The organism is Lysobacter sp. KACC 24251, assembly GCF_057747755.1.
Genome location: NZ_CM173222.1, coordinates 2,487,383 through 2,543,003, shown reverse-complemented (window position 1 = coordinate 2,543,003; position 55,621 = coordinate 2,487,383). Strand labels below are relative to the sequence as shown.

General features: G+C 67.1%; 52 protein-coding genes and 1 riboswitch (2 of these 53 cut by a window edge). Of the genes, 26 read left to right on the top strand and 26 right to left on the bottom strand.

Annotation, left to right across the window (positions count from 1 at the left end):
- The 3 genes from AC3ARF_RS11855 to AC3ARF_RS11845 form a co-directional block, all read right to left on the bottom strand.
- A protein-coding gene (locus AC3ARF_RS11855; RefSeq protein ID WP_498928167.1) for a NupC/NupG family nucleoside CNT transporter crosses the window boundary here: on the bottom strand, window positions 1–1,023 show its 5' portion. It extends 273 nt beyond the left edge of the window; the window shows 1,023 of its 1,296 coding nt (coding positions 1–1,023); the start codon lies at window positions 1,021–1,023; the stop codon falls past the left edge of the window.
- 92 nt (window positions 1,024–1,115) lie between these two features.
- Window positions 1,116–2,252, bottom strand: a complete 1,137-nt coding sequence (locus AC3ARF_RS11850) for a GGDEF domain-containing protein (protein ID WP_498928165.1) — start codon at window positions 2,250–2,252, stop codon at window positions 1,116–1,118.
- A 58-nt stretch (window positions 2,253–2,310) separates the two neighbouring features.
- The gene (locus AC3ARF_RS11845) at window positions 2,311–2,877 is read right to left on the bottom strand and encodes a TMEM165/GDT1 family protein (protein WP_498928163.1); all 567 of its coding nucleotides are present in this window, start codon (window positions 2,875–2,877) and stop codon (window positions 2,311–2,313) included.
- Between the two features lie 282 nt (window positions 2,878–3,159).
- On the opposite strand from AC3ARF_RS11845, the gene AC3ARF_RS11840 reads away from it, so the two are divergent.
- The 7 genes from AC3ARF_RS11840 to AC3ARF_RS11810 all read left to right on the top strand — a co-directional run bounded on the left by AC3ARF_RS11840 (window position 3,160) and on the right by AC3ARF_RS11810 (window position 8,949).
- Window positions 3,160–4,128, top strand: coding sequence for a potassium channel beta subunit family protein (locus tag AC3ARF_RS11840; protein ID WP_498928161.1), 969 nt, complete (start codon window positions 3,160–3,162; stop codon window positions 4,126–4,128).
- Between the two features lie 95 nt (window positions 4,129–4,223).
- Window positions 4,224–4,433: a hemin uptake protein HemP gene (gene hemP, locus AC3ARF_RS11835; RefSeq protein WP_498928159.1), complete on the top strand. Its 210-nt coding sequence runs from the start codon at window positions 4,224–4,226 to the stop codon at window positions 4,431–4,433.
- Window positions 4,434–4,507: 74 nt separating this feature from the next.
- Window positions 4,508–5,440 (top strand): SPFH domain-containing protein, encoded by a 933-nt coding sequence (locus AC3ARF_RS11830; RefSeq protein ID WP_498928157.1) that lies wholly within the window; start codon window positions 4,508–4,510, stop codon window positions 5,438–5,440.
- 3 nt (window positions 5,441–5,443) lie between these two features.
- Window positions 5,444–5,884, top strand: a complete 441-nt coding sequence (locus AC3ARF_RS11825; RefSeq protein ID WP_498928156.1) for an NfeD family protein — start codon at window positions 5,444–5,446, stop codon at window positions 5,882–5,884.
- Between the two features lie 144 nt (window positions 5,885–6,028).
- Window positions 6,029–7,135: a glycine cleavage system aminomethyltransferase GcvT gene (gcvT, locus tag AC3ARF_RS11820; RefSeq protein WP_498928154.1), complete on the top strand. Its 1,107-nt coding sequence runs from the start codon at window positions 6,029–6,031 to the stop codon at window positions 7,133–7,135.
- 139 nt (window positions 7,136–7,274) lie between these two features.
- Window positions 7,275–7,670 carry a glycine cleavage system protein GcvH gene (gcvH, locus tag AC3ARF_RS11815; RefSeq protein WP_498928152.1) on the top strand — a complete coding sequence of 132 codons (396 nt, stop codon included), beginning with the start codon at window positions 7,275–7,277 and terminating at the stop codon, window positions 7,668–7,670.
- An 823-nt stretch (window positions 7,671–8,493) separates the two neighbouring features.
- Window positions 8,494–8,949 carry a hypothetical protein gene (locus AC3ARF_RS11810; protein WP_498928150.1) on the top strand — a complete coding sequence of 152 codons (456 nt, stop codon included), beginning with the start codon at window positions 8,494–8,496 and terminating at the stop codon, window positions 8,947–8,949.
- A 99-nt stretch (window positions 8,950–9,048) separates the two neighbouring features.
- Here the strand turns inward: AC3ARF_RS11810 and AC3ARF_RS11805 are convergent, their stop codons facing one another.
- Window positions 9,049–10,446, bottom strand: a complete 1,398-nt coding sequence (locus AC3ARF_RS11805) for a serine hydrolase domain-containing protein (protein ID WP_498928148.1) — start codon at window positions 10,444–10,446, stop codon at window positions 9,049–9,051.
- Window positions 10,447–10,532: 86 nt separating this feature from the next.
- On the opposite strand from AC3ARF_RS11805, the gene AC3ARF_RS11800 reads away from it, so the two are divergent.
- Both AC3ARF_RS11800 and AC3ARF_RS11795 read left to right on the top strand, forming a co-directional pair.
- On the top strand, window positions 10,533–11,114 hold the full coding sequence (locus AC3ARF_RS11800) for a LemA family protein (protein ID WP_498928146.1): 582 nt from the start codon (window positions 10,533–10,535) through the stop codon (window positions 11,112–11,114).
- Window positions 11,115–11,120: 6 nt separating this feature from the next.
- Window positions 11,121–13,031 (top strand): M48 family metallopeptidase, encoded by a 1,911-nt coding sequence (locus tag AC3ARF_RS11795; protein WP_498928144.1) that lies wholly within the window; start codon window positions 11,121–11,123, stop codon window positions 13,029–13,031.
- Between the two features lie 36 nt (window positions 13,032–13,067).
- On the opposite strand, the gene AC3ARF_RS11790 is transcribed toward AC3ARF_RS11795, so the two are convergent.
- The gene (locus AC3ARF_RS11790) at window positions 13,068–14,660 is read right to left on the bottom strand and encodes a GMC family oxidoreductase (RefSeq protein WP_498931863.1); all 1,593 of its coding nucleotides are present in this window, start codon (window positions 14,658–14,660) and stop codon (window positions 13,068–13,070) included.
- 130 nt (window positions 14,661–14,790) lie between these two features.
- On the opposite strand from AC3ARF_RS11790, the gene AC3ARF_RS11785 reads away from it, so the two are divergent.
- Window positions 14,791–16,128: an NTP/NDP exchange transporter gene (locus tag AC3ARF_RS11785; RefSeq protein WP_498928142.1), complete on the top strand. Its 1,338-nt coding sequence runs from the start codon at window positions 14,791–14,793 to the stop codon at window positions 16,126–16,128.
- A 5-nt stretch (window positions 16,129–16,133) separates the two neighbouring features.
- On the opposite strand, the gene AC3ARF_RS11780 is transcribed toward AC3ARF_RS11785, so the two are convergent.
- Window positions 16,134–16,628: a hotdog fold domain-containing protein gene (locus AC3ARF_RS11780; RefSeq protein ID WP_498928141.1), complete on the bottom strand. Its 495-nt coding sequence runs from the start codon at window positions 16,626–16,628 to the stop codon at window positions 16,134–16,136.
- Between the two features lie 233 nt (window positions 16,629–16,861).
- Between AC3ARF_RS11780 and AC3ARF_RS11775 the strand changes: the two genes are divergently transcribed.
- Entirely contained in the window at window positions 16,862–17,329 is a 468-nt protein-coding gene (locus AC3ARF_RS11775) for a DUF922 domain-containing protein (RefSeq protein ID WP_498928139.1), read from the top strand.
- 47 nt (window positions 17,330–17,376) lie between these two features.
- Here AC3ARF_RS11775 and AC3ARF_RS11770 read toward each other — a convergent pair whose 3' ends face one another.
- Window positions 17,377–19,845, bottom strand: a complete 2,469-nt coding sequence (locus AC3ARF_RS11770; RefSeq protein WP_498928138.1) for an acyl-CoA dehydrogenase — start codon at window positions 19,843–19,845, stop codon at window positions 17,377–17,379.
- Window positions 19,846–20,092: 247 nt separating this feature from the next.
- Between AC3ARF_RS11770 and AC3ARF_RS11765 the strand changes: the two genes are divergently transcribed.
- From AC3ARF_RS11765 to AC3ARF_RS11750, 4 genes are all read left to right on the top strand, one after another.
- Window positions 20,093–20,683 (top strand): TetR/AcrR family transcriptional regulator, encoded by a 591-nt coding sequence (locus AC3ARF_RS11765; RefSeq protein WP_498928136.1) that lies wholly within the window; start codon window positions 20,093–20,095, stop codon window positions 20,681–20,683.
- Between the two features lie 45 nt (window positions 20,684–20,728).
- Entirely contained in the window at window positions 20,729–22,534 is a 1,806-nt protein-coding gene (locus AC3ARF_RS11760; RefSeq protein WP_498928134.1) for a phosphoenolpyruvate carboxykinase (GTP), read from the top strand.
- A gap of 236 nt (window positions 22,535–22,770) precedes the next feature.
- On the top strand, window positions 22,771–23,739 hold the full coding sequence (locus tag AC3ARF_RS11755) for a hypothetical protein (RefSeq protein ID WP_498928132.1): 969 nt from the start codon (window positions 22,771–22,773) through the stop codon (window positions 23,737–23,739).
- Window positions 23,736–25,295 carry a sulfotransferase family protein gene (locus AC3ARF_RS11750; RefSeq protein ID WP_498928130.1) on the top strand — a complete coding sequence of 520 codons (1,560 nt, stop codon included), beginning with the start codon at window positions 23,736–23,738 and terminating at the stop codon, window positions 25,293–25,295. The genes AC3ARF_RS11755 and AC3ARF_RS11750 overlap by 4 nt, the downstream gene beginning before the upstream one ends.
- Here the strand turns inward: AC3ARF_RS11750 and AC3ARF_RS11745 are convergent.
- From AC3ARF_RS11745 to hslO, 4 genes are all read right to left on the bottom strand, one after another.
- Entirely contained in the window at window positions 25,282–25,941 is a 660-nt protein-coding gene (locus AC3ARF_RS11745; RefSeq protein WP_498928128.1) for a putative 2OG-Fe(II) oxygenase, read from the bottom strand. The two genes, AC3ARF_RS11750 and AC3ARF_RS11745, sit on opposite strands and share 14 nt — an antisense overlap.
- 81 nt (window positions 25,942–26,022) lie before the next feature.
- Entirely contained in the window at window positions 26,023–28,899 is a 2,877-nt protein-coding gene (locus tag AC3ARF_RS11740) for a TonB-dependent receptor plug domain-containing protein (protein WP_498928126.1), read from the bottom strand.
- 264 nt (window positions 28,900–29,163) lie between these two features.
- Window positions 29,164–30,003 carry an XOO1806 family protein gene (locus AC3ARF_RS11735; protein WP_498931861.1) on the bottom strand — a complete coding sequence of 280 codons (840 nt, stop codon included), beginning with the start codon at window positions 30,001–30,003 and terminating at the stop codon, window positions 29,164–29,166.
- Window positions 30,004–30,163: 160 nt separating this feature from the next.
- The gene (gene hslO / locus AC3ARF_RS11730; RefSeq protein ID WP_498928124.1) at window positions 30,164–31,111 is read right to left on the bottom strand and encodes an Hsp33 family molecular chaperone HslO; all 948 of its coding nucleotides are present in this window, start codon (window positions 31,109–31,111) and stop codon (window positions 30,164–30,166) included.
- Window positions 31,112–31,201: 90 nt separating this feature from the next.
- On the opposite strand from hslO, the gene mtgA reads away from it, so the two are divergent.
- The 3 genes from mtgA (at window position 31,202) to AC3ARF_RS11715 (ending at window position 33,441) form a co-directional block, all read left to right on the top strand.
- Window positions 31,202–31,942 (top strand): monofunctional biosynthetic peptidoglycan transglycosylase, encoded by a 741-nt coding sequence (gene mtgA, locus AC3ARF_RS11725; protein ID WP_498931859.1) that lies wholly within the window; start codon window positions 31,202–31,204, stop codon window positions 31,940–31,942.
- An 85-nt stretch (window positions 31,943–32,027) separates the two neighbouring features.
- Complete coding sequence (locus tag AC3ARF_RS11720; RefSeq protein WP_498928122.1) at window positions 32,028–33,053, top strand: glycosyltransferase family 2 protein; 1,026 nt, start codon at window positions 32,028–32,030, stop codon at window positions 33,051–33,053.
- Window positions 33,013–33,441, top strand: coding sequence for a CBS domain-containing protein (locus AC3ARF_RS11715; protein WP_498928120.1), 429 nt, complete (start codon window positions 33,013–33,015; stop codon window positions 33,439–33,441). The genes AC3ARF_RS11720 and AC3ARF_RS11715 overlap by 41 nt, the downstream gene beginning before the upstream one ends.
- 21 nt (window positions 33,442–33,462) lie before the next feature.
- Here the strand turns inward: AC3ARF_RS11715 and AC3ARF_RS11710 are convergent, their stop codons facing one another.
- The 5 genes from AC3ARF_RS11710 to AC3ARF_RS11690 form a co-directional block, all read right to left on the bottom strand.
- Window positions 33,463–33,831 (bottom strand): hypothetical protein, encoded by a 369-nt coding sequence (locus AC3ARF_RS11710; RefSeq protein WP_498928118.1) that lies wholly within the window; start codon window positions 33,829–33,831, stop codon window positions 33,463–33,465.
- 76 nt (window positions 33,832–33,907) lie between these two features.
- Window positions 33,908–34,606, bottom strand: coding sequence for a PAQR family membrane homeostasis protein TrhA (trhA, locus tag AC3ARF_RS11705; RefSeq protein WP_498928115.1), 699 nt, complete (start codon window positions 34,604–34,606; stop codon window positions 33,908–33,910).
- Between the two features lie 131 nt (window positions 34,607–34,737).
- Window positions 34,738–36,342, bottom strand: coding sequence for a peptide chain release factor 3 (locus tag AC3ARF_RS11700; protein ID WP_498928113.1), 1,605 nt, complete (start codon window positions 36,340–36,342; stop codon window positions 34,738–34,740).
- A gap of 174 nt (window positions 36,343–36,516) precedes the next feature.
- Window positions 36,517–37,455, bottom strand: a complete 939-nt coding sequence (locus AC3ARF_RS11695; RefSeq protein WP_498928112.1) for a peptidoglycan DD-metalloendopeptidase family protein — start codon at window positions 37,453–37,455, stop codon at window positions 36,517–36,519.
- 2 nt (window positions 37,456–37,457) lie between these two features.
- Window positions 37,458–38,567, bottom strand: coding sequence for an NHL repeat-containing protein (locus AC3ARF_RS11690; protein WP_498928110.1), 1,110 nt, complete (start codon window positions 38,565–38,567; stop codon window positions 37,458–37,460).
- Window positions 38,568–38,684: 117 nt separating this feature from the next.
- A riboswitch (SAM riboswitch) is annotated at window positions 38,685–38,800 on the top strand.
- Window positions 38,801–38,876: 76 nt separating this feature from the next.
- Between AC3ARF_RS11690 and metX the strand changes: the two genes are divergently transcribed.
- From metX to AC3ARF_RS11675, 3 genes are read left to right on the top strand one after another with little or no spacing between them, the layout of a single operon-like run.
- Window positions 38,877–39,911, top strand: coding sequence for a homoserine O-succinyltransferase MetX (gene metX, locus AC3ARF_RS11685; protein WP_498928108.1), 1,035 nt, complete (start codon window positions 38,877–38,879; stop codon window positions 39,909–39,911).
- On the top strand, window positions 39,908–41,098 hold the full coding sequence (locus AC3ARF_RS11680) for an O-succinylhomoserine (thiol)-lyase (protein WP_498928106.1): 1,191 nt from the start codon (window positions 39,908–39,910) through the stop codon (window positions 41,096–41,098). Before metX ends, AC3ARF_RS11680 begins: the two co-directional genes overlap by 4 nt.
- A complete protein-coding gene (locus AC3ARF_RS11675; protein ID WP_498928104.1) occupies window positions 41,095–42,189 on the top strand; it encodes a homoserine dehydrogenase family protein in 1,095 nt (364 codons plus the stop codon). The genes AC3ARF_RS11680 and AC3ARF_RS11675 overlap by 4 nt, the downstream gene beginning before the upstream one ends.
- A 104-nt stretch (window positions 42,190–42,293) precedes the next feature.
- Here AC3ARF_RS11675 and AC3ARF_RS11670 read toward each other — a convergent pair whose 3' ends face one another.
- The gene (locus AC3ARF_RS11670) at window positions 42,294–43,676 is read right to left on the bottom strand and encodes an L-serine ammonia-lyase (RefSeq protein ID WP_498931857.1); all 1,383 of its coding nucleotides are present in this window, start codon (window positions 43,674–43,676) and stop codon (window positions 42,294–42,296) included.
- A 131-nt stretch (window positions 43,677–43,807) separates the two neighbouring features.
- Between AC3ARF_RS11670 and AC3ARF_RS11665 the strand changes: the two genes are divergently transcribed.
- On the top strand, window positions 43,808–44,050 hold the full coding sequence (locus AC3ARF_RS11665; RefSeq protein WP_498928102.1) for a glutaredoxin family protein: 243 nt from the start codon (window positions 43,808–43,810) through the stop codon (window positions 44,048–44,050).
- On the opposite strand, the gene AC3ARF_RS11660 is transcribed toward AC3ARF_RS11665, so the two are convergent.
- From AC3ARF_RS11660 to AC3ARF_RS11650, 3 genes are read right to left on the bottom strand one after another with little or no spacing between them, the layout of a single operon-like run.
- The gene (locus AC3ARF_RS11660; RefSeq protein ID WP_498928100.1) at window positions 44,034–44,585 is read right to left on the bottom strand and encodes a YceI family protein; all 552 of its coding nucleotides are present in this window, start codon (window positions 44,583–44,585) and stop codon (window positions 44,034–44,036) included. The genes AC3ARF_RS11665 and AC3ARF_RS11660 overlap by 17 nt on opposite strands.
- Window positions 44,582–45,157 (bottom strand): cytochrome b, encoded by a 576-nt coding sequence (locus AC3ARF_RS11655; RefSeq protein ID WP_498928098.1) that lies wholly within the window; start codon window positions 45,155–45,157, stop codon window positions 44,582–44,584. Before AC3ARF_RS11655 ends, AC3ARF_RS11660 begins: the two co-directional genes overlap by 4 nt.
- Window positions 45,154–45,810, bottom strand: a complete 657-nt coding sequence (locus AC3ARF_RS11650) for a YceI family protein (RefSeq protein WP_498928096.1) — start codon at window positions 45,808–45,810, stop codon at window positions 45,154–45,156. Before AC3ARF_RS11650 ends, AC3ARF_RS11655 begins: the two co-directional genes overlap by 4 nt.
- Before the next feature lie 171 nt (window positions 45,811–45,981).
- Here AC3ARF_RS11650 and AC3ARF_RS11645 point away from each other — a divergent pair, with 171 nt between their 5' ends.
- The gene (locus tag AC3ARF_RS11645; protein WP_498928094.1) at window positions 45,982–49,566 is read left to right on the top strand and encodes a two-component regulator propeller domain-containing protein; all 3,585 of its coding nucleotides are present in this window, start codon (window positions 45,982–45,984) and stop codon (window positions 49,564–49,566) included.
- Window positions 49,567–49,636: 70 nt separating this feature from the next.
- Here AC3ARF_RS11645 and hemE read toward each other — a convergent pair whose 3' ends face one another.
- From hemE to AC3ARF_RS11625, 4 genes are all read right to left on the bottom strand, one after another.
- Window positions 49,637–50,716: a uroporphyrinogen decarboxylase gene (gene hemE, locus AC3ARF_RS11640; RefSeq protein WP_498928092.1), complete on the bottom strand. Its 1,080-nt coding sequence runs from the start codon at window positions 50,714–50,716 to the stop codon at window positions 49,637–49,639.
- Between the two features lie 153 nt (window positions 50,717–50,869).
- Window positions 50,870–51,124, bottom strand: coding sequence for a WGR domain-containing protein (locus AC3ARF_RS11635; RefSeq protein WP_036137008.1), 255 nt, complete (start codon window positions 51,122–51,124; stop codon window positions 50,870–50,872).
- 27 nt (window positions 51,125–51,151) lie between these two features.
- Entirely contained in the window at window positions 51,152–52,258 is a 1,107-nt protein-coding gene (aroB, locus tag AC3ARF_RS11630; protein ID WP_498928090.1) for a 3-dehydroquinate synthase, read from the bottom strand.
- On the bottom strand, window positions 52,255–52,797 hold the full coding sequence (locus AC3ARF_RS11625; RefSeq protein WP_498928088.1) for a shikimate kinase: 543 nt from the start codon (window positions 52,795–52,797) through the stop codon (window positions 52,255–52,257). The genes aroB and AC3ARF_RS11625 overlap by 4 nt, the downstream gene beginning before the upstream one ends.
- Before the next feature lie 135 nt (window positions 52,798–52,932).
- On the opposite strand from AC3ARF_RS11625, the gene AC3ARF_RS11620 reads away from it, so the two are divergent.
- The 3 genes from AC3ARF_RS11620 to AC3ARF_RS11610 all read left to right on the top strand — a co-directional run bounded on the left by AC3ARF_RS11620 (window position 52,933) and on the right by AC3ARF_RS11610 (window position 54,697).
- A complete protein-coding gene (locus tag AC3ARF_RS11620) occupies window positions 52,933–53,136 on the top strand; it encodes a dodecin family protein (protein WP_498928087.1) in 204 nt (67 codons plus the stop codon).
- A 91-nt stretch (window positions 53,137–53,227) separates the two neighbouring features.
- Complete coding sequence (gene pdxH, locus AC3ARF_RS11615) at window positions 53,228–53,830, top strand: pyridoxamine 5'-phosphate oxidase (RefSeq protein ID WP_498928085.1); 603 nt, start codon at window positions 53,228–53,230, stop codon at window positions 53,828–53,830.
- A gap of 39 nt (window positions 53,831–53,869) precedes the next feature.
- Entirely contained in the window at window positions 53,870–54,697 is an 828-nt protein-coding gene (locus tag AC3ARF_RS11610; RefSeq protein ID WP_498928083.1) for an ABC transporter substrate-binding protein, read from the top strand.
- On the opposite strand, the gene AC3ARF_RS11605 is transcribed toward AC3ARF_RS11610, so the two are convergent.
- Entirely contained in the window at window positions 54,672–55,247 is a 576-nt protein-coding gene (locus tag AC3ARF_RS11605; protein WP_498928081.1) for a DUF4426 domain-containing protein, read from the bottom strand. The two genes, AC3ARF_RS11610 and AC3ARF_RS11605, sit on opposite strands and share 26 nt — an antisense overlap.
- 18 nt (window positions 55,248–55,265) lie before the next feature.
- Window positions 55,266–55,621: the final stretch of a pyrroline-5-carboxylate reductase gene (gene proC / locus AC3ARF_RS11600; protein WP_498928079.1), read on the bottom strand. It continues 475 nt past the right edge of the window; the window shows 356 of its 831 coding nt (coding positions 476–831); its start codon lies off the right edge, out of view — the gene reads right to left on this strand; it ends in the stop codon at window positions 55,266–55,268.

Below are 55,621 nucleotides of genomic sequence, written 5' to 3'. Positions count from 1 at the left end.
GATCACGATCTTCTGCCCGATCAGTCCACCGACCAGGATCGCGTCCTGCCACGGCACGCCAATCAGCCACGCCACCGGTGCCAGCACGTAGCCCAGCAGCGTCGCCATGTCCGTCGGCTTGCCCAGCATCGCCTGCAGGCCGGTGATCTCGCCGATCCAGGTCAGCGGCCAGTTGAGAAGCGCGATCAGGGCGATGAAGGCCAGCAGCATCGCGCCGATGTTCAGCGCCAGGCGCAGGCCATCGCCGGCACCGGCCGCCGCCGCGTCGATGACGTTGCTGGTGGTCTTTTCCACTTCCATCTTCACCGTGCCACGGGTCAGCGGCGTGCCGGTTTCCGGAATGAGGAGCTTGGCCACCACCATCGTGGCGGGCGCAGCCATGATCGACGCGGCCAACAAGTGTTTCGCGTAGTAGGCCTGCTGCTCCGGGTCGCCGCCCCCGAGCATGCCCACATACGCGGCCAGCACGCCACCGGCGATGTGTGCCATGCCGCCGATCATCATCGTGATCAGTTCCGATTCGGTCATCCGGCTGATGTACGGCCGTACCGTCAGCGGAGCTTCGGTCTGGCCGATGAACACGCTGGCGCACACGCTGGTGGTTTCGGCCCCCGACACGCGCATCACCTTGGTGATCGCCCACGCCATCGCCCGCACGATCGCCTGCATCACTCCCAGGTGGTACAGCACGCTCATCAGCGCGGCGAAGAAGATGATGGTGGGCAACACCTGGAAGGCGAAGATGAACCCGTACTTGGTCGTGTCCATCAAGCCGCCGAAGATGAAGTTCGAACCGGCGTTGACAAAGCTGAGGACCTTGACGAAGCCATGGCCCAACGCGTCGAACACGTCCCGGCCGCCCGGAACCAGCAGCACCACCGCCGCAAAGGCCACCTGCAGGCTGACGCCGGTGGCGACCAGGCGCCAGTCCACCGACTTGCGGTTATTCGAGAACAGCCAGGCCAGTCCGATCAGGACGACGAGACCGAACAGGCCAAAGGCCACTCGGGTGATTGCTTCCACGTGTTGATATCCCCACGGCCGGACGCGGCCGTATGTCGGCGCAGCCTAGTGCAGGCTGCGCGTGAACGGCAAGCCGCGCCCTGGTGCGTGGGTCAGGCGTCGCGCGCCACGACCCGGTTGCGGCCCTCCAGTTTGGCCGTTTGCAGGCGCTGGTCGGCGCGGCGCAGCAGCCGCGAGAGATCCTGCCCGTCCTGCGGGAACCCCGCGATTCCCGCGCTGAAGGTGATGCGCCGCGGCGCACCGCCGCGCTCGGCCTCGAATGGGCGCTCGCCGAGCATCCGGCGGATCGCGTCCACCCGCTCCCAGGCCGTGCCCACCGGCTTGCGCAGCACCATCACGAATTCCGCGCCGCTGACCCGCACCAGCTGTTCACCGCCCTCCATCTGGCCGCGCAGCGAGGACACCACGTGGCGCAGCGCACGATCCCCTGCGTGCTGCCCCAGCTCGTCGTTGATCCGCTTGAAGTGGTCGAGGTCCAGCATGGCCACGCTGAGGCTGCCACCGTCGCGCTTCACCGCGTCCAGCAGTTGCGGCACCCGGTGCATAAGCCAGGTGCGGTTGGGCAGGCGGGTCAGGCCGTCGGTACCGGACATTTCCACCAGCCGCTGCATCCGGTAGACCACCATCAACGTGACGCCGGTGACGATGGCCAGGAGGATCAGCCGCTGCACCTGGTTGCTGGCGGTCACGGCACCGTACTCGGCCGACATCAACTGCTCCGGCGAGCCGGCAATCGCGAACACCGCCGCCACCATCAGGCCGTACTGCAATACCGCCAGGGCACCGGCCAGCAGCGTAGTACGGCCATCGTTGCGCAGCGCCGTGACCAGGATCGCCAGCACGTAGCCGCACCAGACCACCATGCTGTTCAGCCCGGAGGGCAGGTGGTTGTCGGCCAGCGCGACCAAGACCAGCGTGGTGGTGGTCACGTCGAACGTGGTCGTGGCGAACGGCAGCCAGCGGTAGCGCCGCCGCCGCCGCGCCAGCGCCAGCCAGATCTGGGCGACGACGTTGACGAACACCGCGCCGGCCAGGCCGATCAGGGTCTCGGCCACGGTGCCGCCGGTGAGGTTGTTGACCAGCGGCAGCAACAGCAACAGGCCCGCGACGACCACGCGGATCCGCGCCACCAGCAATTCGCCGGTGGCGCCCACTTCCAGCATCATTTCATCCGGTCGCGCCAGTAGCGCGGCGCCAAAATCGCGGATGGTTCTTGTCGCGTCCGGCATGCATGGCTTCCCGTGGCCCCGCGTGGAGCATAGCGCTCCCCCCGGTGACGATGTCGTCTCAGGTGCCCATGCCGCGGATCGCGACCCAGGCCGCCAGGCCCAGGAACAGCGCCGCGGCGGTGTAGCGGGCGGCCTTGAGCGGCAGCCGATCTGAGAAGCGGCTACCCAACGCCACTACCGGCACGTTGGCGAGGAGCATGCCCACCGTGGTGCCGGCCACCACGGCCCATAGGGGTTGGTAGTTGGCCGCCAGCAGCACCGTTGCCACCTGCGTCTTGTCGCCGATCTCGGCCACGAAGAACGCCAGTGTGGTGGCGATGAACGCGCCACGCGCGGGCAGCGTGCCGTCGTCGTCGTCCAAGGTGTCGGGTTTCAGTGTCCACAGCGCCACGGCGAGGAAACTGCCGGCCACCACCCAGCGCAGCACGTCCGGCCGCAGCCAGTCCGCCGCGAGCGAGCCCACCCACGCGGCCAGTGCATGGTTGAGCAGGGTCGCGACGAGTATGCCGGCCACGATGGGCAATGGCTTGCGGAAGCGGGCGGCGAGCAGCAAGGCCAGCAACTGGGTCTTGTCGCCGATCTCGGCCACCGCCACGGTGCCGGTGGAAAGGAAAAGTGCGTCCATCAGGTCTCCGGGGCCGGGCGATCGCGATTGACGCGAAGGCGGACGCCGCGCGGCCCGGCCGGGTACGCGCAACGCCTGCCTTCGGTCTTGCCCGAAGCCGCGCGTCGCCGCGCCGGCCCCTCGCGCGCCATGGCCTGCCGGCCAAGTGTGTTGACGCGCACCCCCGCAGGGCGGGTGGGCTACTCCCCGGAGGAGGAAGAGTGCGCGCATTGTACCCGGTCGCACACGGCCTCGCAGCTACACTGGTGGACCTTCCTGTTCCGGATTCATCGGGAGTTGTCCATGCAATACCGTCGCCTCGGCTCGTCCGGCCTGCAACTGTCCGCCCTGTCCTTTGGCGCGTGGGTGACCTTCGGCTCGCAGATCGGTCGCGGCACCGCCCGGGAGCTGATCGCGACCGCCTGGGACCATGGGATCAACTTCTTCGACAACGCCGAGAGCTACGCCAAGGGCGAGGCCGAACAGGTGATGGGAGACGTCATCGCCGACCTCCGCCTGCCGCGCGACGGCTATTGCGTGTCGAGCAAGGTGTTCTTCGGTGCGGCGAAGGAGCCGCGACCCACCCAGAAGGGCCTCTCGCGCAAGCACGTGACCGACGCATGCCACGCTGCGTTGCGCCGGCTCCGGGTGGATTACCTGGACCTTTATTACTGTCACCGCCCCGACCCTGAGACGCCGATCGCCGAGACCGTGTGGGCGATGGACGCATTGGTGCGACAGGGCAAGGTGCTGTACTGGGGCACGTCGGAGTGGTCGGCCGTGCAGATCCGCGAGGCGCATCAGGTCGCCCGCGCAAACCACCTCCACGCACCCACCATGGAACAACCCCAGTACAACCTGCTGCACCGCGAGCGGGTCGAGGCGGAGTACGCCTCGCTTTACACCGAGTACGGCATGGGCACCACCACCTTCTCGCCGTTGGCCTCCGGGATACTCACCGGCAAGTACAACGCGGGCTTTCCGGACGACGCACGCCTGGGCCTGGAGGGCATGGAATGGCTGCAATCCATCGTGCTGGGTTCGGGCGACGATCGCATCGAACGGGCGCGGCGGTTCACTGCGCTGGCCGCCGAGATGGGCGTCGCGCCCGCGACACTGGCCATCGCCTGGTGCCTGCGCAACCCGCATGTGTCGTCGGTGATCCTGGGGGCCAGCCGTCCCGAACAATTGCTGCAGAACCTCGACGCGCTGGAGCTGGGTCGTGAACTGGGCGAGGACGCGTGGGCGCGGGTAGAGGCGACAACCGCCTGACGCCATCGATCCGAGCCGACGCTGGACCATCGATCGCCTTGACATGCAAATGAGAAGCGTTATCGTTAAGGCTGTCCCCGCGATGAGCCCCAACGATGCCGCTCCATCCGACGAATCCCGTGGTCATCCGCCGCCCGCGCCTACACCTGGTCGCCAGCCGTTCCTCGGCCCCGACCGTAGTCGATGTCGGCCAGGTTGAAAGCCAAGCCCTGCTCAACGGCGCACGCGAGTTGCTGATCCGCCATGGAGGCGAGCTCTACCGCCTGCGCCACACCCGCAACGACAAGTTGATCCTCACCAAATAAATCCCGCGGCCGCGGGAGGGCGCGACCGCCGTCACGTCCTATACTCGGACCCTTCATTGGACGAGGGGGCATTGATGGAAATCCTGGCTGTCGTATTGCTGGTCGCGGGCGTGGTGGTGCTGTTCAAGACCGTGCGGATGGTGCCGCAGGGCTACGAGTGGACGGTGGAGCGCTTCGGCAAGTACACCCACACCATGACCCCGGGCCTGCACTTCCTGATCCCGGTGGTTTACGGGGTGGGGCGCAAGATCAACATGATGGAACAGGTGATGGACGTGCCGAGCCAGGACGTGATCACCAAGGACAACGCCGTGGTCAAGGTCGACGGCGTGGTCTACTTCCAGGTGCTCGACGCGGCCAAGGCGGCCTATGAAGTCGCGACGCTGGAGATCGCCATCCTCAACCTGGTGATGACCAACATCCGCACCGCCATCGGTTCGATGGACCTGGACGAATCGCTGTCCAAGCGCGACGAGATCAACGCCAAGGTGCTGGTCGCGGTGGACCAGGCGACCCATCCCTGGGGCCTCAAGGTCAACCGCATCGAGCTCAAGGACATCCAGCCGCCGCGCGACCTGGTCGACTCGATGGCGCGGCAGATGAAGGCCGAGCGCGAGAAGCGCGCCAACATCCTCGAGGCGGAAGGCTTCCGCCAGGCGGCCATCCTCAAGGCCGAGGGCGACAAGCAGGCGGTGATCCTCGAGGCCGAGGGCGAAAAGGAAGCCGCATTCCGCGAGGCCGAGGCCCGCGAGCGCCTGGCCGAGGCCGAGGCCAAGGCGACGCAGATGGTGTCCAACGCCATCGCCGCGGGTAACGTGCAGGCCATCAACTACTTCGTCGCGCAGAAATACATCGAGGCGTTCAAGGCGCTGGCCGAGGCGCCCAACCAGAAGTTCGTGATGATGCCCATGGAATCGGCGGGGGTGATCGGTTCGCTGGGTGGCATCGCCGAGCTGGCCAAGCAGGCGCTGGAGCAACCCGGCCGCGCGACAACCAAGGGGGGCTGACCCATGCAATGGAGCGGGCCGATGGTGTTGTGGGGGGCGGTCGCACTCGCGTTGTTCGCGGCCGAAGCGCTGGCGCCGGGCGCCTTCATGTTGTGGCTGGGGTTTGCCGCGGTCGCGGTGTTCCTGATGGTCGTGGCCATGCCGGGACTGTCGGTACTGGCGCAGGTGGCTGCGTTCGTTGGCCTCGCGTTCGTGTCGATCCTGGTCTATCGCACATGGTTCCGCACCCGGGGGCGCGAAAGCGACCAGCCGATGCTCAACCGTCGCGCCGAACAACTGGTCGGGCGCGTGGTGCCCTTGGACCAGGCCATCGTCAATGGCGCAGGACGCGTGCAGATCGCCGATGCGTTCTGGGATGTCGTCGGGCCCGACGCTCCGGCGGGCACGGCGGTGCGCGTGATCGCCGTCGACGGCATGACGCTGCGGGTCCGTCCGGCGGATTGATCGCGTCGCGGGACGCCAGCATCCGCTGGCGTATGCAGGCAGCATGCAGGTGACAAGGGCGGCTTCCGGGCCGCCTTTCGTCTTGCGGTGTCCCGATCTGGGATAATCCGGGTCCCCACGTCACCTTTTTCAGGCCCGCCCTCGATGACCCAGAAGACCATCCTCAACGAAACCCACCGCGCCCTCGGCGCCAAGATGGTCGACTTCGGCGGCTGGGACATGCCCATCCACTATGGCTCGCAGATCGACGAACACCACCTGGTGCGCAAGGACGCCGGCATGTTCGACGTCTCGCACATGACGGTGGTCGACCTGCGCGGCGAGCAGGTGCGTGCCTTCCTTCGCAAGCTGGTCGCCAACTCGGTCGACAAGCTCACCAAGCCGGGCAAGGCGCTGTACACCGCGATGCTCAACCCGCAGGGCGGCGTGATCGACGACCTGATCATCTACTTCCGCGACGAGCAGTTCTTCCGCCTGGTGGTCAATGCCGCCACCCGCGAGAAGGACCTGGCGTGGATCACCGAACAGGCCAAGCCGTTCGGCGTGACCGTCACCGAGCGTCCGGAGTTCGGCATGATCGCGGTGCAGGGACCGACCGCACGCGAACGCGTGCTTGGCCTGCTGCGCGAAGACGACCGCGCCGCCATCGGCAAGATGGGCAAGTTCGCCGCGACCGAGGCAAAGACCGTGGACGGCATCGATGTCTTCGTCGCGCGCACCGGCTACACCGGGGAGGACGGCTTCGAGATCGTCGTGCCGGAGCAGCACACGGTCGCCTTCTGGAACGGGTTGCTGGCCGCGGGCGTCAAGCCGGCGGGCCTGGGCGCGCGCGACACGCTGCGCCTGGAAGCCGGCATGAACCTCTACGGCCAGGACATGGACGACACGGTGTCGCCATACGAAGCGGCGTTGGCATGGACCGTGGCACTCGACGAAGGTCGTGACTTCATCGGCCGCGCCGTGCTCGAGCAGCAGAAGGCCAACGGCGCCCCCCGCCAGATGATCGGGCTGGTGATGGACGAGAAGGGCGTGCTGCGCCACGGGCAGAAGGTTCTCACTGCCAATGGCGAAGGCGAGATCCTGTCGGGCACCTTCTCGCCGACGCTGGGCAAGGCCATTGCTTTCGCCCGCGTGCCGGCGGGGGAGCCGGGCGCGGTACGCGTCGACATCCGTGGCAAGGAGATCCCCGTGCGCGTGGTCAAGTTTCCCTTCGTGCGCGATGGTCAGCCGCAGGATGGCGTGCTCGGCTGACCCAATATCCCGGCGGCGTGGGCGCCGCCGGATTGCTTCACTGCAGCACAAGTCATCGGGCGCAAGGCGGTTGCGCGGCCCGGCCCTTGGTTAAACTACGTTTCCCTTCACCCACACACGTACCACCGGAGCACCCCCCATGAGTGAGATTCCCGGCGACCTCAAGTTCCTCAAGTCCCACGAGTGGGCCCGCGTCGAAGGCGACGGCAAGGTTACGGTCGGCATTTCCGACCACGCCCAAGGCCTGCTGGGCGACCTGGTCTACGTGGAGCTGCCGAATGTCGGCGACCGCGTCGAAGCCGGCAACGCATGCGCCGTGGTCGAGTCGGTCAAGGCGGCCTCCGACGTGTACGCGCCGGTCAGCGGCACCGTCACCGCGGTCAACAGCTCGCTGGTCGACAAGCCGGAGACGATCAACGAGGACGCGTACGGCGAAGGCTGGTTGTTCACCGTCGCCATCGATGAAGCCGAGCAGCTCAACGAACTGTTGGCTCCGGATGACTACGCCGAACTGTTGGAAGACGAAGACCACTGAGTCCACCCAGTCGCTGTTTCTCCACCGGCCGCCTCGGGCGGCCGGTGTCGTTTTGGGCGTCAGCATTCCATGGTGAGAGCGGCTTGCCGCCCTCGAAACGTCTGCGCAATTTCGCGCAATTGGGCGTGCTGCGTCGCGAAATCGGATGCCCCGCGGAAAAATAATTTCGGCCAGTGTCGAGTGGGCGCGCGGGCGCTGCGGGGTGCGCAGCGTGCATGCGCTCGACCGGTGTCTGCCGTCGCCAGCCCTGCGTCGCAGTTACAAAAACACCTAGAAAAAAGCACTTTTGAAAAATGGGCTTGGTGGTTTCGCCGTGGCCATGCCGGTCATGGAGGGAGCCGCGATTCGATTCGTCGGCAGATCCGCCGACGGCCGCGCAGCGGGGTTGCCAGAAAAAATTGCACGAGGGTTGTTGACACTATGAAAAAGCGTGATTAGGTTTCGCCCAGCAGACGCTTCCTGCAAAAAAAGCGAGTGACCAGAACCAACGCGACAATGCGAAGTGCAAAACGAACCTCCGCCCGTGCTTCCAAGACGGTGGACGCAGGATTCGTTTCCCTCGCGCAAACGCGATCGGTTCAAGAAGCGCAGCCCGGTTCGTCGCCGACGGATCGGGTTTTTGTTTGGCGCGATTCCGGCCGTGGGGCGGCCGGGGGCAAGGGTAGTTTCGATTTCATGGCCACGCGCGGCGGCATGCGCGCGGGCCAACCGGACCCGTTTCCGTGCATACATGGCATGGACGGTGGGCCGCGGATTCCAATTCCGCGGCATTGTTTAGTGCTGGGCGTTACACCCCGATAGACCACTGACGAGGAGCCATACCATGGCCGTTAAGAAAGCTGCCAAGAAGTCCGCCGCCAAGAAAGCGGTGAAGAAGGTCGCCAAGAAGGCTGCCGCCAAGAAGACCGTGAAGAAGGCCGCCGCCAAGAAGGCGGTGAAGAAGGTCGCCAAGAAGGCCGCCAAGAAGACCGTGAAGAAGGCTGCTGCCAAGAAGACGGTGAAGAAGGCCGCCAAGAAGGCTGCCAAGAAGACCGTGAAGAAGGCTGCTGCCAAGAAGACGGTGAAGAAGGCCGCGAAGAAGGCCGCCAAGAAGCCGGCCGCCAAGAAGGCTGCGAAGAAGGTTGCCAAGAAGGCCGTGAAGAAGGCTGCCAAGAAGGCCGCCAAGAAGCCGGCCGCCAAGAAGGCTGCGAAGAAAGCCGCCAAGAAGCCTGCCGCCAAGAAGCGCGCCAAGAAGGCCGCTCCGGCTGCCATGCCGGTGACCCCGGCGCCGATGATCTAAGAAAGTCCCGATACCAGAAGTACGCGGTACCCAACACTCCCTTCCCGCAGCCCAGGCGGGAAGGGAGTTTTTTATGGGCCGTCCGCCAGGCGGCGGGGCTCAGCGCGGCGCGGCGCTCGCCTTGGTGGCGGTGCTGCCCGCGGGCGTCGTTGCCGGCAGTTGGCGGCTGTCGACGTAGAGCGGCGTTTCTTCGGTGTCGACGTCGAGCCAACGCTGCGGCGCCAGGCCCAGCGCGCGGTCGAGGATCGTCGGCAACATCCCCGACGGCACCGAGCTCTCGCTGTTCCACATCAGGGCGACGCCGAAATCCCGGTCGGGCAGCATGGCGATCAGGCCCCGGTAACCTTGTACCGCACCGCCATGGAACACCACGCGTTCGCCGGCGTAGTTGTAGACGCGCCAGCCCAGCGCATAGCTCGCGGACTGCAGGCGCGTGCGGCGCCAGGACGAGCCACGGATCTCGGTGGGCGTGGAAACCAGCGGCTCGTGCAGGGTCGCCAGCAGTGGCGCGGGCAACACGTCGGGGCGGTAGCCGGTGTGGGCCAGCAGATACTGCGCCATGTCACTCGCGCTGGCGTTGACGCCGGCAGCCGGTGCCACCTGGTAGTAGGTCGACTTGGGCTTCACCGAAACCCAGCCACCCCGTCCGCGTACGTGCGGCCGAGCCCAGCGCGCGCTCGACTCGATGCCCTCCAGTCCCAGGCTTGCATCGTTCATGCCCAACGGCTTGAGGATGCGGCTCTGCACTTCCTGGCTGTAGAAATCGCCGGTGGCCGCGAACACGATGTCACCCACCAGGCTGAAGGCGATGTTCTGGTAGCTGTAGCACGTGCCGGGCTGGCACTTCAGCGGCGCGTTGGCCAGCTTCTGGGTCAGCGTGCGGTAGTCGGCGTAGGCTTCCAGCTCGCGATCGTAGGCATTTTGCGGCAGACCCACCCGGTGGCTGAGCAGGTCGGCCACGGTCAGGTTGCGGGCAGCGTTGGGATCGCTGAGGCGGAAGTCGGGGAGGTAGCTGACGAGCTTGCTGTCCCAGCGCAGTGCACCGTCGTTGACCAGCATGCCGGTCAAGGTGCCGGCAAAGCTCTTCGAAAGCGACGCCAGGCGGAACACGGTGTGTGCATCCACCGGCTCGGCAGCTCTGACATCGGTGATGCCGTAGCCGCGCGCGCTGAGCACGCGGCCGTTGTGGACCACCGCCATGGCCAGGCCCGGCACACGCTGGTTGGCAACGAGTTGCTGCGCCATCGCCTCGAACTGGTACACGTCAAAACCGCTGGCGATCGGCTTCAGCGCCTGCCGCGCAAACGCACTGCGATGCTGCTGGCGAGCCAGATCGTGATTGGAACCATCGGCGCGCGCCGCCGAGGCGGCATTGGGCTGCGACGGACGCCAATGCATTGGCGTCTGAGCGGTCGAGCCCAGCGTCATGGTGAGGAGGAGGGCCGAGGCGCCGATGCGCCAGGTCGTCCGTGACCGCCGGGGTGCGTGTTCTTTCATCGGTCGCATCGCCTGCGTATGCTCAAGCTTCGGCCGATAATAGCGCCGATCTCAAGGACTTGGGGGAAGGAACGATGGTCGGCTTCATGATTCTGTTGGTTTTGGTGATCGTTATCGCGCTCTGGGCGGTCGGCCAGTACAACGGGTTGGTGGCGGCCCGGAACGCGTTCAGGAATGCCTTCGCCCAGATCGACGTGCAGTTGCAGCGCCGTTTCGAGCTGATTCCCAACCTGGTGGAGACCGCCAGGGGCTACCTGACCCACGAGCGTGAAACCCTGGAGGCGGTGATTGCGGCCCGCGGTGCGGCCGTGGCGGGGTTGTCCGCCGCCCACGCCAGTCCCGGGGATCCGGCGGCCATGGCCCAGCTGTCCGCGGCGCAGGGACAGCTGAATGGGGCCCTCGGGCGACTGTTGGCCGTTGCCGAGGCCTACCCGGACCTGAAGGCCAACCAGAACATGATGCAGCTCACCGAGGAGCTGACCAGCACCGAGAACAAGGTCGCCTTCGCCCGGCAGGCCTATAACGACTCGGTCATGGCCTATAACAACCGCCGAGAGGTGTTCCCGGCCAGCCTGATCGCCAATAACTTCCGCTTCCTGCCGGCTGCGCTGCTCGACATCCCGGCGGAAAAGGCGCAGATGCGTGAGACGCCCCAGGTCAGGTTCTGACGGGCCATGAACTTCTTCGAGCGCCAGGACCAGGCCCGGCGCATGTCCTCGCGGTTGTTGCTGCTGTTCGCTGCCGCGGTCGTGGGCATCGTGGCGGCGGTCGTGGTCGTGATGGCTGTCTTCGTCGGTCCCCGGCCCGGGCCACTGCTGGCAGCGGCGGTGGGCACGCTGGCGGTGATCGGCCTCGGCTCGCTGTATCGGATCAGCAGCCTGGGCAACGGCGGCGACGTCATCGCCCAGGAGATGGGCGGGGTGCTGGTGCCGGAGGACACCCAGGATCCGAGCCTGCGGCGGTTACGCAACGTCGTGGAAGAGATCGCCATCGCGTCGGGCGTGACCGTCCCCAAGGTCTTCGTGATGGAACACGAGGGCGGCATCAACGCCTTTGCCGCGGGGTATGCACCCTCCGACGCGGCCGTCGCGGTGACCCGCGGCGCCCTCGAACGACTCAATCGCGATGAATTGCAGGGCGTGGTCGCGCACGAGTTCAGCCATATCCTCAACGGTGACATGCGGCTCAACCTCCGCCTGATCGGCGTGCTGTTTGGCATCCTGATGGTCGGGCTGGTGGGGCGGAAAGTGCTGGAACACGGCCGGTTCAGCGGTGGGCGCCGCAACAGCGGAGCCGGTGCAATCCTCGTCGCCGCGTTGGCCGCCATGGTGATTGGGTACGTGGGCCTGTTCTTCGCGCGCATGATCAAGGCCGGCGTCAGCCGCAGCCGCGAGCGCCTGGCCGATGCCTCCGCGGTGCAATTCACCCGCCAGACGGCAGGGCTGACCGGCGCGCTGAAAAAGATCGCGGGCCTGCACGAAGGCTCGCGGATGGCCGAGCGCGGCGACGCGGAAGAGGTGAGCCACATGCTGTTCGGTGACGGCGTGGGCTTCCGCGGCTGGTTTGCCACCCATCCGCCATTGCTGGAGCGGATCCAAGCGCTGGACCCTTCCTTCGACGCATTGCAGCTGGAAAGCCTGTCGCACCAGTGGGCGCTGCATCCGCCACATGGGCTGGAAGAGGATGTTCGCCTCGGTCTGTTGGCGGCCGACGGTTACGCCATGCCAGCGGTGGATGGAGAGCACCTGCTCGCGCCGGCGCGGGTGGTGGCGGAGGTGGCCACGCCTCGCGCCGAGGACTTCGCGCTGGCAGGCGCCATTGTCGAAAGCCTGCCGCCGGAGGTGCACGCCCTCGCCACGCGCCGGGAAACCGTGATGCCGCTGCTTGTTGCGCTGCTGCTGGAGGACGAAGCGCAGCTGCGCGAGCGACAGTTGTTCGAAGTGGCTGCACGGATGGGCGCGATCCTGGCCCAGGAGGCGCGGCTCCTGCGCGACCAGCAACTCGCGGGGCTGCACCCGATGCACCGGTTGCCGTTGGCGGCGATCGCCTTCCCGGTGTTGCGCCTGCGGCCCCGGCCGGAGCTGGATGTGTTCCTTGACGCAATCAACGCGCTGGTCCACGCAGACGGCAAGGTGTCGCTGTTCGAGTACTGCCTGGCGCGGTTGGTGACGGTGCAGGTGCGCGAGTCGCTCGATCCTTCGCGCTACGCCCGTTTTGGTCGCAACAGCCTGGAGCGGGTCCGGCGCGAGATCGCCACCCTCTTGGCGGTGGTGGTCCAGCACGGGCATGCCGATGCGGACACGGCACGCCACGCCTACCTGCGCGGGATCCAGCGCGTGTTGCCGACCGATGCGCTGCCCTACCTGCCGCGTCCGCAGGGTCCGGTGGCGCTCGACGAAGTGTGGGTGCCGCTCGATGCACTGGACCCGTTGGCGAAGCAGCTGCTCGTGGAGGCGCTGACCGTGGCCATCAGCCACGACGGGCGGACCACCGTGGCCGAAGCCGAGCTGCTGCGCACGATCTGCGCGATGCTGCATTGCCCGCTGCCGCCGATGCTGCAGCCCGCGCCACCTGTGGGCACATAAGGCGCGAGTCGTGCGGCAGCCGCCCGCCCGGGCCGATCACGATGCCCGGATCAGGTCTGCCGCGCGCTCGGCAATCATGATGGTCGGCGCGTTGGTGTTGCCGCCGATCAGGGTGAGCATCACCGATGCGTCGATGACCCGCAGACCGTCGACGCCCCGTACCTTCAACGCGGGATCCACCACCGATGACCCGTCGCTGCCCATCCGGCAGGTACCTATGGGGTGATAGACGCTCTCGGCCTTGGCGCGCACGAACGCCTCCAATCCCGCATCGTCCAGGTCATCGCGTGCCGGGTAGATCGGGTCCCCGCGGTATGGATCGAATGCGGGCTGGGCGAGGATTTCGCGTGACAGCCGGGCGCATTCGATCATCATCTTCAGGTCGAAGCCTTCCGCATCCCCCAGGTAGTTTGGCTCGATGCGCGGCTTGTCGCCTGCCCGCCCGCTGGCCAGCGACAGACGACCGCGACTGCGGGGCCGCAGGAAGCAGGCATGGACGGTGAAGCCATCGCCGGCCAGTCGATGGCGGCCATGGTCATCCAGCATGGCGGGCACGAAGTGCATCTGGATGTCCGGGCGCGCGTCGGGCGCGTGGCGGGAACGGATGAAGGCGCCGGCCTCGGCGATGTTGCTGCTGCCGGCCCCGCTGTGGCCACGCAGGTAGTAGTCGAAGGCAACCTTGAGGTCGCTGAGGCGGTCATAGGTGACGCGCTGCGTGGAGTGGTACAGCGTGCAGACGTCGAGATGGTCCTGCAGGTTGCCGCCGACCTGGGGTGCATCGACCAGCACGTCTATGCCGTGGCGACGGAGCTCGGTTGCCGGACCCACCCCCGACAGCATCAACAACTGCGGCGAATTGATCGCGCCGCCGGACAGCAGGACCTCGCGGTTGGCAGCCTGGTGAAAGGCCTTTCCGCCCGCGGTGTAGGTAACGCCGTTGGCCCGCGGCACGCTGCCGCTGCGATCGAACGTGATGCGGTTGACCATCGCCCCCGTGACCACATGCAGGTTGGCCCGCGACCGCACCGGATGCAGATAGGCGACCGCACTCGAACAGCGTTCCCCATTCTTCTGCGTGACCTGGTACAGGCCAAAGCCTTCCTGGTCCGGGCCGTTGAAATCGCGATTTGCGGGGTAGCCGGCCTGCCGGCCAGCTTCGATGAAGGCGTGGGAAAGCACATTGGTATAGCGCAAGTCGGAGACGTATAACGGTCCGTTGGCCCCGTGCAATGCATCGGCACCACGCTCGTTGTGTTCCGATCGGCGGAAGTAGGGCAGCACCGACGCCCAGTTCCAGCCGGTGGCACCCGCGTCCGCCCATTCGTCGTAATCCTGGGCGACGCCGCGTACGTAACACATCGCGTTGATGGAGCTGGAGCCCCCCAGCACCTTGCCGCGTGGCCACCACAGCACACGGTTGTCCAGGGCGGGGACCGGCGCGGTGTCGTAATCCCAGTTGACGCCTTTCTTGCCCACGAGCTTGGCCAAACCGGCGGGCATGTGGATGAAGGGGTGCCAGTCGCGCGGGCCTGCCTCAAGCAGCAGGACTTTGACGTCCGGGTCCTCGCTCAATCGGCTGGCGAGCACACAGCCGGCCGAGCCGGCGCCAATGATGATGTAGTCGTACACTCGGATGTCCGGAGGCGTCACGCAGCGAGGCTAGGCGCGGGGGGTAGAGCAAATGCTCTGTGCGCGATAGGGGTTTTTCATGGTGCCCTGATCGGCTACCGTGGCGCCAGCCACCCCAAGGTCCAACCTCGTGCGCCCTGCCCATCCCGCGGCACCCGGTCGATTCCGTGCGGCGCTCGCTGAATCGCCGCCGCTGTGGTGGTCGCTTGTGTACTTCTTCAGCCTTCTATGCGGCTACTACGTGCTGAGGCCGGTCCGCGATGCGATGGGCGCGTCCGGCAACGTGTCCGATGTCTTTCCGCTGTGGCTGGTCGAATGGGCCGAAGGTGCGGGTTGGGACCTGGCGGGCCTCACCCTGCAGGTGCTGTTCACCATCACGTTCGTGGCGATGGTGGTGCTGCAGCCGCTGTATGGCGCACTGGTCTCGCGCTTCCCGCGTCGCGTGTTCCTGCCAGCGGTGTACCTGTTCTTCATCGCCTGCCTGTTGGGCTTCCACTGGATGTTCAACCAGGAATGGACCGGGCGCGGCGCAGCCTTCTTCGCCTGGACGGCTGTATTCAACCTGTTCGCGGTCAGCGTGTTCTGGAGCTTCATGGCCGATGTGTTCGACAACAAGCAGGCCAAGCTCTTCTACGGTTACATCGGCGCAGGCGGCACCATCGGTGCCCTGGTCGGGCCGGTCCTGACCCGCGTGTTGGTGCAACGGATCGGCGTGGACAGCCTGCTGCTCATTTCCGCCGGCTTCCTTGCGGTCTGCCTGCTGTGCATCATGAAACTGCGCCCTTGGGCCCTGCGCAGCGAGCAGGCGCGCGGTGAGGCGAGCGGCGATGCGGCGATGGGCGGCTCGGTGTTGGCGGGTATCCGGCTGGTCATGTCGGACCCACTGCTGCGCGCCCTGGCGATGCTGATGTTCTTCGGCGTTGGCGTGGGCACGCTGCTCTACAACGAGCAGGCGGCCATAGCGCGGGCCAGCTTCATCGCCGACGAGGCGCGCACTGCGTACTACGCCAACATCGACCTCGCGATCAATGCCCTGACCATCACCACCCAGCTGCTGGTCACCCGCTGGTTGCTGCTCCGCCATGGCATTGCGCCGGCGTTGCTACTGCCCGCCGCGGCGATCATGTTCGGTTTCGCCATGCTGGCTGCGTCGCCGTTGCCCTTGCTGGTGGCTGCCGTGCAGGTCCTGACGCGGTCCAGTGAGTTCTCACTCGGCAAGCCTGCCCGGGAAACCATCTATACCCGGGTGGACCGTGAGTCGCGCTACAAGGCCAAGGCGGTCATCGACACCGTCGTCTACCGGGCCGGGGACCTCAGCTTCGTGTGGTTGCACAAGTTGCTGGCGGTGTTTGGCTCGACGACCGTGTTCGTGACCGGCGTCGGCGTGGCCGCCATGTTCCTGTTCAGCGCGTGGCGGGTGGTGCGGGAGCAACCGCCCTTGCCGGCGGGAGTGCCAGCCTCCACTTGACCGCTTCAGCCTGCTGGGCGCATGCCGGCGCGCGTGGGCCGCGGAGACACCCACATGGCGATCCTGGCGCGGAAGACCACTGCGCCCTTGTCGTCGCGAACCTCGACCAGCACGGGTGCGTCATACCCAGCCTCGGATATTTCCAGGGAGCCTTCCGGGGTGGCGACCGCGTGCATCGTCCCGACGGCCTTCCTCAGGTACTCCACGCCCATGCCTTTGGGAATCCAGCGCATCGTCGGTGGCAAGGTGGCATCGGTCATCACCCCAGCCGCCAGTTCCGCGAGGTTGCACAGGGCGATGGCATGCACGGTGCCCAGGTGGTTGTGCACGCGCCTGCGGTCGGGAATGCGGACCTCGCAGCGTCCCGGTTCCAAGGCGACGAAGCGGGGTTTGATCGTGCCGAAGTATGGGGCCTTGAGGCATACCGCGCGGGAGAACAGCCAGTGGCCAGCCGGCCAGCGCGTGATGCGGCGATAAAACGAGAGAACGTCGATCGGCATCCTGAAAATCCGATTGGCGGCGACAAGGCCGCGTACGCCTTGTGCTCTGTGGTGATAGTGGGCAGAGTCGGTCCACTTTTGGCGAGCCAGGACGGTGCCGCGTGCTATTGCAGTTGATCAGCTGGCTTACGATTGGACTTGGAGCCACGTCGGACGGGCCCGATCCTGCCGTCGGTGCGACGGCAAGGACTCCCGCGGTCATCGTTACACGCTCCACGTTAACCTATCCGATTGTGGGCAACGATATCGACGAGCTGAGGGACCGGCTACGCGCCCAGTTGAACCTCGACGCTGCCGCCGGAGGCCACGCGTTGACGCGGAGCGAGATTCAGGTCGGCTACGACTTCGAGCGCAGTGGGGGGAAATGCACGCTGATCCAGGCGCAGATCGTCCTGGACGTCACGACAGTCCTTCCTTCATGGCACCCCAACCAGCCTGTGCCTGCGGCTTTGCGCCATCAGTGGCAGCAGGTCAGCATGGCGCTTGACACCCATGAACGCGGTCACGCCGACCACGCGCTCGCGGCCTCCGAAGCGCTACGGCACCAACTTGCCCAACTGCCCGCTACCGCGCCTTCTTGCCGGGAAATCGAATCCGCGGCCCAGCGCATCCTGTTCCGCGTGATGACGCACCTGAAGTTCCGCGACCAGCGTTACGACATGCGAACCCAGTTCGGTTCAGCTCAAGGTGCCGTGCTGTAGCTGCCCGATCGCGACGAGTCCCGAAGGACTCGTCGCATGCAGGTCGATCAAGCTGCCTCGCGGCCCAACTCACCCGAAGGTCGATACGCCGCGGATCGCAACTCCTCCGCTTCGAAGTCATCGACGCTGATCGTGTCGATGGTCAACTCCCGCAGTTCTTCCAGCAGCTTGCGCTCCTCGGCGGTGATCCAGCCTTCACGCACGCCTTCGTCCAGCTGCGTGGCGAAATCATGGGCCTCGATGTCGCTGTTCTTCAGCGCCTTGATGAACTTGCGCTCTACCGGCTCGGCCAGGATGGCCTTCTGCAGGTAGCTGTTGATGCGGCCGGCCGGGTTGTTGGCACACGGCGTGGTGAAGACACCCACCGCCAGGCGGTCGCGTGCCTCGTTGGGCGACATCAGCAAGGACGCGACCTTATGGCACAGGCGGTCGCTCGGGTACTGCGCGCGGCGTCCCAGCGGGAAGACCAGTGCCCACAGCAGCCAGCCGATCGGGCGGATCGGGAAGTTGCGAAGCGCGCCGGAGAATGCGTTCTCGATCTTGAACACCGCGTTGTGGATGGACCACGCAAGCAACGGCTGGTCGGAGGCCGGACGGCCCTCATCCTCGTAACGCTTGAGCAGCGCGCTGGCGATGTACAGGTTGCTGAGCACGTCGCCCAGGCGTCCGGACAGGGACTCCTTGAACTTGAGCTTTCCACCCAGCAGCAGCATCGACGTGTCGGCCATCAGCGCCAGCGCTGCCGAGTAGCGGTTGAGCTTGCGGTAGTAGCGCCGGGTGTAGGTATCGCCAGGCGCCGCGCCGACCTTCGCGCTGGTCAGGCCGAACCACAGCGAACGCACGGCGTTGGAGATGGCGAAGCCGATATGACCGAACAGTGCCGCATCGAAGTCGCGCAGGCGCGCCGATGCGTCCGGGTTCGTCGCCGCCTTCATTTCCTTCAGTACCCACGGGTGGCACAGGATCGCACCTTGGCCGAAGATCATCAGCGAGCGCGTCATGATGTTCGCGCCTTCCACCGTGATCATGATCGGGGCGGCCTGCCAGTTGCGACCGGCGAAGTTGCGGGGCCCCAGGATGATGCCCTTGCCGCCGATGATGTCCATGACATCCTTGGCGACTTCGCGACCCATTTCGGTGCAGTGGTACTTGGAGATGGTCGACGGCACGGCCGGCAGCTCGCCGCGCGCGACGGCTGCGGCCGAGGCCTCTGCCAGGGCGCTGACGGTGTAGGCGTGACCGCCGATGCGCGCCAGCGCCTCCTCCACGCCTTCGAAGCGGCCGATCGACAGGCCGAACTGCTTGCGGATGCGCGCGTACGCGCCCGTCGCGATCGCCCCCATCTTGGAGCCGCCGCTGGCGGTCGAGGGCAGGGTGATCGAGCGGCCGATCGACAGGCACTCCACCAGCATCTGCCAGCCCTTGCCAGCCATGGCCTCGCCGCCAATGAGCTGGCTGAGCGGGATGAACACGTCCTTGCCGCGCACCGGGCCATTCTGGAACGGGCTGTTGAGCGGCATCGCACGGCGACCGACCTCGACGCCCGCGGCGTCTCGCGGCAGCAGGGCCAGCGTGATGCCGATGTCCTCCTTGTCACCGATCAGTCCGTCCGGATCATACATGCGGAAGGCCAGGCCGATCAGCGAAGCGACGGGAGCGAGCGTGATATAGCGCTTGTCAAAGGTCAGCTTCACGCCGACCACGCGAGCGCCGTTCCATTCGCCCATGCAGACAATGCCGTAGTCCGGAATCGACGTGGCGTCCGAGCCTGCCCACGGCCCGGTCAGCGCAAAGCAGGGCACTTCGCGGCCGTCGGCCAGTCGGGGCAGGTAATAGTCCTTCTGTTCCTTGGTGCCATAGTGCATCAGCAGTTCGGCCGGGCCCAGCGAGTTGGGCACACCCACGGTGGAGCTGACCACCGAGGAGATCGAGGCCAGCTTCTGGATCACCTTGTGGTTGCCCAGCGCGGTGAAGCCCAGGCCGCCGTATTCCTTCGGCACGATCATGCCGAAGAACTTGTTCTTCTTGATGTAGTCCCAAAGCGCGGGCGACAGGTCGGCATCAACGTGGGTGATCTGCCAGTCGTTGGTCATCCGGCACAGCTCTTCCACCGGGCCGTCGAGGAATGCCTGCTCGTCCGGGCGCAGCGTGGGCTTGGGCTGGTTGGCCAGCACGTCCCAGTCGGGCGCGCCGGAAAACAGCTGTCCTTCCCAGCCCACGGTGCCGGCTTCGAGCGCAACGCGTTCGGTTTCCGACAGCGGCGGCAGGATCTTGGTGTAGAAGCCCAGCAGCGGCTTGGTGATGAAGGGCAGGCGGATCGCAGGCAGCAGCAGCGGCACCGCAATCAGCGCCACCAGCACGCCGGCAATGACAGTGGCGGTCCCATTGGCGCCCAGCAACCAGCAGGCCACCAGCACCGCGGCGGTCGACGCGGCCCACACGGCCAGCCGGAGGCGGTGGTAGGCCGCGATCGCGCCCACCAGCAGGAAGGCAAGGAAGGGAATGGCGATGCTCATGGTGGTGCTCCGGCGGGCGCTTGGCCCGCAGCTTCAGACAGGGTCGATGTGAAGGTCCGGCGGCCCATGCCCAATGTCCGCCGCTTGACTGACCGCTGCAAGCCTCTGGCCGCCGCAGTCATTCAAACGCTGGCATTAAACATGTACCATACGACCGAGTATGGAATCGCCGGTTCGGCCCTGTCAACTCGACTTATGCTGCACTGCAATACTGCTTTGGGCCAAGGCGACCGTTTAGAATTGGCAGATGAACGAAGCTGAATTGAGCAAGCCCGAGCGCAGCGGCCGCCTGAGCGCCGACGATTGGGCGCAGGCCGCGCTGGACTTGATCGCGGAGCAGGGCGTGGCGGCAGTTGCCGTGGAGCCGCTGGCCCGTCGCCTTGGTGTCACCAAGGGCAGCTTCTACTGGCACTTCCCCTCGCGCGACGCGCTACTGGTGGCCGCTCTGGAGCGCTGGGAGAAGCTCGAGCTCGAAACCGTATGGGGCCAGCTCGAAGTCGTCCCGGATCCCCGTCAGCGTTTGCGCGCACTGTTCGAGATGGTCGCGCACGAATTCAAGTCGCACGTCATCTACTCCGAGTTGCTCAAGGCGCTGGACCACCCCGCCGTGCAGCCGGTGATCGGGCGCGTTTCCGAGCGCCGCATGGATTACCTGACGGCCTCTTTCCGGCAGGCGGGCCTGGGGCGCACCGACGCGCAACACCGCGCCCGACTCGCGTATTCGGCCTATGTCGGTTTCCTGCAGCTCAACCTGCAATTGCACCAGACCCGCATGCAGCACGATGAGTTCGAGGCCTATGTCGAACACATGATGGCCACGCTCATCCCGTCCGTCTGATTTTTTCCCCGTTTGTTCCGCCCGCCAGGGCCGGAGGAGTTTTTCGTGAAAGCAGCAACCCAGGCATCTTCCCCCTCCACCGCCATCGAAGGAGGGGCCGGCAGCCGTCTGCCGGCATTGAACGACTGGGTTGCCCAGGTCGCGGCGCTCACCCGTCCCGCCGCGATCCACTGGTGCGATGGCAGCGATGCGGAGAACGAGGCGCTCATCGCCCGCATGCTGGCCGATGGCACGCTGGAGAAGCTCAACGAGCAGACCCACCCCGGAAGCTACCTGCACCGCTCACACCCCGATGACGTTGCGCGCGTGGAGCACCTGACCTTCGTCTGCACTACGCACCATGACGACGCAGGTCCCAACAACAATTGGATGGCCCCGGAAGAAGGCCATGCCGAGATGGACGCGCTGTTCGACGGCTGCATGCAGGGCCGCACGATGTACGTGATCCCGTATTGCATGGGCCCCATCGACTCGCCGCTGTCGCGTTGCGGCGTCGAGATCACCGACAGCCCGTACGTGGTCGCCAACATGCGCATCATGACCCGCATGGGCGCGGCGGCGCTGGCGCGCATCGAGCGCGAGGGTTCGTTCGTCAAGGGCCTGCATTCCATTGGCGAGCTTGATCCCAACCGCCGCTTCATCATGCACTTCCCCGAAGAGCTGATCATCAAGTCGTACGGCTCGGGTTACGGCGGTAACGCGCTGCTGGGCAAGAAGTGCCACGCGCTGCGCATCGCCTCGCACCAGGCGCGCAGCGAGGGCTGGCTCGCCGAGCACATGCTCATCCTCGGCATCGAGAATCCGCAGGGCGAGACCCACTACATCGCCGCCGCGTTCCCTTCGGCCTGCGGCAAGACCAACCTGGCCATGCTGATCCCGCCGGAGGGTTATCGCAGCGCCGGTTGGAAGGTCTGGACCATCGGCGACGACATCTGCTGGATGCGGCCGGGCGCGGATGGCCGACTGTATGCCATCAACCCGGAGGCCGGCTTCTTCGGCGTCGCCCCCGGCACCTCGGCCAAGTCAAACGCCAACGCACTGGCCAGCATCCAGAAGAACACCATCTTCACCAACGTCGGCATCACGGCTGACAACCAGCCGTGGTGGGAAGGCCTGGACAATGGCCAAGCCCCGGTCACTGACTGGCGCGGCAATCCCTATGACGCCACCAAGGGTCCGGCCGCGCACCCCAACTCACGTTTCACGGTGAGCGCCAAGCAGTGCCCGTCGTACTCGCCGAAGGCGGAAGACGCGCAGGGCGTGCCGATCAGCGCGATCGTGTTCGGCGGCCGCCGCGCCTCGCTGGTGCCGCTGGTATTCGAAGCGCGCGACTGGACGCATGGCGTGCTGGTCGGCGCTGCGATGGGCTCAGAGACGACGGCCGCCGCCACCGGCGCCGTGGGCGTGATGCGCCGCGATCCGATGGCGATGAAGCCGTTCTGCGGCTACAACTTCGCCGACTACTTCAGCCACTGGCTGTCGTTCGACACCGACGGCGCCAAGCTGCCGAAGGTCTTCCACGTCAACTGGTTCCGCAAGGGCGACGATGGCAAGTTCATGTGGCCGGGCTTCGGCGACAACCTGCGCGTGCTCGAGTGGATGATCAACCGGGTCAAGGGCGAGGCCGCGGCGGTCGACACCCCGATCGGCGCACTGCCGGCGGAAGGCGCACTCAACCTTGATGGCATCACCTTGGGCGAGGAAGCGAAGGCGAAGTTGTTCGGCTTTGACCATGCCGGTTGGCAGGCCGAGTTCGCCAGCATCGGGGAATACCTGGATGAGTACGGACCGCGCATGCCGGAGGCGTTGAAGCAAGAACAGCGACGCATTGCCGGGTTGTTGGCGGGCTGAATCATGAATGGGGCGGACGCGTTCCCTCCCACGAATGCGTGCCTGGGGGGGCTGCCGCTTGCAGCCCTCGGCTCGAAGGCAGCAGACAGTCACACCCTGCACGTAGGCCGGTCCTCGGACCTGGCCTGCTGCGGGCCGGGCAATCGCTTGGCGACCGAGTTCACCTCACCATGACGGAGGGGGATGGATCGGCCCCGACCATTGCGTGGTCAGACCCTGCGTGGTTTGCCGCCGACGTGGACGTGCTGGGTAGACGGGTCGCCTTGCTCCGGGTCGATCCCGAAACCCTGGAGCGCTCGACCTTCCTCGACACGCGCATTGCCGCGGACTTGAGGCAATCCCTTCCCATTCCTGAAAGCAGCCTGCCTTCCAGCTTCGGGAATGTGGCGCCTGTTGCATGGCTCTTCCATACGTCGTTCTGCTGCTCGACGCTCCTCGCACGCGCGCTACATGATCACCCAGGGCACGTGGTCTATAGGGAGCCACTGGTGTTACGGCGCCTTGCTGATGCCAAGGATCAGGGCGAGTCACTGGACCATTGGGTTCAAACATGTATCGACCTGCTCGGGCGTCCGTGGAGCCCCGTCGGCCGGATCGTGATCAAGCCCACGCACGGGGCCCTGAACATCGCGGCCGAGCTGTTGGCAGCCAGTCCCGGCGCCCGTGCGGTGGCCGTCACGTCCTCCCTCGATGATTTCGTCACGTCGCATCTCAAGAAATCCCGGGCGACCTTGGAGGCGATCCCCTTGCTGTGCAGGCGTGTGCTGGCCGCGTCGCCAACGGCGCGGGCGTTTCCCCGTGCCGCATTGTCACCGCCCACACTTCTGGCCGCCGCCGGCCTGCAATGGGCGCTTCAGCGCGAATTGCTGCTCGATGTGGCCTTGGGGCATCCCAATCGCCTCCGCATCGTGGACATGCAACGGGTACTGTCATCATTGCCCGACGTGGCAACGGCTGTGCTTGGCTGGACAAACGTCCGCCACGACGCGGCGGCAATACGATCGCGAGCGGTGGCCGTGGCTGGCAGCCATGCGAAGTCTCCCGCGCGGCCGTACAGTGCAAGGGAGCGGGAGATGGAGGCGGAAATGCTGAAAGGTGCCTACGGCGCGGAGCTGGCGGCCGCGCTTGCGTGGATGGATGCCGCGGTGCTCCCCTACATGCGACCTGACGCCGTCACTCTGGACACCGGGAAGTTGGCACTGTGAGCACGCATGCCGACCGTCACTGGCACGATGGAGACCGGGCGGCTGCGGCAGGCAACTGGGCCGCCGCACACGTCGCCTACGGCGCAGCCGTTGCGGCTGCCCCCGGCCATGTCCCCGCCCTATTGGGCCTGTCGCTGGCGGCCAGCCGACTCGGCCATCACCGGCAGGCGCACTCCGCGGCGATGACAGCGTTCCATGCGGCCCCCAAGGGGGCGTCCCACATCTTCGCGCTCGCTCGGCGCCTGCGGCACTTCAACGAATACGACGCGCTCTGCACCTGTCTGGAGCAACCACGTTTCTCGGCCGATGCGCCTCCCCAGGCGATAGCCGAAGCCACCGTCATGCTCAGCTCGGTGGGTGCCAACGCACAGGCTCGGGCCCTCATCGACAAGGCCATCCAGAAGGCGCCTGGGCACGCGGCATCACGCTACGTTCGGGGAAACCTGCACGCATTCGCCGGCGAGTTCGACCAAGCCGATGCGGATTATGCGCGTGCTCTGGCGCTGGACCCGCGCCTTTTCCAATGTTCCTGGATGCGGGCGAGCCTGCGAGTGCAGACGCAGGAGGCCAACCACGTTGACCTCATCCGCCGCCAGCTCGCATCCGCAACGCCAGGGGGGATGGGTGAGGTCTACCTTCAGTATGCGCTGCATAAGGAGTTGCATGACCTGGGGGACTACCCGCAGGCATGGGCGGCCTTGGAAAAGGGCAATGCGATCAAGCGGCGGATGGTGAGATTCGACCCGGCGGAAAACGAGCGGCTGTTCACCGGTTTGGCGAAGCTCTGCGATGCACGGTTCTGCACCGCGGATGGAAGGAGTGCGGACCTTCCGACCCCAATCTTCATCGTCGGGATGTACAGATCGGGCACGACCTTGCTGGAGCGCATGCTAGCGGGGCACGAAGCGGTGGCCGACGCGGGTGAGACATACGCGTTCGCTGAGCAGATGCGGCGGGCAACAGACCACGCTGCACAGGGTGCGTTGGATGCCGAACTGCTGCGACGGGCACCGATGTGTGATTACCAGTCGGTCGGTCAGGGGTATGCCGAGGCCGCCCGATGGTTGTCCCGGGGCAAGAAGTGGTTCACGGAGAAGCTACCGGCCAACTTCCTCTTGATGGGGTTCATCGCCAAGGCGCTACCGTCGGCACGTTTCGTGCACATCCGGCGCGACCCGATGGATACCTGCTTCTCCAACCTGCGTACCCTGTTCTCCGATGCGGCGGCGTATTCCTACCGACAGGACGAACTGGTGCGCTATTACGCCGGTTACCTGGGGCTGATGGACCATTGGCGGGACGTGATGCCTGAGCGGATGTTGGACGTCGACTACCGGCAACTGGTGCATGAGCCCGAGACGCAGGCACGTCGCGTCGCTGGCTTCTGCGGCCTGGACTACCGCGCGGCGATGGTAGAGGTTGAGCGTGAGGGCGGCGACGTCGCCACCGCCAGTGTCGCCCAGGTACGCGGCGGCATCAGTACCCAGCGTCGCGAGGCCTGGAGGCCCTACGAGGCCTGGTTGGGCCCCATGTTGGACGGGCTCAGGAATCTTTAGCGCCGAACCAGCAATTGAATGCGACGGTGATGCGCTCATCCTCCCCAAAGAAGGGCAGCACCTCATGCTGGACCCATGAGGGGAAGAGCAGGAGTTGTCCCGGCTGGAATCGGATGCTCCACGTGCCGTGGTGGTAAGGGGCTCTCAGCCGCGCGTTGCCCGCATCCATGAAGTAATTGCTGTAGTGATGGGGATTGTGGAAGCGCAACACACCTGACTCGGGATACTCCGACGGAGTCGTGCCAGGGTCCACGCAGTACACCCCCGACCACGATGCCATGGGGTGGGTGTGCGGGATGGTGAATCCGCCCTTGCGGGTGACGTGGTACCAGGTGTGCGAAAAGATCTGCAGACCGGTCATCTCCCGTGGGCTATATCCATTGAGTTCCGCGATGATCTGGCCGAGGGACTCCCAGCAGAAGCGCTTTAGTTCCTGGACGCAGGGTTCCGGCCAGGAGAACAGTTCGAATTCGCTCTCGAACACGCCCCGCTGCAACTTCAGGGAAGGATTCGGATTGGCATACCGCGTCCCCTCGGCTTCGCGGGCCAGCAGCAGTTGTCTGAGCTGGCGGTTGAAGGGCAACGCGTCCGGATACTGCCTCTGGCCAAAGGGCACTGAAAAGGCCGGATAGATCTCGACGGTCATGGTGGCGGTTCACGGAAGTTGATTGCGGAAAAAAACTACGGCCCCTTGCGGGGCCGTAGTCAATCACCTCGTGCAGCCAGATTAGAACTTCTGGTTGTACTGCAGGTACATGTAGCGACCCGGGATTTCATACTGCGGGTCGAAACTGTTGGCGAACGTCGAGAACGACACCGGCGGCTGCTTGTCGAACGCGTTGTTCACGCCCAGCGTGATGCGGGCGTTCCACGGCGCCTTCCAGTAAGCGGTGATGTCGTGGTACGTGACGCTGCCGATGCGGTTCTCGGCGGCATTCACCGGGTTGCCATCTTCGTCTTCGACGAAGCGGTCCGGATCCGAGCACAGGTCACCGAAGCCGTAGTCAACCATGAACTGGCAGTCTTCGGTCTGGTGCGAGTAGAAACGCGAGGCCCAGGTGGCACCGAAGTCGCCCATTTCCCAACGGGCCATCAGGTTGCTGCGGATGCGCCAGTAGTTGTCACGGTCAAAGTACTCGCCAACCAGGTTGTCGCCGTCGCTGTTGTTCTCGAAGTGGGACATGTAGGTGCTGTCCCAGGTGAAGCTGAACTTGCCGAACGCGGTTTCCGGCAGACGGTAGTTGACCGTCATGTCGTAGCCTTCCACATCGGTGGTGGCGAAGTTCACGCCCGAGGACAGCAGGAAGTCGATGTTGCCGCCGGCGCCACGGGTGTAGTTGCCGCAGAACGCTTCCTGGCCTTCACGGATGCAGCGGTTCAGGATGGTCTGGCCGCCGAAGCCCGAGATGGCGTCGGTCAGCTCGATCTTCCACCAGTCCAGCGACATGTCGAACCCTTCGATGAAGCCCGGGCTCCACACCAGACCCAGGGTGCGGGTCTCGGACTTCTCGGGCAGCAGGTTCGGGTTGCCGCCAGTGCTGATGCGGATCTGCGAGTTGCCCTGGTCATAGCCACCCACCGGCACACCCTGGGCGTGGCAGCGGGCCCGCTGCTCGGCCGTCAAGCTGTTGTAGCCGCCACCAAAGGTGGTCGAGCACGGGTCGGCGATCTGCGGGAACGAGTCGGACACGCCCTGGTACAGCTCGGCGATGGACGGAGCGCGGAAGCCTTCCGACCAGTTGCCGCGGAACAGCAGGTCCTCGACCGGACGCCACTTGAAGCCGAACTTGGCGTTGGTGGTGTCACCGAAGTTGCTGTAATCCGAGTAACGGCCGGCGATGCTGAACTCCAGCTCCTTGGCCAGCATGACGTCACGCAGCAGCGGGATCGCGAACTCGAGGTACGCTTCCTCGACACTGTAACCACCGGCGGTCGGGGTGCGGGCATTGCCCGTGGTCTGGCCGGCCGAGATCAGCGCGTCGGGTGAATCGAAGCCAGACTCCTCGCGGCGCTCGACGCCCGCGGCGAACGAGAACATGCCGCCCGGCAGCTCGAAGAGCTCACCGCTGACGTTGGCAAAGTACTGCTTCATGTCGTAGCCGAAGTTGTCATGCGCTTCGAACGACGTGTAGGCCAGCATTTCCGGGGTGATCGAGCCCACGCCGCCCAGCAGGTTCATCGGCACGCAGCCCGGGATGACGCTGCCGCCCAGCGAGGTGACGCACACCGGCACGCCGTTGCGGATCTCCGACGGGCCCAGGGCCGCCTTCAGCGCGGCAACGTTGAACAGGCCCAGCGTGGTGTCGGCCTGCTCGTTGCGGCCGTACACCATGCCCGCATCCCACGAGAAGAAGCGGTCGGCGAACTCGAAGCTGCCTTCCAGGCCACCGGTGAAGGCGTAGGTGTCGACGTTCTGGTTGAACGAGCGACCGCCGGTCTCCACGGCGCGACGCTGGATGCGCGACACCGGGCGGCCGAACGGGTTGTAGATGCTGTTCGCGCTGATGTGGACGGTGCGGGCCTGCACGCCAGCACCCGGGCCGGTACCCAGCACGATCGGCATCGCCGCGAGCAGCTGCTCGGACTTGCGGTTGTTGTAGGTCGCCTGGGCGAAGCCGCTGACGTTGTCGGTGATGTTGACCGAGGCGCGACCGAAGATCGAGATGCGCTCCTGCGGGGTGGTCAGGTAGTTGTCCGGGGCGAAGTTGTAGATGTCGGCCGGGATCAGGAACGGACGCCACGCGCCGGGGGTGCTGCCCGGGTTGTACGTGAACTGGCCACCCGAACCATCCGGACGGGTCTGGGTGCCCGAGCAGGCGCCCGAAACCGGGTCGACGGTGCCATTGCAGACCGCGAAGCGGCCGTCCGGCGAGGTGGAGCTACCGAACGAGGTGCCGGTGCCGAAGATCGGCTCTGCCGAGATCTCGCGGTCGCCAGCCATGACCGGCTCTTCCTTGACGTAGCCCGCGCCGAACATGGCGCTGAAGCGGTCGTCGGCGGTGCCGATGGTGATGTCGTACGCCTGACGGGTGCCGTCACCCTTGTCGAACTGACCCAAGTGCGCATTGGCTTCAGCGCCCTGGTACTTGTCGCGCAGGATCACGTTGACCACGCCGGCAATGGCGTCCGATCCGTAGATGACCGAGGCGCCGTCCTTCAGGACTTCGATGCGCTCGACCATGGCGGTCGGGATGGTGTTCAGGTCGACCGCGCCACCCAGACCGGTGCCGCCGACCCAACGACGGCCATTGACCAGCACCAGGGTGCGGCTTGAACCGAGGTTACGCAGGCTGACGCGGGTTTCGCCGTTGCCGCCGTTGTTGTAGGTGGTGTTGAGGGTCGAACCGTTGGACGTGATGTTCTGGATCACATCACCCACCGAGGTCAGGCCCTGGGCCTGGATGTCGGCGCGGTCGAGGGTGAAGATCGGCTGCGAGGTCTCGACCTCGGCGCGCTTGATGCGCGAGCCGGTGACTTCGATGCGGTCCAGCGTGGTGGCTTCTTCCTGCTGGGCTTCCTGCGCGAAAGCCACGCCGGTGCCTGCAGTGCCGACGACGAGCGCGAAGGAAATCGCGTCGCGCAGCTTGTTGGTCTTGAAAGTCATCTCTCTCTCTCTCCAAGTGAAGGCTTGGTAATTCCCATGGGAACCTCCCCGGTGGAGTCAAGAAAGACACCAAATCCGGCAAGGCCGTCTGGATGGTAGCCCCCTTGGCGAGAAAATTAAAGTGTCGTTAACAAATAAAAAGGCCGCCTCTGCTGGCGGCCTTTTTTACTAAAAATTTCAATGACTTGGCTTGTTAAAAGACAAGTACTTGGGGCCGGTGCCGCGTTGGGCGTGCCAACAATCACCCATGTGGGTTGCCGGCAGTCAGAGATCCTGCTCGTACCGCACATAGGGCACGGTGCCGTCAGCGTCGCCGTCCTCGCGCTGCGCAAACGGGTTGCGACCCCGGGTCACGACGTTCTCTGCCCCGACGGTCAGCTGGCCGCTCCACGGCGTCCGCCAGGTCAGGCCAACCCCCAAACCCTCCCACTGGCCCGGTTGGCTTGGTGTTTCGACGACGCGGCCGATGATGTTGGCGCTGAAGGCGCCCATGTCGGCCCCGATGCGCAGCGAACGCGTGGTCCACTGGTCCGACAGCGCCGCGCTGGCTTGACCTGCGGGTATCAGGGTGGCGCGCGCCCAGGTGCCGCCGATGGAGACGGTGGCTTCGGAGCCGATGTGCTTCTGACCGTAGACCGTCAGTGTGTTCTGCTCGAACTTGCTCTGCCGGCCACTGGGGCTGAGCCATGCCGGCAGGGTGTCGCGGCCCGACCCGAGGGCGACCCCGATGCGTCCGGCGGCACGGCTGAGACTGGCCCCCACGGTACCCTGGCGGTTGCCGCGTCCACTGCGGTCCTGATCCAAGGCGGCCAACATGCAGTGGTTGGCCAGGCTGCCAATTGCACTGGCCAGGCCGGTATTGCGGTCACAAACCAGGCCCAGCGTGTCGCCCGAGTTCAGCCCGAAAGCCGCATCCAGCGAAGACTGGCCGAACCGCCAGCGGGCGCCGGCGACGGGCGTGGTGGTCGGTTCCAGCACCAGGTAGGCCTCGACCTTGCCGCTGGCATTGTTGAGCACCGGCAGCACGGCCGAGTTGTCGCCCTGCGCGGTCGGGCGTGGCTTGGACTGCGCATGCGCACCCGCTGCCACGCCGAGGGCGAGCATCAGGGTTAATGACAGTTGCAGCAGGCGCGGATGCATGGCGTACGTATCGACCGATGCGGATCGACGAAGTTCCCTTTGGTCTGGAGCCGAACTCTAGCGAATTTATATTTCCTTAACAATCACTCCGTCACAGAATCGGGCTCGGACCGCCTGCCGGCCGCTACTGGGCGCGTTCAGGCGCCTCGAGGCTCGCCTTGGCGGCCTCCAGCAACTGCTCGATCTGCTCGGAACTGAACCGGTACTCCTCCCCACAGAACTCGCAACGCACCTTGGCCTCATCGTCGGCCACGGCAGCCCGGGCCTCCTCGGCGCCCAGGGAGACCAGCATGGATTCCACCCGCTCCCGGGAGCAGGAGCAGGCAAAGCGAAGGGGACGGGACCCCAGCAGCCGCACGCCGCCCTCGTGGAACAGCCTGGTCAGCAGGGTGGGGGTGTCGCAGGCCAGCAGTTCCGCCGGGCCCAGGGTGTCGAACAGCGCGCCGGCGTGGTTCCAGCCCTCGGCGTCGCCGCTGTCGCCCGGAAGCTTCTGCAGCATCAGGCCAGCGGCGCGCTGGTCGTCCACCGCCAGCAGGATCCGGGTGGGAAGCTGTTCGGATTGCCGGAAATAGCCTTCGAAGGCGCCGGCCAGGGAGTCCGCGTCCAGTGCCACCAGCCCTTGGTAACGGATTGGCTCGCGATTGCCGAACGCCGGGTTCTCGATGGTGATGGCCAGGATGGCCTCGTCGCCGAGTTCGCGCAGGTCGCGGGAGACGGGGCCATCGCCCGACAGCTGGGCAATGCCGCGCAGCGTCCCGGCTGCGGTGCACTCGGCGAAGAGGGTGCGGAGCACGGCCCGGCTGCGCAGTTGCACCGAGAGGCGTCCTTCAACCTTGGCATGGCCGGTGAACAGTGCCGCCGCCGCTGCCGCTTCGCCCAACAGCTGGACGGCGGATTCCGGCGGGGTCACGCCGTCATGGGGGGTGCCGGTGGCGCGGCGGCGGATCTGCTGCCAGGCATCATCCAGGTGCACCAGGACGCCGCGTACGCCTGCGTCTTCAAGGAGGAACCGGCTGAGTTGGTCGCGGTCATCGGCGGAGGGAGTGGCGTCGGTCATGGCAGCAGGACTCATGCGGGAGGGCGCGCATCGCGGATAATGCCCTCTGGCGCGGGGGCATCGCGCGAACATGGGGGCGGGACCTTGGTTGTGCAAGATGGGGAGGTGGCGGTGACAGGCTCGGCGAAGCGGCCAAGACGCCTGCGGTGGCGCCGATGGTTGATTGCGTTGCCCTTGCTGTTCCTGCTGGCGACGGTGGTGCAGGTGCTGGTGCTGCGCTTCGTGGATCCGCCGCTTAGCGCCTTCATGGTCGCGCGTCAGATGGAGGCCTGGGGCGAGGGCGATTGGCAATTTCGTATCGCCTATGACTGGCGTGATCTGGATGAGATCTCCCGGCAGTTGCCGGTGGCGCTGGTCGCGGCTGAGGACCAGAACTTCTCCGAACACTTCGGTTTCGACCTGAAGGCGATCCAGAAGGCGCGCAAGAACAACGCTCGCGGCCGCAAGGTGCGCGGAGGCAGCACCATCAGCCAGCAGACCGCCAAGAACCTGTTCCTGTGGCAGGGGAGCAGTCGACCCTCACGCTGGGTGCGCAAGGGCGTCGAGGCCTGGTACACCCTCTTGCTCGAGGCGCTGTGGCCCAAGCGGCGGATCATGGAGGTGTACGTCAACATCGCCGAGTTCGGCGACGGCGTGTATGGCGCGCAAGCGGCGGCGCGGACCTATTTCCGAAAGGATGCGGCGCGCTTGGGACCGGCGGAGGCTGCGCGCATGGCTGCGGTGTTGCCGAGCCCAAGGCGGTACAGCATCACCCGGCCGGGCCCGTATGTGCAGCGGCGCAGCCGGGCGATCCAGCGGCAGATGCGCTATATCGGCGGCACCGGGTACCTGCGGCAGTTGGACTGACTTGCAGGCCCGACGCTGCACGTGTGAATCATGCCGCCGGGAATGCCCGGTGGGCCTTTGCGGGACAGACGGTTACCATCGTGCAATGACCCGGGATCACCTGACCATCGTCGTGGCGGCCTATAACGAGGCCGAAAGCCTGCCTTTGCTGCAGCCGCGGGTGCGGGCCGTGATGGATGCGCTGGAGACGCAGGCCGGGCTGGTCTGTCGCGTGCTCTACGTCGATGACGGCAGTCGCGACCACACCTGGGCGGTGATGCAGCAGTTTGCCGCCGACGATGGTCGCGTGGCGCTGCTGCGCCTGTCGCGCAATTTTGGCAAGGAACTGGCGCTGACCGCCGGCCTGGACCGGGTCGAACGCGGCGCGGCACTGATCCTGGACGCGGATGGGCAGGATCCGCCGGAACTGATTCCGGAGTTTGTTGCGAAGTGGCGCGAAGGCTATGACGACGTGCATGGCACGCGCTTGGAGCGCGACGGCGAAGGGTGGCTGAAGCGGGGCACCGCGCATCTGTTCTACCGGGTCATCGGCCGCCTCTCGCACACGCCCATTCCCGCCGATACCGGTGACTTCCGCCTGTTGTCGCAACGGTCGTTGGGGGCCCTGCGCCAGTTGCGCGAGCGCCATCGCTTCATGAAGGGTCTGTTCGGCTGGGTCGGCTACAACCGCATTGCCCTGCCGTACCATCGCGAGCCGCGCAACGCCGGCCGCAGCAAGTTCAACCTGTGGCGACTGTGGAACCTGGCGCTGGAGGGGATCACCAGTTTCACCACGGCGCCTTTGCGGCTGGCCACGTACCTGGGCCTGCTGACCGCGCTGGTGGCTTTCGCCTATGGCCTGTGGGTGGTGGCCAAAGCGTTGCTATGGGGTGATCCGGTTGCTGGCTGGCCGACGATGATGGCGGTCATCCTGTTCCTGGGCGGGGTGCAGCTGATCGCGCTGGGCGTGATCGGCGAATACCTCGGGCGCCTTTACGACGAGTCCAAGCAGCGTCCGCTGTACCTCGTCGACAGCTGGCGGCCGGAGACAGGAGTATCCTCGGAACCAGACCCCGTCGGAGGAAGCGGTCATGCGTACAGTGCGGCACCTGCTGGAAGCGAAGTCGGCTGACATCTATTCCATCGCGCCTGACGCATCCGTTATCGATGCGGTGCGATTGATGGCCGAGCGCAGCATCGGCGCAGTGCTGGTGATGGAGGGGCCTCGGCTGGTCGGCATCGTGTCCGAACGCGATTACGCGCGCAAAGTAGTGCTGCAGGGGCGCGCGTCCGCCGACACGCCGGTATCCGCCATCATGACGTCGCAGCTGGTCACCGTGCGTCCGGAAGACACCGTCGACCGGTGCATGGCCATCGTCACCGAACGCCGCATCCGCCATCTGCCGGTGCTGCGCGGGCAGGAACTGGTGGGCCTGGTGTCGATCGGCGACCTGGTCAAGGCGGTGATCGAGGATCAACAGGTCGAACTGGACCAGTTGCAGCGTTACATCACCTCCTGAACCACCTGTAGTGACCTGCGGCTACTCCGGCTGGCAGGCAAAAGCACCCACGCCGGCGTGGCCCAACTCCGCGCCCTTCTGGTTGATGCTGAAGGAAAGGGTGTCGTCGGCGAACTGGGGCGGCGCGCTGTCGGCCACGCGTTGCAGTTCGGTCGTGCCATCCGCGGTGGTAACCGTTACCGAACTGTCGCCGTGCACGGCCACGGTGTGGTCGCCGTCGCAGGTGTAGCGCATGGTCACGTTGGGGTCGCTCGGCGGCGCCTCAGGTGCAGGTGCGCTGGTCGCTTGGGGCGAGGTGGTTGCCGCGGGCGTTTCGGCGCGGTCGCCGCTGCATGCGGCCAATGCGCTCAACAGCAGTGCCGGAAGGAGAAGTTGGGTTGTGCGGTGCATGGGGGCTCCCGACGGATTGGGGTGACCCACCATTCCGCGCGCCGGGTCAAGCGCGGGTGAAGGCGTTGTGCGCGGTTCAGTCGGGCGGCAGCACGTGGGCCGTGACCGCCACGAAGTGACCGACGCTGCCCGCAATGACGAACAGATGCCAGATCGCATGCGAGTAGCGCAAGTTGGGCCGGTGGTAGAACACCGTGCCCAAGGTATAGGCGAGGCCGCCGGCCAGCAGCCAGCCGAGGGTCCAGGCATCCAGCGCCGCCAACAACGGCTTGATCGCCACGATGATCAGCCAGCCCATCGCGATGTAGATCGCGGTGGACAGCAGCTTGAAGCGGCCCGTGTAGAACAGTTTGAAGATCACGCCGGCGACGGCAAGTCCCCAGATCGCCGTGAACAGGCCCCACCCCCACGGGCCGCGCAGCCCGATCAAGGTGAAGGGCGTGTAGGTCCCGGCGATCAGCAGGTAGATGGCGCAATGGTCGAAGACCTTGAGCCGGCCCTTCGCCACGGGGTGCTGGATGGCGTGGTACAGAGTCGAGGCGGTGTAGAGCAGCAGCAGCGACACGCCGAAAACAATCGCGCTGACCAGTTGCCAGCCATCGCCGTGCAGCGCAGCGAGGGTGATCAGGATGCCACCGCCCGCCAGCGCGGCCGCGGCGCCCACACCGTGGGTCCAGGCGTTGGCCAGTTCCTCGCGCAGATAATGCTGCCGGGCGTGGAAATCGCCGAAGTCCGAGGCTTCCGTCGACGAGTCTTGGGGGGCGTGGGACGTCATGGGGCAGCGTCTCTGCAAGCGCTGGAGCAATGCTCGGGCAAGGCGCCGGTGAGCGCCGACGTAGGGTCGGTCCAGCATACCGCTCCGGGCGCCGGCCGTGGGGAGGAGGCGCCCAGGCCGCGCCCCCGGCGTCAGTCGATGCCGACCGCGTGCGCGTGCTCACGGGTGGCCATGAAGGTCACCGCCGGTGCGCGCTCCTGCGCCAGTTGCAGGTTTACGCGCGTCGGTGCCAGGTACACCAGCTGGCCGGCGGCATCGAGCGCTAGGTTGAGCGCGTTCTTGTCGCGAAACTCCTCCAGCTTCTTGGCGTCGTCGCAGCGGATCCAGCGCGCGGTGGCCACCTGCACCTGTTCGAAGCTGGCGTCCACGCCGTACTCGTCCTTCAGCCGGTAGGCCACCACGTCGAACTGCAGCACGCCCACGGCGCCGAGAATGAGGTCGTTGCTCATGATCGGCTTGAAGAACTGGGTGGCGCCTTCCTCGCTGAGCTGGGCCAGGCCCTTCTGCAACTGCTTGAGCTTGAGCGGGTCGCGAAGGCGTGCGCGACGGAACAGCTCTGGAGCGAAGTTGGGGATGCCGGTGAAGGCGATGTTCTCGCCCTCGGTGAAGGTATCGCCGATGGAGATGGTGCCGTGGTTGTGGATGCCGATGACATCACCGGGGAAGGCGCTCTCCGCGATCTCGCGGTCGCTGGCCATGAAGGTCAGCGCATTGGCCAGCTTCACTTCCTTGCCGCTGCGCGGATGGAAGGCCTTCATGCCGGCACTGAACTTGCCCGAACACACGCGCATGAACGCCACGCGGTCGCGGTGCTGCGGGTCCATGTTGGCCTGGATCTTGAACACGAAGCCGGTGAGCTTGTCTTCGGTGGGCTGCACTTCGCGGGTGGTGGTGGCGCGGGGCTTGGGCGCGGGGGCGTGCTCGACGAAGAAGTCCAGCAGCAGTTGCACGCCGAAATTGTTCACCGCGGAGCCGAAGAACACCGGGGTCTGCTCGCCACGCAGGTAGGCGGCCATGTCGAACGGGTGCGAGGCGCCTTCGACCAGTTCCAACTGTTCGCGCAACTCGGCCATGGCCGGTGCGCCGATCGCTGCTTCCACGCGCGGGTCGTCGATGGACGGAAAGATGGTGGAGTCCTGGCGGGTGAAGTTGCGGCCCTGTTCGTACAGGTGCACCTCGCCGGTAACCAGGTGCACCACGCCCTTCAGGCGCTGGCCCATGCCGATCGGCCAGGTGATGGGCGCGCACTGGATCTTCAGCACGCTCTCCACTTCATCCAGCAACTCGATCGGGTCCTTGCCCTCGCGGTCGAGCTTGTTGATGAAGGTCATGATCGGCGTGTCGCGCAGGCGACACACCTCCATCAGCTTGATAGTGCGCTCCTCGACGCCCTTGGCCACGTCGATGACCATCAGCGCGCTGTCCACGGCGGTGAGCACGCGGTAGGTGTCCTCGCCGAAGTCGGCGTGGCCGGGGGTGTCGAGCAGGTTGACGATGCGGCCCTCGTAGGGGAACTGCATCACCGACGAGGTGACCGAGATGCCGCGCTCCTTCTCCAGCGCCATCCAGTCCGAGGTGGCGTGGCGCGCGGCCTTGCGGCCCTTGACCGAGCCGGCCATCTGGATCGCACCGCCGAACAGCAGCAGCTTCTCGGTCAGGGTGGTCTTGCCGGCGTCGGGGTGCGAGATGATCGCGAAGGTGCGGCGACGCAGGGCTTCGAGGGAAACTTCGGACATGGCGAAGGCGCGCCGCGGCGCACCGGGGAAACGGGGAAGGGAGCCATTATACCGGCATGGCACCCGTGGTCCCGGATTCCCGCGACGCGCCCCTGACGGATGCGTTCACGGGGTGTCGCGACCAAACGTGCGCGCTGCCTGTCCCGCGCCGGCAAGCAGCGGGCTGTTACCGCGTCAGCGGCTCCCGCCGGCGATCCGCAACGGTCCACCCGGCCCGGTCATGCGGAACGGAATGGACTCCAGCCGCATGCCGCGGTTGATCTGGATGGCGAAGTGCAGGTGCGGCCCGGTGGTGAAGCCGGTGTTGCCCGACAGCCCGATCTGCTGGCCGGCGGCCACCCGCTGGCCCACACGGACCAGCACGCCCTCGCTCTTGAGGTGCGCGTAAAGGCTCATGGCGCCGTCGTCGTGCAGGATGCGCACGAAGTTGGCACGGCCGCCGTACCGCTCCTGGTTCAGCCCGGCTTTCTCGAAGTCCGATTCCACCTGCATCACGGTGCCGGCGCGCGCGGCCAGCACCGGGGTTCCCACGGCGGCGGCGAAATCGACCGCAAAGCGGTTCTGCGAGTCGCTGTGGCTGAAACTGCCGCCAAAGCCCTGGTCGATGCGGAACTGGCTCTGGCGCAGCGGCAACCGGTATTCCACGTTCAGTGGTCGAGACGCCGGGTCACCGGGCACGCTCTCCATGGCGAGCTCGAAGTCGCCCCCGCGGCTGGGGTCGGCCACGCTCAGTGTGCTGACCAGGGCACTGCCGCGCGCCGGCACCACCTTGCGCGCGGGCAGATACGGGCTGCCAGCGACGTTGTTGGCGCGGTTGAAGTCCAGCGCCACTTCAATGGGCCCACCCAATGAGTTGTCCGCCCAGGCCAGATAGCGCTCACCCGAGCGCTCGACGCGCAGCCGGGCGATCGCGGACGGCTCGGCCTGCACCGGGATCACCGTGATGCGCGAGGGCGTCCCGGCGGAGGTGGCTCCCTGGGGGGCGCGGTCCCCGTAGTGGGTGACGCCATTGCGATCGGTCCACTTGTAGACCTTGGCGGCGTGCGCGACGCACGCCGCGGCGGCGAGCGCCATGCCGATGGCCAGCAGCAGGGAGTGACGAAGGGCGTGCATGATCAGCGGGTGCAATCACCGGAGAGGTTTAGTATGCGCGCGACTTCCTGCAGATCGAACGCCGCGACGGCCTTGTCATCGTGCACGGCAAACAGCGCGCCGGTCGGGAAGGCCGCGGTTGTCGCCGCATGCAGCGCAATGCCGTCCGTGTAGGCGGTCACCTCGCCGCGGAAACTACCCGCAGGTTTGAGCGTATTGCGGTCGAAGAGGTGGAACACGGCCCGCGGCGCAAGCTGGTCCACGGCAATCCAGTAGCCCGAATCCCCTTGGCATTGCCAAAGCGCAATGCCTTCAGCCTCCGCGCCGAAGCTGGCCTCGGGCAATCGGCGACCCGTGTAGCGGCCGTCGAAGGTGTACTCGCGCAACGTGGAGAGATGGCGGCGGTCCTCGTCCGCAACCAGCAGGCGGCGGGTTGCGGGGTCGCCGGCGATCGACTCGACCATGCGCAGCGCGGTGTCAGGCTCGGTATCACCGAAAGAACCGGTGTAGCGGGCTAGCAGCGGGCGGCCCTCCGGGAGGGCCACGCGGAATCGGCGTACCCGCTGGTCGAGCTCCGCGAACGGCGGCACCACGTCGAACCGCTCGCCGTACATGAAGCTGTCGGTGACGTAGACCTCCAACTCGTCCGGGGCGACTTCGTCGACCCACAGGCCGTACGGGCTGCGCAGCTGCTCGCCGCCGAAGACGCCGGCGGGCACGAAGTCGGGCAGGGTGAATACCTGCACGCGGTGGTTGTCCCGTTCTACGACGAACAGCAGGTCGCCGTGCACCGCGACGCCATTGGGGCGTCGAAACTGCCCCACGCCCTTGCCGGGTTCGCCGAAGGTGCGCAGCAGCGCGCCGCTGTCGCCATCGAGCACCAGCAGGCGGTGCGAAGTCTTGGCGCTGGCGATGAGCCAGGTGCGGCCGTCCTCGGTGGGCCAGGTGGCCAGTGAATCGAGCTCCTCGCCGGCCGTCTCCGCGGAGACGAATGTCTCCGGGATCAGCCGCGCCTCGGGCGTGGCGACGTGCCGCGCCAGGTCGCTGTGGGCGGACGAGTCGCGAACCGGAGGGGTCGAGCAGGCAGTGAGGGCGGCCGCCAACAGGGCGGTCAGGGCAATACGTGGGTGCATGCCGCGAGTGTAGCGGGGCGCCGCATTCCCCGGGTGGCCCGCCATCACGCCTTATGATAAATCGCTCTATGCGGATAAAGCGATTGACACGCGCCCGGTTGGGCGGCAGACTGGCGCCATCCATCGAGACCGGCTGAGGGACAGGCCCTTAGAAGCCGGGGCAACCCAGCACTGTGCGAGCAGTGCGAAGGTGCCAATTCCTGCGGTGACTTCGTGTCGCCGGAAGATGGTTGCGTCCGTTCCCGGCGGGTTTCCGCAGGTGTCCGGCAGCACTGTCAGCTCGATGGCCCTGATTCCATGGATGCCACGATGAGCCTGACGACCGCCGCTACGACCGCCGACCGCCACGACAGTGCGCTCGCATTCCCCGTTTCCCACATAGCCGTGCCGGCCGTGCGCGGCGAGTTCGCCGTGTCGCTGCCGATGCGCCATGCCGGACCGCGCGACGTGACCCTGCGTTACGAATTGCTGGGCGAAGCCGGGTTGCCGCTGGTGTTTGTCGCCGGCGGAATTTCCGCGCATCGCCACGTTGCCGCCAGCGCTGCCTTCCCGGAAACGGGCTGGTGGCAAGAGCAGGTGGGGCCTAGTCGTGCCATCGACCCGGCACGGCAGCGGGTGCTGTCATTCGACTGGATCGGTGCCACCGGCGAACTGGACGTCGTCATCGACCCGGCCGACCAGGCCGACGCAATCGCGTCGCTGCTGGATGCGCTGAAGGTGGAGCGCGTGGAGGCCTTCATTGGTGCGTCGTACGGGGCGATGGTCGGCCTGCAGTTCGCCGAGCGCCATGGCGGGCGCCTCGGGCAACTGGTGGCGATCAGTGGAGTACACCGCGCGCATCCCTTCTCCAGCGCGTGGCGCACCTTGCAGCGGCAGGCGGTGGCCCTGGGCGCGCTGCAATGCGACGAGGCGCATGGCCTGTCACTGGCGCGGCAACTGGCAGTGCTCAGTTACCGCAGCCCCGAGGAATTCGACGCCCGCTTCGAGCCGCCGCAGGTAGTCGATGGCCGCGTGCGCGTCGGCGCCGAGGCCTACCTGGCCCATTGCGGGCAGAAATACGTCGAGCGCACGCCGGCCACCGCCTTCCTGCGCCTGTCCGAATCGATTGACCTGCAAGCCGTCGACCCGACCCGCATCGCCCTGCCGGTGACGGTGGTGGCCGTGGCGGAAGACCGCCTGGTGCCTTTGCAGGATGCCTATGCCCTCGCCGAGCGTTTGCGCGGCGAGACCCGTCTTTGCGTGCTGCGTTCGGTGTACGGCCACGACGCATTCCTGAAGGAGGAGGGTGAGATCGCCCGCATCCTCCGCACCACGCTGGCCGAACACCTGGAGGAAGCAGCATGAGTTCCCGCAACGTGTGTACCTCGGCCGTGCGCGCCGGCATCGATCGCGACGTGGCATATGGCGCGGTGACTCCGCCCATCGTGCTGTCGTCCAACTTCAGCTTCGCTGGCTTCAACGAGAAGCGGACCTATGACTACACCCGCAGCGGCAATCCGACCCGCGACCTGCTGGGCGAGGCGCTGGCCGAGCTGGAGGGCGGCGCGGGTGGCGTGATCACGGCCACCGGCATGGCCGCGATCACCCTGGTGCTGCATGCCTGCCTGAAGCCGGGCGACAGGCTGGTGGTGCCGCACGACGCCTACGGTGGCAGCTGGCGCCTGTTCAATGCGCTGGCGAACAAGGGGCTGTTCGAACTCCTGACCGTGGACCTGACCAATGCGCGCGCGCTCAGCGACGCGCTGGCGACCGGGCCGGCGGTGGTGTGGATCGAGACGCCATCCAACCCGCTGTTGCGCGTCACCGACCTGCGCTTCGTGATCGAGGCCGCGCACGCGGCGGGTGCGATCGCGGTGGTGGACAACACCTTCCTGTCGCCGGCGCTGCAACGGCCGATCGAGTTCGGCGCGGACCTGGTGGTGCATTCCACCACCAAGTACATCAACGGCCACAGTGATGTGGTCGGTGGCGCGGTAGTGGCGCGTGACGCCGAGTTGCACCAGCAGTTGGTGTGGTGGGCCAACGCGCTGGGCATTACCGGCTCGCCCTTCGACAGCTTCCTCACCCTGCGTGGCCTGCGCACGCTGGACGCCCGCCTGCGCGTGCACCAGGAGAACACGCAGGCTCTGGTGGCGTTGCTCGATGCCCATCCCGCGGTGCGCACCGTGCACTATCCAGGGCTGCCGTCGCACCCGGGACACGCACTGGCAGCGCGCCAGCAACATGGCTTTGGTGCCATGCTCAGCGTGGAGATCGAAGGCGGCGAGGCGGCGGTGCGCGCCTTCATCGACGGGCTGCAGTGCTTCACCCTCGCCGAGTCGCTGGGCGGCGTGGAAAGCCTCATCGCGCACCCGGCCACCATGACCCACGCGGCAATGACACCGGAAGCGCGCGCCGCTGCCGGCATTGGCGATGGCCTGCTGCGCCTGTCGGTGGGCATCGAGCATGCCGATGACCTGGTCGCCGACATCGCCGCCGCACTGGAGCGCGCGCTGGCCGTGGTCGACACCGCCAAACGCGCCGCGCTATGAGCGCCGTCGTCGCGGAGGTGGCGGCTGTCGTGCCGCAGGTGCAGCGTGCGCCCGCGCGCATCGCACTGCTCGGCACGGGTACGGTCGGCCGCGCCGTGCTTGAGCGCCTGGCATCGTGGTCCGGCTCCCCGCAGGGCGCACGCCTGTCGCTGGTATACGCGGCCAATTCACGCCACGCGCTGGGAGGCCGCTTTGGCCTGCTGCCCGAAGGCGTCGCTGATCTGCTGCAGCACGAAGGCCAGCCCAGCCGGCTTTCAGCGGTGGATGCCGCGCTGCACGGTGGCAGCGGTCCGCGCATCGTGGTGGACGCGACCGCCAGTGAGGACGTTGCGGCGCACCACGCACGCTGGCTGTCGCAGGGCATCCACGTCGTCACCGCGTGCAAGTTGGGGCAGGGCACCTCGCTGGAGCGATGGCGGACGATCCGCTCTGCCTGCGCGGAAGGCAGCACCCATTACGGCGACAGCGCCACCGTGGGTGCGGGGCTGCCGCTCATCCGCTCCATCCGGGAACTCCGCGCCGGCGGTGACCGCATCCACGCTATTGCCGGCGTGCTGTCCGGCTCGTTGGCGTGGCTGTTCAACCATTACGATGGCCTGCGCCCGTTCTCGGGCTTCGTGCGCGAGGCGCGCGAAGCCGGCTACACCGAGCCTGATCCGCGCGACGACCTGTCGGGCGAGGACGTGCGCCGCAAGATCGTGATCCTGGCCCGGGCGGCGGGCGTGGAGCTGGAAGCGCACGAAGTCGACGTTACCTCGCTGGTGCCTTCGGCGCTCGCAATCCTGCCCAAGGCCGAGGTGGATGCGGCGCTGCCCGTGCTCGACCAGCCCCTCCGCGATCGATTCGCGCAGGCCTACAAGAACGGCGAGAAACTGCGCTTCATCGCCCGCCTCGAAAACGGCAAGGCGCGCGTGGGCCTGGAGTCACTGCCCGCCGACCATCCGCTGGCCGGCGGCGCGGGCACCGACAACCGGGTGGCGATCTGGTCGGATCGTTACAGTCGCCAGCCGCTGGTGATCCAGGGGCCCGGTGCGGGCGCCGAAGTCACCGCGGCCGGATTGCTCGACGACGTGCTGCGCATTTGCGGATGAAATTCGTGGGGACGGCAGGCCTCGGTCGCGGCAGGAGGCCGCGATCGAGGGGCGACGCAATGTCCCGGTAGGGCGCCGAACCCATCCGGGGGCCGTGCACTGCCTCAGCACTCGATGACGTTGACGGCCAACCCGCCGCGCGACGTTTCCTTGTACTTGTCCTGCATGTCGCGCCCGGTGTCACGCATGGTCTTGATGACCTTGTCCAGCGACACCTTGTGCTTGCCATCGCCGCGCATCGCCATGCGGCTGGCGTTGATCGCCTTCACCGCACCCATCGCATTGCGCTCGATGCAGGGAATCTGCACCAGCCCACCGATGGGGTCGCAGGTCAGGCCCAGGTTGTGCTCCATGCCGATCTCGGCGGCGTTTTCGATCTGGCTGCTGGTACCACCAATTGCAGCGGTCAGGCCGGCGGCCGCCATCGAGCAGGCCACGCCAACTTCGCCCTGGCAGCCGACTTCGGCGCCGGAGATGGACGCATTCTCCTTGTAGAGGATGCCCACCGCGGCCGCGGTCAGCAGGAAGGTGCGCACGCCCTGGATGTTGGCGCCCGGGCAGAAGCGGTCGTAGTAGTGCAGCACCGAGGGGATGATGCCCGCCGCACCGTTGGTGGGCGCAGTCACGACGCGGCCACCCGCGGCGTTCTCCTCGTTGACCGCGAGTGCGTAGAGGTTGACCCAGTCCAGCGTGGTCAGGGGGTCGCGCATCGCCGCTTCGGGGCGCGACGACAACTCGGCGTGCAACGCGGGGGCGCGGCGGCTGACATGCAGGCCGCCGGGCAGCGTGCCGCCGTTGCGGATCCCGCGTTCGACACAGGCCGACATTGCAGCCCAGATCTCATCCAGCCCGGCATGGATCTGTTCGGGCGTGCGCCAAGCTTGCTCGTTGGCGTACATCAGCTGGGCGATGCTCAGGCCACTCTCGGCACACCGGGCCAGTAGCTCATCGCCAGAATGGAACGGGTAGGGCAGCTCGGTTTCGTCGGCGACGATGCGATCTTCGGCCGCCTCGTCCTGGTTGACCACGAAACCGCCGCCGACCGAGTAGTAGTCACGCGTGGCGATGACCTCGCCGTCGGCGCCATAGGCGGTGAAGCGCATCCCGTTGGTGTGGAATGGCAGCTTCTGCCGCTTGTTCATGATGAGGTCGTGCTTCTCGTCGAACCCGATCTCGTGCTCGCCGTGCAGGCGAATGCGTTTGTTGGCGCGAATGCGATCCAGCGCGTCGGGGATGATGTCCGGATCAATCTGGTTGGGCATGTGGCCTTCCAGTCCCATCAGCACCGCCTTGTCGGTGCCGTGGCCGCGCCCGGTCAGGGCCAGCGAACCGAACACTTCGGCACGTACGCGGGTGGTCCGGGCCAGATCGCCGTTCTCCACCAGCCACCGATCAACGAACCGGGCAGCGGCGCGCATCGGGCCCACGGTGTGCGAGGAACTGGGGCCAATGCCGATCTTGAACAGGTCGAAACTGCTGACTGCCACGGGAATCTCCAACCAACGGTGCATGGGGGGCGGCGTGCTGCCGCAGGCAACCCATTATCCTACGCGCACCCGGTCGGGCTCGTATGGCCGGAATCGGAATCCCGTCCATACGCAAACGCATCGTGATGCCCATGCCCGCAACACCGCACCTGACCCTGTATCAGCGCGACGACTGCCACCTATGTGACCTCGCGCTGGATCTGCTGGCTGTGGCGCGGGTGCCGGACTTCGAAAGCGTGTTCATCGATGGTGACGAAGCGCTGGAGCACCGCTATGGCACGCGCGTGCCGGTGTTGCGGGACACGCAAGCCGACGTCGAGTTGGACTGGCCGTTTGATCTGGAGGGACTGCGGCGATTCATTTCGCCGGGGTGAAGACCACCTTGGTGCTGATGGCCACGTCGTTGGGCAGTAATTCAGTGTCCGCCCAGTCGCCGCCGCCCACGTTGAAGTCCAGCCGCTTGACGGTGGCCTTGCCGGTCAACACCGGTCGAGCCCCGGACTGCCAGGTGAAGGCCAGAGTGACGGGCTTGCTGATACCACGCAGGGTCAGGTTGCCGTCGGCCGCATAGCGATTGCCCCCCAGACTGCGAATTCGGCTGGCGGTGAAGCGCGCCTGCGGATACTTCGCCGTGTTGAAGAAGTCGGCCGACTGCAGCGTGGAATCGCGATCGGAATTGCGGGTAGTGACGCCGGCCAGCGGGATGGCCACGTCCAGATTGGACGTGGCCAATTGCTTCGGGTCGAAGCGCAACCGCGTGGTGAATGACGGGAAACGCCCGGTGAACACTTCGCCCTGGTAGCGAGAGGCGAAGGTCAGGGACGAGCCGGGTGCCTGGACGTACTCTGCCGCGGTGGCAGGCGCGCCGAGCGTGAACGCCACGGCGAGAAGTGCGATGGTCCGTGTCATGTTCCGGCCTCCGGGGTGGGGCGGTGCCGACGCACGGGCAACATCCGGCGCAGCGTATCGTCGCGTTGGAACAGGTGGTGGAACAGCGCCGCCCCCGCATGGACCAGCACAAGCACCAGCAACAGCCAGAAGCCGGCCTCGTGCATCTCCTCGGCCATTTCACGCAAGCCATCATCCTCCGCCGCCAGCGCCGGCAGGTTGAACAGCTTGAACCATTGCAGGGGATAACCGGCCGCCGAGTTGAGCAGCCAGCCAGTCAACGGCATGGCGAACATCACTGCATACAAGGCCAGATGCGTCATCGATGCGGCCCACCGCTGCCAGGCGGGCGTGCCCGGCAGGTGGTGGGGCGCGCCGGCATACATGCGCCATGCCAGGCGCAGCGCCGCCAGCGCCAGCACCGTCAATCCCAGCGACTTGTGCAGCGCGTAGACCGAGATCTTTCGCGGCGAGTTGGGCAGATCGCCCATGGTCAGGCCGATGACGGCGATGACGACGATCAGCAGCGCGATCAACCAATGCAAGGACTGGCTCACCCAACCCCAGCGGTCGGGCGTGTTCCTGGCAGTCATGTGCGTGGTGCTCCATTGGCGGCGGGTGGCACGGTGTCGGGTGCGGAGGCGGGCTCGTCATTGCGCGCGCGGACGACCTCGGCCTCGATGCGCAGTTCGACGCTGTCGCCAATGACGTTCGGCCAGGCTTCCAAGCCGTATGCCTTGCGGCTGAGCGTGCCGCAGGCGGAGAAACCGGCCGTCCGGCGGAAGGGTGGCAATGGATGGCGCTTGACGGCGTTGAGGGTCACGTCCAGGCACAGCGGTGCAGTCACGCCGCGCACGGTGAGGTCGCCGCAGGCGCGCGCATGTTGGGCGTCGATGGCGGTGACCGAGGTGGAGACGAAGCGCGCGTGCGGATGGCGTTGGGCATCGAGCAGGCTGGCCGCCTGCACCGCCGCGTTCCACTTGGCATCGCCAAAGTCGAGGCGGGTGAGGGGGACGGTGATGTCCCAGCGCGTGGCAGCCAGGTCTTCCGGGTCGAACCAAACGCTGCCCGTGCTGCCTGAGACCGTGCCGAGCGCCTTGGAGAAACCGGCGTGCCCGACCGCGACCATCACCCGGGTATGCACCGGATCCACGGCATACACCTCCGGCTCCGCGGCGCGCGCCACCGCATGGGAGAGCAGTGCGCCCACGAACAGCGCGATGGAGGGAAGGCGGGTGCGCGTCATCGGGTGTCCCGTTGAATCCAAGGGTGCTCGGCCGATTGTAGACGTGGCGATGGTCAGCAAGGTCAAGGCGCGTCGACCCTGGATGCGCCAGCGGACTTGCATGCCGCGGCGCCATCGCCCAGCCTTGCCGCGGGGAAGGCGGCGCCGTGCCGCCAGAAGGACGGAAGTGCCGTGGCGCAGGTGATGGAGCGGGCGACGCAGGGATGGGGTGGGCGGATGCTGGTGTGGACATGCCTGCTGGTAGGCACGCTGTTGCCGGCCCACGCGGGCTTGCCCGAAACCCCCCGCCTGCGGCAGCTGACGGTCGCTGACGGACTGCCTTCAAACCGCATCAACGACCTCACCGAGGATCGTCACGGCTATTTGTGGATTGCCACCAGCGACGGTCTCGCCCGTTTCGACGGCCTCGACTACCACGTCTGGCGCGCGGAGCAGGGACTGCGCGACAACTTCGTGTGGAGCGTGCACGTCGACGCGCAGAACCGGCTGTGGGTGGCCACGCGCATGGCGGGTCTGGCGGTGCTGGACGAGACCCGGCAGAGCTTCCGCTACTTCAACACCGGCAACAGCCCTGCGATGGGCAGCAACGACATCTGGACGGTGACTTCCACGCGCGACGGTGACATCTGGTTCGGTACGGCCGATCATGGCCTGCACCGATTGGATGCCAAGGGTCACGTCACGCGTTTCATGCCGCGCCGTGGCGATCCACGCAGCCTGCCCAGCCCCAGCGTGTCGAAGGTGCTGGTGGCGCCGGATGGCACGCTCTGGGTCGGAACCAAGGCGGGTGTCGCGCGCTGGACCGGACGGGATTTCGAGCGGCTGGCCCCGGACAAGCTGGGAAATGCCCTGGTGAACGCGATGACCGTGGAAGACGACGGCACGCTGTGGATAGGCACCAGCCATGGCGTGGCCGTGCGCCACCCCGACGGACGGGTGGACTCACGCCCGTGGCGGGACGATCCGGTACTGCACGTGCTGCATCGCGACCGGGACGGAAGCCGCTGGCTGGACATCCCGCAGGGATTGGGCCGCGACAACGACGGCGAAGTGGCGGTGGTGCCGCTTTACAGCCCGTCCAGCCGCGGCATCGTGCGCCCGCCGTGGGTGAAGACCTACGAGGACCACGAAGGCGGCCTGTGGTTCGCCAGCAACAGCAACGGGCTCTGGTACCTGCCGCCCAACTGGCGGCAGTTCTCGGTTCTGCCACGCCTCCTGGAGGATCCCACATCGCTGGCCAATGCCAGCGTGCTCGGCATTGCGCCCTCGCGCGACGGAGGCATGTGGCTGGTGGGCTCCGGCGGTGTTCTGGACCGTTTCGATCCCGAGAGCGGACGGGTCGAGCACACGTTGCATGACGTGGGCCAGGGCATGGTGATCTCCGTCGTGCTGGAGGACCGCGACGCGCGGGTGTGGGTGGCGTTCCATGAGGGGCTGGTGCGCTACGACCCGCGCACACGCCAGGTCGACCGCTGGTCGCGGCCGGCAGCACGGGACGCGGCGCTGGAAGGCGTCCCGGTGGCGATGGCGCAGGACGGAACCGGGCTGCTGTGGATCGCCACGGAGGCGAACGGGCTGCAGGCGCGTGATTCCACCGGTCATGTCCTCCACAACCTTTACCCTGGTGATGGCCAAGGGCTGCTATCGGGCACGCAGATTGCCAGCCTGGCGCGCGGCCCCGACGGGCGGGTGTGGGTGCTGGGCGCCCAGGGGGTGCAGGCTTGGAATTCCGACCGGCGTCGCCTGGAACACGTCGTCGGCATGCCGGCCGACGCGGTCCGCGGCATGGCGGTGGCACCCGATGGCCAAATCTGGGTTGCCCGGGACGATGCCATCGAGCGCTACCGCAGCGCGCCCAGGCGTTACGAGCGGACGTGGCGGATGGATGCGGCGGGTGGGCTGCCCCAGGTGGTGCCCAATGGCGTTGCCGTGGATGCCGCCGGCATCGTGTGGATGACCAGTGTGCGCGGGATCATCCGGGTGGACCCGGCGCAGCGCAGCGCGCGGGTGTTTGGCGTGCACGACGGGCTTCCCAGCCAGGAGTTCAGTGGCCCGCCGGTGCCACGCCCTGGCGATGGCCGCATCCTCGCGGGAACCCCTGAGGGACTGGTCTTGTTCGATCCCGCGGTGGTGCGGCCCTCCACGCGTCCGCCGCGGCTGGTGGTGGAGGACATCCACGTCCGCAACGATGCGGGCGTGTTGCGGCTGGATGGCAGAGGTGGATTCGAGTTGTCGCATGACGACCGCGACCTGCGGGTGGCGGCACGCCTGCTGTCGTTCAACAACGCGCGCACCCATGCCTACCGCTTCAAGCTCAGCGGCCATGACGGTGAATGGGTGGACGCGGGCATGCGCGGCGAGCGGGTGTTCAGTGCACTGGCGCCAGGACCGTACCGGCTGGAGATCCAGGCGCGCAACGCCGACAACGTGTGGTCGCCGGTCCAACGGGTGTTGTTCGAAGTGGCGCCGCCGTGGTGGCGCACGGCGCCCGCGCTGGCCGGGGGCGTCGGCTTGGGGCTGCTGCTGGCGTGGTGGTTGGGGGATGCCTACAGGCAGCGCGTCCGTCGCCGGCACGCGTGGCAGATGGCGCAGCAGGAAAGAGCGCTTGCCGAGCATGCGTCGCTGGCCAAGACCCAGTTCCTCGCCACGCTCGGCCATGAGGTCCGCACGCCCATGACCGGGGTGCTGGGCATGAGCGAACTGCTACTGGGCACGTCACTGGATCGACAACAGCGCGCCTATGCCGAATCCATCCGGCGCGCCGGCGAGCGCCTGCTGCGGCTGGTCAACGATGCCCTCGACCTGGCGCGCATCGAATCCGGCAAGCTGGAGTTGGACCCGCAGCCCTTCGACCCGCGCGCACTGGTCGAGGAGACCGTCGCGCTGATGGCGCCGCTTGCGCGCCAGAAGGGATTGGCCTTCGAAACCGAGCTGGCGCCCGACCTGCCCGTCGGCCTGGTCGGCGACGCCAACCGCATCGCGCAGATCCTGACGAACCTGCTGGCCAATGCGATCAAGTTCACCGAGCGTGGCAGCGTGACATTGCGGGTGGCGGCGCTTGCACCGACCGGACTGGCACTTGAGGTGTCCGATACCGGCCCTGGGCTGAGCGAGGAGCAGGCGGCGCGGCTGTTCCGCCGCTTCGAACAGGCCGAAGGCGCACGTACGGCTGCCCGCTACGGCGGCAGCGGGCTTGGGCTGGCGATCTGCCAGGAACTCGCGGCGGAAATGGGGGGGCGCATCAGCGTGTCGAGCGCATTGGGCGAGGGCGCGCGATTCCAGGTGCAGCTGCCGCTGGGAGCCGTCGCCGCGGCTGCGGCGGCGATGGATTCACCGTCGGTCCCGGAGCGCCGGTTGGAGCCCAGGTCGGAAACGCTATCGGGGGCGCGACACATCCTGCTGGTGGAGGACGACATCATGGTGGCCGAGGTGGTCACGGGCTTGCTGCAGGCGCAAGGACATCGCATCCATCACGCTCCGCACGCCTTGGCGGCCCTCACGGCCACCGCAACCCAGAACTTCGACCTGGCCCTGCTCGATCTGGACCTGCCGGGCATGGATGGGCTGAGCCTGGCGCGGCAGCTGCGCGCGCGGGGTTTTGAGGCGCCGCTGGTGGCCCTGACCGCCCGCTCCGACGAAGCGGCCATGGCGCAGGCGCGGGACGCAGGATTCAACCGGTTCCTGCGCAAGCCGGTGACCGGCGTGATGCTGTCCGAGGTGCTGGCAGCGCTCTGCCCGGAGTCCAGCATCGCCTGACGGCGGGGTGCTTGGTACGCACGACCGGGGTTGGCCGCGCGCCAACCGAGCGTGTCGGGATCGGGCGCGCTCAGCGACGACTGTGCGAGTGCACCGCCTCGACCAGCACGGCGACGTGCTCGGGATTCATGTCCGGCGACATGCCATGGCCGAGATTGAACACGTGGCCATCGCGCGAGCCGCCGTTGCCGTCGCGGTAGCTGTCCAGGGCCCGTCCGACTTCGGCGCGAATCGCGTCAGGCGAGGCGTACAGCGTCACCGGGTCCAGGTTGCCCTGCAGCGCGACCCTGCCGCCGGTGCGGCGCGCCGCATCGCCCAGGTCCACGGTCCAGTCGATGCCCACGCCTTCGGTGCCGGTGGCGGCCAGTTCTTCGACATACGCGCCGTTGCCCTTGCCGAACAGGATCAGCGGGGTGCGGTCGGCGCCTTCGCCGCGCGGCAGCTCCTGCGCGATGCGCTTGAGGTAGCGCAGCGAGAATTCGCGGTACATCGCGGGCGACAGCACGCCGCCCCAGGTGTCGAACACCTGCAGTGCCTGCGCGCCGGCCGCGCGCTGCGCCGACAGGTAGGCGATCACCGCGTCTGTGGTGACCTCAAGCAACTGGTGCATGGCCGCCGGGTCGTTGAGCGCCAGCGACTTCACCCGCGCGAAGTCCTTGCTGCCGCCGCCTTCGACCATGTAGCAGGCCAGCGTCCATGGGCTGCCGGAGAAGCCGATCAGCGGCACGCTGCCGTTGAGTTCGCGACGGATCAGGCTGACCGCGTCGGTGACGTAGCGCAGCTCCGTGCCCATGTCGGGCACGGAAAGCTTTGCGATGTCAGCGGCGCTGCGCACCGGGCGCTCGAACTTCGGGCCCTCGCCTTCGACGAAGTACAGGCCCAGGCCCATCGCGTCGGGCACGGTGAGGATGTCGGAGAACAGGATCGCGGCGTCCAAGGGGAAGCGGCGCAGCGGCTGCAGGGTCACCTCGCAGGCCAGCTCCGGGTTCTTCGCCATGTTGAGGAAGCTGCCCGCCGCGGCGCGGGTGGCGCGGTACTCCGGCAGGTAGCGGCCAGCCTGCCGCATCAGCCACACCGGCGTGCAGTCGACCGGCTCGCGGCGAAGGGCGCGCAGGAAGCGATCGTTGGTCAGCGGGGCGTTGGCGGTCATGCAGGAGTCCTCAGGCGCGTGGTTGCGCGGTTCGGTCAAGGAGGGGGGCGAAAAAGAAAGGGGCTGTCGTCGCGGTCACCGCGCGGGCGGTTTGCCGCCGCTGCCACGGTGCTGCGGGTGCGGCGAGGGACAGGTCGCGGCCGATCGAACCGCTCACCGCGGCGCGTCCGCGCCCTGGGTGAACATCAGCTGGTAGCCGCGCTTGATGTGCTGGTCGCGTGCCTTCTCCAGCGCGGCCAAGGCGCTGTCCTGGTCCATGAACTGGTCGCGGCGGAGCTGGCTGCGGCCGCCGATCTGCCCGGACTCGCGCACCAGTGTCCACCCGCCGAGCAGGTCGGGTTGCAGCATCAGTTGCACGAAGCGCGGGGCTTCGGGGCCGTCAGGCCGTTGTTGCAGGAGCAGGCGCATGGCCGGGCATTGTAGCCGCAGCGCGGCTCAGCCGTGGGACAGCACCCCCAGCACGGCGTTCTCGGCCACGCCCGACACGATGCAGGCCTTCCCCGCGCCGCTCCAGAGGACCAGTCTCAGGCCATGGGCATCGGCCTTCTTGTCCAGGCGCATGCGCGCCAGCAGTGCCTCCGGCGCAAGCCCGGTCGGGATCGCGGTCGGCAGTCCCAGCCGCTGCAGCAGCGCCCGCAGGCGTTCGGCGTCGGCAGCGGGGGCCATGCCCAATGCGGTGGACAGCCGCGCGGCCAGTCCCATCCCCACCGCCACCGCCTCGCCATGGTTGAGCCCGGCGCCGGTGGTGCCCGCGTAGCCCTGCTCGGCCTCGATCGCGTGGCCAAAGGTGTGGCCGAAGTTGAGCATGGCGCGGTCGCCGTGCTCGAACGGATCGCGCGCCACCACGTCGGCCTTGTGCTCGCACGAATGGGCGATGGCGTAGGACAGTGCCGCCTCGTCGCCTGTCAGCAGCGCGTCGGCGTGGGCCTCGATCCAATGCAGGAACCCGGCATCGAAGATCGCGCCGTACTTCACCACTTCGGCCAGCCCCGCGCGTAATTCGCGGTCCGGGAGGGTGTGCAGGGTGGCGGTGTCGGCGATCACCGCCCGCGGTGGGTGGAAAGCGCCGACCAGGTTCTTGCCCGCGGGCAGGTCCACCCCCGTCTTGCCGCCCACCGAGGAGTCCACCATCGCCAGCAACGAGGTCGGCAGCTGCACGCAGTCGACGCCGCGCATCCAGCAGGCGGCGGTGAAGCCGGCCAGGTCACCGACCACGCCACCGCCCAGCGCGAGCACCGTGGCGTCGCGGGTGGCGCCCATGGCAGCCAGTGCCTCGATGCATTCACCGAAGCGGGCGAGTGTCTTCTCCTGCTCGCCGGGCGGGATCACGAAGCGGCGGACCACCGCGTCCGGGCGTGCGGCGTGCAATGCCGCCTCGACCTTGTCGGCGTAGAGCGGGGCGACGTTGCCATCGCTCACCAGCAGCACGTGGCGGCCGCGCAGGGTGTGGGCCAGGCGGGGAGCGTCGTCCAGCAGGCCTGCGCCGATGGCGATGGTGTAGTGATAGTCGCCGCTTACCTTGACCGTGCGTACCGTGTTCATGCGGTTGCTCCCTGTCGCATCCATTGGGTTGCCAGCCGGCCGGCCAGCCGTGCCGCGGCGTCGTCCGCCGCGAGCCCGGTCGTGTCGAAAACCAGGTCCGCCACCTCCCGGTACAACGGCGTGCGCAGCGCCGCGAGGTCTTGCAGCACCTGTTCGCGGTCCGGCCGTGCCAGCAGCGGGCGGCTGAGGTCCTCCGCCAGTCGCACCAGTTGGGTGGCCACGTCCACCGGCAGGTACACCACGAAGCCGCGCGTGCGCAGGGTGTCGCGGTTGTCGGCGTCCAGGACCGCGCCGCCGCCGGTGGCAACCAGCGCGCCGTCGCCCGCCAGCAGTTCGGCCAACTTGGCCTTTTCGCGGGCGCGGAACCCGGCCTCGCCTTCGCGCGCGAACAGCTCGGCGACACTGGCGCCCGCCTCCTGCTCCACCGCACGGTCCAGGTCGTGCAGGCGGAGCCCCAGCCGCTCGGCCAGTGCGTGGCCCAGCGTGGACTTGCCAGCCCCCATCGGACCGACAAGGACAAGGTTGGCGGCGGGATTCATGTCGCCATTGTAGGCGCGCCTCCACCGTGGGCGCGGGCTGATTGCGGGTGCAACCGACTGCGCGGCCTTAACACCCCCGCTCCTAGGGTCGGGGTTCCCCGCACCATCCCGGTCGCGGGCCACAGGAGGTTTGCCATGGCCATCGCCAAGGTCATCGAGCTCAATGCATCGTCCAAGACCAGCATGGAGGATGCGGTGAAAAGCGGGCTGAAGAAATGCGCCGAATCGGTGAAGAACATCAAGGGCGCTTGGGTCAACGAGATCAAGGTAGTGGCCGATGGCGATGGCAACGTCACCGAATGGCGGGTCAACATGCGGGTTTCGTTCGTCGTCGAGTGACGCCACGGACGGGCGGTGCCGCGGCGCGCCGCCCGTCGCAGGTTGATCCTGATCAGGCGGCGGGCCGCGCGGATGGCGCACAATGCGCGGCATGAACACGCCCGACCTGCTGGACGAAGCCCTCGCCACCTTCGACACCCTGTTCGCCGAGGCCGCCACGGCCGGCGAATCCGATCGCACCGCCATGACCGTGGCCACCGCCACCCCCGAGGGGCGACCTTCCGCCCGGGTGGTCCTTCTCAAGTCGCACGACCGTCGCGGCTTTGTCTTCTACACCCACCTGGACGGGCGCAAGGGCCGCGAGTTGCAGGCCAACCCGCACGCGGCGCTGCTGTTCCACTGGGCGCGGGTGCGCAACGGCGTGCAGGTGCGCATCGAGGGCGCGGTGGAGACCGTGTCCGATGCCGAGGCGGATGCCTACTTCGCCTCGCGACCGAGGGTCAGCCAGTTGGGCGCATGGGCGTCGAAGCAGTCGCAGACGCTGCCCGACCGGGACACCTTCGAGCAGCGCCTCGCCGAAGCCGAGCGCGAGTTCGACGGCCGTGAAGTGGCACGCCCGCCGCGCTGGACCGGTTTCCGGGTGAAGCCCGAGGTCATCGAGTTCTGGTACGGCGCCGATTTCCGCCTGCACGAGCGGCAGCATTACGAAGTCGACGCCGCCGGCGCGTGGTCGCGGCGCATGTTGTACCCCTGATCGCTGTCACAGGCGCGATGCGTTGGGCAGAATGGCGGGATGGGACCCCAACGCATCGTCTGCCTGACCGAAGAACCCACCGAGACGCTGTACGCGCTGGGTGAGCAGCACCGCATCGTCGGCATCAGCGGCTTCACCGTGCGCCCGGCGATCGCGCGCAAGGAAAAGCCCAAGGTCAGCGCCTTCACCAGCGCGAAGATCGGCGAGATCCTGAAGCTGCAACCGGATTTCGTGGTGGGTTTCTCCGACATCCAGGCCGATATCGCCGCCGAGTTGATCCGCCACGGCGTGGAAGTGTGGATCAGCAACCACCGCAGCGTGGATGGCATCCTCGACTACATTCGGCGCCTGGGGGCGATGGTGGGGGCCGGCGAGCGTGGAGTCGCCTACGCCGATGAGCTGCAGCGTGGCCTCGACGCCATCGCCGATGCAGCCGCGCGACTGCCGCGCCGACCCAAGGTCTATTTCGAGGAATGGGACGACCCGCTGATCACCGGCATCCGCTGGGTGTCCGAGCTGGTGCGCATCGCCGGGGGCGACGACATCTTTCCCGAGCGCGCCGCGGAGCCGCTGGCCAAGGGCCGCATCCTCTCCGACGGCGGCGAGGTTGTGGCCCGCGCGCCGGACATCGTGCTGGGCTCGTGGTGCGGCAAGAAGTTCCGGCCGGAGAAAGTGGCCGCGCGCCCCGGCTGGCAAGCGGTGCCCGCAGTACGCGACGGCTGGCTGCACGAGATCAAGTCACCCGCGATCCTGCAGCCGGGACCGGCGGCAGTGACCGACGGCGTGCGCGAGATCGCCGCGGTGGTGCAGGCGTGGGCGCGCGGGGACGACCCGCGCACGGTCAGCGCGGGTAGAACTCGCGGGTGAACTGCATCGTCGACTGGGCGCCGCCTTCGCGCACGATCGTCAACTCGAAGCGCAGGGTGTCGGGCAGGTCGATCTCGGCGGTGCCCACGTAGTCGAGCAGGTCGCCGGTACGCAACTCGCGCATCGGAATGTCCTGGCGACGCCCGCGCAGGTCGGTGGCGGTGGCGGTAATGGTCGCCGGCAATGCGGTTTCCTGCGCCTCGGCCCCCTGGCGGACAGCCACCAGAAGCAGGGCCAGGCGGTCGCTGCGCTCGATGCCGTACTGCATGGCCACCGCCTCGGGCAGGGTGGAGGTCTGCACCACGCTGGCGCGGATGGTCACGTCGCCGATGCGAGTCACCGCCTCCTGCGGTGCGGACGGAGCAGTCGCGGCGGCGGGCGCGCCGGAAGGGCCGGTATCGCCGCCGCAGCCGCCCAGCAACAGGCAGGCGAGCAGGGGCATCCAGACGGCCGAAAGACGGCGCCTCGCCGGGATGGATGGGCTGTCGGCGCGGCTGGCCAGGGCAGGGTGTGCGCTGGCGGGCAATAGCGGCGTGGAGTTGGGCATCATGGCAATACTCCCGATGACTCAGTCATTGGCGGCGGACAGCTCGCGACCGCGTGCGGTGGCGGCGGCAATGGCCTTGGCCACCAGCCCGCGGAAGCCTCCCGCCTCGAAAGTTTCGATCGCCGCCTGTGTCGTGCCGCCCGGCGAGGTGACGCGGGCGCGCAGCACGTCGGCGGGTTCCTCGCGTTCAGTCAACATGCGCGCCGCGCCCAGCAAGGTCTGCGCTGCCAGCACGCGCGCCGCAGCCGGGTCCAGGCCCTGCGCTTCGCCGGCCTGCTGCATGGCCTCGGCCAGCAGGAACACATAGGCCGGGCCGCTGCCGGACACCGCGGTCACCGCGTCCATCAGGTTCTCGTCGTCGATCCACACGGTGGCGC

Bases quoted from the DNA above. Each gene is read 5' to 3' on its own strand.
- AC3ARF_RS11650 (WP_498928096.1), bottom strand. From the start codon at position 45,810: ATGACGCGCACCCGCCTTCCCTCCATCGCGCTGTTCGTGGGCGCACTG.
- AC3ARF_RS11735 (WP_498931861.1), bottom strand. From the start codon at position 30,003: ATGCTCGCCCTCGGCGTGGCAGCGGGTGCGCATGCGCAGTCCAAGCCA.
- metX (WP_498928108.1), top strand. From the start codon at position 38,877: ATGAGCCTGACGACCGCCGCTACGACCGCCGACCGCCACGACAGTGCG.
- hemE (WP_498928092.1), bottom strand. From the start codon at position 50,716: ATGACCGCCAACGCCCCGCTGACCAACGATCGCTTCCTGCGCGCCCTT.
- AC3ARF_RS11720 (WP_498928122.1), top strand. From the start codon at position 32,028: ATGACCCGGGATCACCTGACCATCGTCGTGGCGGCCTATAACGAGGCC.
- AC3ARF_RS11765 (WP_498928136.1), top strand. From the start codon at position 20,093: ATGAACGAAGCTGAATTGAGCAAGCCCGAGCGCAGCGGCCGCCTGAGC.
- AC3ARF_RS11800 (WP_498928146.1), top strand. From the start codon at position 10,533: ATGATTCTGTTGGTTTTGGTGATCGTTATCGCGCTCTGGGCGGTCGGC.
- AC3ARF_RS11625 (WP_498928088.1), bottom strand. From the start codon at position 52,797: ATGAATCCCGCCGCCAACCTTGTCCTTGTCGGTCCGATGGGGGCTGGC.
- AC3ARF_RS11710 (WP_498928118.1), bottom strand. From the start codon at position 33,831: ATGCACCGCACAACCCAACTTCTCCTTCCGGCACTGCTGTTGAGCGCA.
- gcvT (WP_498928154.1), top strand. From the start codon at position 6,029: ATGACCCAGAAGACCATCCTCAACGAAACCCACCGCGCCCTCGGCGCC.
- AC3ARF_RS11680 (WP_498928106.1), top strand. From the start codon at position 39,908: ATGAGTTCCCGCAACGTGTGTACCTCGGCCGTGCGCGCCGGCATCGAT.
- aroB (WP_498928090.1), bottom strand. From the start codon at position 52,258: ATGAACACGGTACGCACGGTCAAGGTAAGCGGCGACTATCACTACACC.
- AC3ARF_RS11655 (WP_498928098.1), bottom strand. From the start codon at position 45,157: ATGACTGCCAGGAACACGCCCGACCGCTGGGGTTGGGTGAGCCAGTCC.
- AC3ARF_RS11675 (WP_498928104.1), top strand. From the start codon at position 41,095: ATGAGCGCCGTCGTCGCGGAGGTGGCGGCTGTCGTGCCGCAGGTGCAG.
- trhA (WP_498928115.1), bottom strand. From the start codon at position 34,606: ATGACGTCCCACGCCCCCCAAGACTCGTCGACGGAAGCCTCGGACTTC.
- AC3ARF_RS11690 (WP_498928110.1), bottom strand. From the start codon at position 38,567: ATGCACCCACGTATTGCCCTGACCGCCCTGTTGGCGGCCGCCCTCACT.
- AC3ARF_RS11665 (WP_498928102.1), top strand. From the start codon at position 43,808: ATGCCCGCAACACCGCACCTGACCCTGTATCAGCGCGACGACTGCCAC.
- AC3ARF_RS11850 (WP_498928165.1), bottom strand. From the start codon at position 2,252: ATGCCGGACGCGACAAGAACCATCCGCGATTTTGGCGCCGCGCTACTG.
- pdxH (WP_498928085.1), top strand. From the start codon at position 53,228: ATGAACACGCCCGACCTGCTGGACGAAGCCCTCGCCACCTTCGACACC.
- AC3ARF_RS11770 (WP_498928138.1), bottom strand. From the start codon at position 19,845: ATGAGCATCGCCATTCCCTTCCTTGCCTTCCTGCTGGTGGGCGCGATC.
- AC3ARF_RS11635 (WP_036137008.1), bottom strand. From the start codon at position 51,124: ATGCGCCTGCTCCTGCAACAACGGCCTGACGGCCCCGAAGCCCCGCGC.
- hemP (WP_498928159.1), top strand. From the start codon at position 4,224: ATGCCGCTCCATCCGACGAATCCCGTGGTCATCCGCCGCCCGCGCCTA.
- AC3ARF_RS11810 (WP_498928150.1), top strand. From the start codon at position 8,494: ATGGCCGTTAAGAAAGCTGCCAAGAAGTCCGCCGCCAAGAAAGCGGTG.
- AC3ARF_RS11845 (WP_498928163.1), bottom strand. From the start codon at position 2,877: ATGGACGCACTTTTCCTTTCCACCGGCACCGTGGCGGTGGCCGAGATC.
- AC3ARF_RS11695 (WP_498928112.1), bottom strand. From the start codon at position 37,455: ATGCACGCCCTTCGTCACTCCCTGCTGCTGGCCATCGGCATGGCGCTC.
- AC3ARF_RS11780 (WP_498928141.1), bottom strand. From the start codon at position 16,628: ATGCCGATCGACGTTCTCTCGTTTTATCGCCGCATCACGCGCTGGCCG.
- AC3ARF_RS11740 (WP_498928126.1), bottom strand. From the start codon at position 28,899: ATGACTTTCAAGACCAACAAGCTGCGCGACGCGATTTCCTTCGCGCTC.
- AC3ARF_RS11610 (WP_498928083.1), top strand. From the start codon at position 53,870: ATGGGACCCCAACGCATCGTCTGCCTGACCGAAGAACCCACCGAGACG.
- AC3ARF_RS11825 (WP_498928156.1), top strand. From the start codon at position 5,444: ATGCAATGGAGCGGGCCGATGGTGTTGTGGGGGGCGGTCGCACTCGCG.
- AC3ARF_RS11700 (WP_498928113.1), bottom strand. From the start codon at position 36,342: ATGTCCGAAGTTTCCCTCGAAGCCCTGCGTCGCCGCACCTTCGCGATC.
- gcvH (WP_498928152.1), top strand. From the start codon at position 7,275: ATGAGTGAGATTCCCGGCGACCTCAAGTTCCTCAAGTCCCACGAGTGG.
- AC3ARF_RS11745 (WP_498928128.1), bottom strand. From the start codon at position 25,941: ATGACCGTCGAGATCTATCCGGCCTTTTCAGTGCCCTTTGGCCAGAGG.
- AC3ARF_RS11715 (WP_498928120.1), top strand. From the start codon at position 33,013: ATGCGTACAGTGCGGCACCTGCTGGAAGCGAAGTCGGCTGACATCTAT.
- AC3ARF_RS11840 (WP_498928161.1), top strand. From the start codon at position 3,160: ATGCAATACCGTCGCCTCGGCTCGTCCGGCCTGCAACTGTCCGCCCTG.
- AC3ARF_RS11795 (WP_498928144.1), top strand. From the start codon at position 11,121: ATGAACTTCTTCGAGCGCCAGGACCAGGCCCGGCGCATGTCCTCGCGG.
- AC3ARF_RS11605 (WP_498928081.1), bottom strand. From the start codon at position 55,247: ATGATGCCCAACTCCACGCCGCTATTGCCCGCCAGCGCACACCCTGCC.
- AC3ARF_RS11805 (WP_498928148.1), bottom strand. From the start codon at position 10,446: ATGAAAGAACACGCACCCCGGCGGTCACGGACGACCTGGCGCATCGGC.
- hslO (WP_498928124.1), bottom strand. From the start codon at position 31,111: ATGAGTCCTGCTGCCATGACCGACGCCACTCCCTCCGCCGATGACCGC.
- AC3ARF_RS11830 (WP_498928157.1), top strand. From the start codon at position 4,508: ATGGAAATCCTGGCTGTCGTATTGCTGGTCGCGGGCGTGGTGGTGCTG.
- AC3ARF_RS11660 (WP_498928100.1), bottom strand. From the start codon at position 44,585: ATGACACGGACCATCGCACTTCTCGCCGTGGCGTTCACGCTCGGCGCG.
- AC3ARF_RS11620 (WP_498928087.1), top strand. From the start codon at position 52,933: ATGGCCATCGCCAAGGTCATCGAGCTCAATGCATCGTCCAAGACCAGC.